General features: G+C 40.5%; 57 protein-coding genes, 1 tRNA gene and 1 pseudogene (1 of these 59 running past the window's edge). 35 read left to right on the forward strand and 24 right to left on the reverse strand.

The window, feature by feature from the left end:
* The 4 genes from B4G94_RS17565 to B4G94_RS17580 all read right to left on the reverse strand — a co-directional run.
* Window positions 1-821 (reverse strand): LysM peptidoglycan-binding domain-containing protein (locus B4G94_RS17565; RefSeq protein WP_286860511.1); only part of this gene is annotated, 821 nt, incomplete at its 3' end.
* Between the two features lie 11 nt (window positions 822-832).
* A complete protein-coding gene (locus B4G94_RS17570) occupies window positions 833-1,588 on the reverse strand; it encodes a hypothetical protein (protein WP_286860514.1) in 756 nt (251 codons plus the stop codon).
* Between the two features lie 115 nt (window positions 1,589-1,703).
* On the reverse strand, window positions 1,704-3,305 hold the full coding sequence (locus B4G94_RS17575; protein WP_286860516.1) for an OmpP1/FadL family transporter: 1,602 nt from the start codon (window positions 3,303-3,305) through the stop codon (window positions 1,704-1,706).
* A gap of 73 nt (window positions 3,306-3,378) precedes the next feature.
* Complete coding sequence (locus tag B4G94_RS17580) at window positions 3,379-4,533, reverse strand: hypothetical protein (RefSeq protein ID WP_286860519.1); 1,155 nt, start codon at window positions 4,531-4,533, stop codon at window positions 3,379-3,381.
* Window positions 4,534-4,711: 178 nt separating this feature from the next.
* Between B4G94_RS17580 and proS the strand changes: the two genes are divergently transcribed.
* The 3 genes from proS to agaR all read left to right on the forward strand — a co-directional run bounded on the left by proS (window position 4,712) and on the right by agaR (window position 7,979).
* Window positions 4,712-6,184: a proline--tRNA ligase gene (gene proS / locus B4G94_RS17585; RefSeq protein WP_108632320.1), complete on the forward strand. Its 1,473-nt coding sequence runs from the start codon at window positions 4,712-4,714 to the stop codon at window positions 6,182-6,184.
* 12 nt (window positions 6,185-6,196) lie between these two features.
* Window positions 6,197-6,985 carry a GDP-L-fucose synthase gene (locus B4G94_RS17590; protein WP_286860522.1) on the forward strand — a complete coding sequence of 263 codons (789 nt, stop codon included), beginning with the start codon at window positions 6,197-6,199 and terminating at the stop codon, window positions 6,983-6,985.
* A 232-nt stretch (window positions 6,986-7,217) separates the two neighbouring features.
* The gene (gene agaR, locus B4G94_RS17595) at window positions 7,218-7,979 is read left to right on the forward strand and encodes a transcriptional repressor AgaR (protein WP_108632318.1); all 762 of its coding nucleotides are present in this window, start codon (window positions 7,218-7,220) and stop codon (window positions 7,977-7,979) included.
* Between the two features lie 99 nt (window positions 7,980-8,078).
* On the opposite strand, the gene B4G94_RS17600 is transcribed toward agaR, so the two are convergent.
* From B4G94_RS17600 to rpoN, 3 genes are all read right to left on the reverse strand, one after another.
* Entirely contained in the window at window positions 8,079-9,155 is a 1,077-nt protein-coding gene (locus tag B4G94_RS17600; RefSeq protein WP_286860523.1) for an agmatine deiminase family protein, read from the reverse strand.
* A 78-nt stretch (window positions 9,156-9,233) separates the two neighbouring features.
* Window positions 9,234-10,109, reverse strand: a complete 876-nt coding sequence (locus B4G94_RS17605) for a carbon-nitrogen hydrolase (protein WP_165306298.1) — start codon at window positions 10,107-10,109, stop codon at window positions 9,234-9,236.
* An 81-nt stretch (window positions 10,110-10,190) separates the two neighbouring features.
* The gene (gene rpoN, locus B4G94_RS17610) at window positions 10,191-11,657 is read right to left on the reverse strand and encodes an RNA polymerase factor sigma-54 (RefSeq protein WP_108632315.1); all 1,467 of its coding nucleotides are present in this window, start codon (window positions 11,655-11,657) and stop codon (window positions 10,191-10,193) included.
* Between the two features lie 378 nt (window positions 11,658-12,035).
* Here rpoN and B4G94_RS17615 point away from each other — a divergent pair, with 378 nt between their 5' ends.
* Window positions 12,036-14,408, forward strand: coding sequence for a penicillin-binding protein 1A (locus B4G94_RS17615; RefSeq protein WP_286860527.1), 2,373 nt, complete (start codon window positions 12,036-12,038; stop codon window positions 14,406-14,408).
* A 91-nt stretch (window positions 14,409-14,499) separates the two neighbouring features.
* On the opposite strand, the gene B4G94_RS17620 is transcribed toward B4G94_RS17615, so the two are convergent.
* Window positions 14,500-14,823: a hypothetical protein gene (locus B4G94_RS17620; protein WP_286860529.1), complete on the reverse strand. Its 324-nt coding sequence runs from the start codon at window positions 14,821-14,823 to the stop codon at window positions 14,500-14,502.
* Window positions 14,824-14,924: 101 nt separating this feature from the next.
* Between B4G94_RS17620 and B4G94_RS17625 the strand changes: the two genes are divergently transcribed.
* From B4G94_RS17625 to infB, 4 genes are all read left to right on the forward strand, one after another.
* The gene (locus tag B4G94_RS17625) at window positions 14,925-15,701 is read left to right on the forward strand and encodes an XRE family transcriptional regulator (RefSeq protein WP_108632312.1); all 777 of its coding nucleotides are present in this window, start codon (window positions 14,925-14,927) and stop codon (window positions 15,699-15,701) included.
* Between the two features lie 139 nt (window positions 15,702-15,840).
* Window positions 15,841-16,305 carry a ribosome assembly cofactor RimP gene (rimP, locus tag B4G94_RS17630; protein ID WP_108632311.1) on the forward strand — a complete coding sequence of 155 codons (465 nt, stop codon included), beginning with the start codon at window positions 15,841-15,843 and terminating at the stop codon, window positions 16,303-16,305.
* A 5-nt stretch (window positions 16,306-16,310) separates the two neighbouring features.
* A complete protein-coding gene (nusA, locus tag B4G94_RS17635) occupies window positions 16,311-17,552 on the forward strand; it encodes a transcription termination factor NusA (RefSeq protein WP_104382659.1) in 1,242 nt (413 codons plus the stop codon).
* 103 nt (window positions 17,553-17,655) lie between these two features.
* Entirely contained in the window at window positions 17,656-20,802 is a 3,147-nt protein-coding gene (gene infB, locus B4G94_RS17640) for a translation initiation factor IF-2 (protein WP_108632310.1), read from the forward strand.
* 59 nt (window positions 20,803-20,861) lie between these two features.
* Here the strand turns inward: infB and B4G94_RS17645 are convergent, their stop codons facing one another.
* From B4G94_RS17645 to B4G94_RS17660, 4 genes are read right to left on the reverse strand one after another with little or no spacing between them, the layout of a single operon-like run.
* Window positions 20,862-21,254 (reverse strand): VOC family protein, encoded by a 393-nt coding sequence (locus tag B4G94_RS17645; RefSeq protein WP_286860534.1) that lies wholly within the window; start codon window positions 21,252-21,254, stop codon window positions 20,862-20,864.
* Window position 21,255: 1 nt separating this feature from the next.
* Entirely contained in the window at window positions 21,256-22,320 is a 1,065-nt protein-coding gene (locus B4G94_RS17650; RefSeq protein ID WP_286860536.1) for an NADH:flavin oxidoreductase/NADH oxidase, read from the reverse strand.
* 26 nt (window positions 22,321-22,346) lie between these two features.
* Entirely contained in the window at window positions 22,347-23,063 is a 717-nt protein-coding gene (locus B4G94_RS17655; RefSeq protein ID WP_108632308.1) for a 3-ketoacyl-ACP reductase, read from the reverse strand.
* A 57-nt stretch (window positions 23,064-23,120) separates the two neighbouring features.
* A complete protein-coding gene (locus B4G94_RS17660; RefSeq protein WP_241254968.1) occupies window positions 23,121-23,708 on the reverse strand; it encodes an NUDIX domain-containing protein in 588 nt (195 codons plus the stop codon).
* A gap of 22 nt (window positions 23,709-23,730) precedes the next feature.
* Here B4G94_RS17660 and pyrE point away from each other — a divergent pair, with 22 nt between their 5' ends.
* Both pyrE and B4G94_RS17670 read left to right on the forward strand, forming a co-directional pair.
* Window positions 23,731-24,381: an orotate phosphoribosyltransferase gene (gene pyrE, locus B4G94_RS17665; RefSeq protein ID WP_286860539.1), complete on the forward strand. Its 651-nt coding sequence runs from the start codon at window positions 23,731-23,733 to the stop codon at window positions 24,379-24,381.
* A gap of 19 nt (window positions 24,382-24,400) precedes the next feature.
* Window positions 24,401-24,799 (forward strand): SRPBCC family protein, encoded by a 399-nt coding sequence (locus B4G94_RS17670; RefSeq protein WP_108632306.1) that lies wholly within the window; start codon window positions 24,401-24,403, stop codon window positions 24,797-24,799.
* 62 nt (window positions 24,800-24,861) lie between these two features.
* Here the strand turns inward: B4G94_RS17670 and B4G94_RS17675 are convergent, their stop codons facing one another.
* Entirely contained in the window at window positions 24,862-25,578 is a 717-nt protein-coding gene (locus B4G94_RS17675; RefSeq protein ID WP_165306299.1) for a superoxide dismutase, read from the reverse strand.
* Window positions 25,579-25,755: 177 nt separating this feature from the next.
* On the opposite strand from B4G94_RS17675, the gene B4G94_RS17680 reads away from it, so the two are divergent.
* The 4 genes and pseudogenes from B4G94_RS17680 (at window position 25,756) to B4G94_RS17695 (ending at window position 28,768) form a co-directional block, all read left to right on the forward strand.
* Window positions 25,756-26,802 carry a ferredoxin--NADP reductase gene (locus B4G94_RS17680; protein ID WP_286860544.1) on the forward strand — a complete coding sequence of 349 codons (1,047 nt, stop codon included), beginning with the start codon at window positions 25,756-25,758 and terminating at the stop codon, window positions 26,800-26,802.
* Between the two features lie 394 nt (window positions 26,803-27,196).
* Window positions 27,197-27,339: pseudogene (locus tag B4G94_RS17685) on the forward strand (M42 family peptidase); the annotation flags it as partial.
* A 64-nt stretch (window positions 27,340-27,403) separates the two neighbouring features.
* On the forward strand, window positions 27,404-28,105 hold the full coding sequence (locus B4G94_RS17690; RefSeq protein ID WP_108632303.1) for a CoA transferase subunit A: 702 nt from the start codon (window positions 27,404-27,406) through the stop codon (window positions 28,103-28,105).
* Window positions 28,106-28,108: 3 nt separating this feature from the next.
* Window positions 28,109-28,768 carry a 3-oxoacid CoA-transferase subunit B gene (locus B4G94_RS17695; RefSeq protein ID WP_108632302.1) on the forward strand — a complete coding sequence of 220 codons (660 nt, stop codon included), beginning with the start codon at window positions 28,109-28,111 and terminating at the stop codon, window positions 28,766-28,768.
* Window positions 28,769-28,977: 209 nt separating this feature from the next.
* On the opposite strand, the gene B4G94_RS17700 is transcribed toward B4G94_RS17695, so the two are convergent.
* A complete protein-coding gene (locus B4G94_RS17700) occupies window positions 28,978-30,585 on the reverse strand; it encodes an acyl-CoA carboxylase subunit beta (RefSeq protein WP_286860547.1) in 1,608 nt (535 codons plus the stop codon).
* A 153-nt stretch (window positions 30,586-30,738) separates the two neighbouring features.
* Between B4G94_RS17700 and B4G94_RS17705 the strand changes: the two genes are divergently transcribed.
* Genes B4G94_RS17705 through B4G94_RS17715 form a run of 3 tightly spaced genes read left to right on the forward strand, consistent with a single transcriptional unit; the run spans window position 30,739 to window position 33,517 of the window.
* Entirely contained in the window at window positions 30,739-31,884 is a 1,146-nt protein-coding gene (locus B4G94_RS17705; protein ID WP_108632300.1) for an acyl-CoA dehydrogenase family protein, read from the forward strand.
* Between the two features lie 9 nt (window positions 31,885-31,893).
* The gene (locus B4G94_RS17710; RefSeq protein ID WP_286860549.1) at window positions 31,894-32,733 is read left to right on the forward strand and encodes a hydroxymethylglutaryl-CoA lyase; all 840 of its coding nucleotides are present in this window, start codon (window positions 31,894-31,896) and stop codon (window positions 32,731-32,733) included.
* A 7-nt stretch (window positions 32,734-32,740) separates the two neighbouring features.
* A complete protein-coding gene (locus tag B4G94_RS17715; protein WP_286860551.1) occupies window positions 32,741-33,517 on the forward strand; it encodes an enoyl-CoA hydratase/isomerase family protein in 777 nt (258 codons plus the stop codon).
* On the opposite strand, the gene B4G94_RS17720 is transcribed toward B4G94_RS17715, so the two are convergent.
* Window positions 33,518-33,994 (reverse strand): hypothetical protein, encoded by a 477-nt coding sequence (locus tag B4G94_RS17720; RefSeq protein WP_219929295.1) that lies wholly within the window; start codon window positions 33,992-33,994, stop codon window positions 33,518-33,520. It lies immediately after the preceding gene.
* A gap of 731 nt (window positions 33,995-34,725) precedes the next feature.
* Here B4G94_RS17720 and B4G94_RS17725 point away from each other — a divergent pair.
* From B4G94_RS17725 to B4G94_RS17740, 4 genes are read left to right on the forward strand one after another with little or no spacing between them, the layout of a single operon-like run.
* The gene (locus B4G94_RS17725) at window positions 34,726-35,577 is read left to right on the forward strand and encodes an ATP-binding cassette domain-containing protein (protein WP_286860554.1); all 852 of its coding nucleotides are present in this window, start codon (window positions 34,726-34,728) and stop codon (window positions 35,575-35,577) included.
* Window positions 35,561-36,376 (forward strand): hypothetical protein, encoded by an 816-nt coding sequence (locus B4G94_RS17730; protein WP_286860557.1) that lies wholly within the window; start codon window positions 35,561-35,563, stop codon window positions 36,374-36,376. Before B4G94_RS17725 ends, B4G94_RS17730 begins: the two co-directional genes overlap by 17 nt.
* Before the next feature lies 1 nt (window position 36,377).
* Window positions 36,378-36,761, forward strand: a complete 384-nt coding sequence (locus B4G94_RS17735; protein WP_286860560.1) for a GntR family transcriptional regulator — start codon at window positions 36,378-36,380, stop codon at window positions 36,759-36,761.
* Window positions 36,758-37,603 carry a hypothetical protein gene (locus B4G94_RS17740; RefSeq protein ID WP_286860562.1) on the forward strand — a complete coding sequence of 282 codons (846 nt, stop codon included), beginning with the start codon at window positions 36,758-36,760 and terminating at the stop codon, window positions 37,601-37,603. Before B4G94_RS17735 ends, B4G94_RS17740 begins: the two co-directional genes overlap by 4 nt.
* An 86-nt stretch (window positions 37,604-37,689) precedes the next feature.
* Here B4G94_RS17740 and B4G94_RS17745 read toward each other — a convergent pair whose 3' ends face one another.
* The 6 genes from B4G94_RS17745 to prmC form a co-directional block, all read right to left on the reverse strand.
* Window positions 37,690-38,442, reverse strand: coding sequence for a 3-keto-disaccharide hydrolase (locus tag B4G94_RS17745; protein WP_286860565.1), 753 nt, complete (start codon window positions 38,440-38,442; stop codon window positions 37,690-37,692).
* A 13-nt stretch (window positions 38,443-38,455) separates the two neighbouring features.
* Complete coding sequence (locus tag B4G94_RS17750) at window positions 38,456-39,766, reverse strand: Gfo/Idh/MocA family protein (RefSeq protein WP_286860568.1); 1,311 nt, start codon at window positions 39,764-39,766, stop codon at window positions 38,456-38,458.
* Window positions 39,767-39,857: 91 nt separating this feature from the next.
* The gene (locus B4G94_RS17755) at window positions 39,858-40,901 is read right to left on the reverse strand and encodes a LacI family DNA-binding transcriptional regulator (protein ID WP_165306307.1); all 1,044 of its coding nucleotides are present in this window, start codon (window positions 40,899-40,901) and stop codon (window positions 39,858-39,860) included.
* A gap of 531 nt (window positions 40,902-41,432) precedes the next feature.
* Window positions 41,433-41,582, reverse strand: coding sequence for a hypothetical protein (locus tag B4G94_RS17760; RefSeq protein WP_286860572.1), 150 nt, complete (start codon window positions 41,580-41,582; stop codon window positions 41,433-41,435).
* A gap of 490 nt (window positions 41,583-42,072) precedes the next feature.
* Window positions 42,073-42,145, reverse strand: a tRNA-Lys gene (locus B4G94_RS17765).
* Between the two features lie 117 nt (window positions 42,146-42,262).
* Complete coding sequence (prmC, locus tag B4G94_RS17770; protein ID WP_286860574.1) at window positions 42,263-43,123, reverse strand: peptide chain release factor N(5)-glutamine methyltransferase; 861 nt, start codon at window positions 43,121-43,123, stop codon at window positions 42,263-42,265.
* A gap of 33 nt (window positions 43,124-43,156) precedes the next feature.
* On the opposite strand from prmC, the gene ribD reads away from it, so the two are divergent.
* Window positions 43,157-44,200 carry a bifunctional diaminohydroxyphosphoribosylaminopyrimidine deaminase/5-amino-6-(5-phosphoribosylamino)uracil reductase RibD gene (ribD, locus tag B4G94_RS17775; protein WP_286860577.1) on the forward strand — a complete coding sequence of 348 codons (1,044 nt, stop codon included), beginning with the start codon at window positions 43,157-43,159 and terminating at the stop codon, window positions 44,198-44,200.
* A gap of 76 nt (window positions 44,201-44,276) precedes the next feature.
* Entirely contained in the window at window positions 44,277-45,554 is a 1,278-nt protein-coding gene (locus tag B4G94_RS17780) for a DUF2851 family protein (protein ID WP_286860580.1), read from the forward strand.
* On the opposite strand, the gene B4G94_RS17785 is transcribed toward B4G94_RS17780, so the two are convergent.
* On the reverse strand, window positions 45,551-46,219 hold the full coding sequence (locus B4G94_RS17785; RefSeq protein ID WP_241254970.1) for an ankyrin repeat domain-containing protein: 669 nt from the start codon (window positions 46,217-46,219) through the stop codon (window positions 45,551-45,553). The two genes, B4G94_RS17780 and B4G94_RS17785, sit on opposite strands and share 4 nt — an antisense overlap.
* 329 nt (window positions 46,220-46,548) lie before the next feature.
* Here B4G94_RS17785 and B4G94_RS17790 point away from each other — a divergent pair, with 329 nt between their 5' ends.
* The 9 genes from B4G94_RS17790 (at window position 46,549) to B4G94_RS17830 (ending at window position 53,496) form a co-directional block, all read left to right on the forward strand.
* Window positions 46,549-47,118: a UbiX family flavin prenyltransferase gene (locus tag B4G94_RS17790; RefSeq protein ID WP_108632281.1), complete on the forward strand. Its 570-nt coding sequence runs from the start codon at window positions 46,549-46,551 to the stop codon at window positions 47,116-47,118.
* A gap of 215 nt (window positions 47,119-47,333) precedes the next feature.
* Window positions 47,334-48,602 carry a dihydroorotase gene (locus tag B4G94_RS17795; protein WP_286860585.1) on the forward strand — a complete coding sequence of 423 codons (1,269 nt, stop codon included), beginning with the start codon at window positions 47,334-47,336 and terminating at the stop codon, window positions 48,600-48,602.
* A 3-nt stretch (window positions 48,603-48,605) separates the two neighbouring features.
* Complete coding sequence (locus tag B4G94_RS17800) at window positions 48,606-49,280, forward strand: hypothetical protein (RefSeq protein ID WP_108632279.1); 675 nt, start codon at window positions 48,606-48,608, stop codon at window positions 49,278-49,280.
* Between the two features lie 2 nt (window positions 49,281-49,282).
* A complete protein-coding gene (locus tag B4G94_RS17805; RefSeq protein WP_108632278.1) occupies window positions 49,283-49,885 on the forward strand; it encodes a DUF4199 domain-containing protein in 603 nt (200 codons plus the stop codon).
* Between the two features lie 99 nt (window positions 49,886-49,984).
* A complete protein-coding gene (locus B4G94_RS17810; RefSeq protein ID WP_108632277.1) occupies window positions 49,985-50,935 on the forward strand; it encodes a glycosyltransferase family 2 protein in 951 nt (316 codons plus the stop codon).
* A gap of 5 nt (window positions 50,936-50,940) precedes the next feature.
* A complete protein-coding gene (locus tag B4G94_RS17815) occupies window positions 50,941-52,068 on the forward strand; it encodes a glycosyltransferase (protein WP_286860590.1) in 1,128 nt (375 codons plus the stop codon).
* A 155-nt stretch (window positions 52,069-52,223) separates the two neighbouring features.
* The gene (locus B4G94_RS17820) at window positions 52,224-52,496 is read left to right on the forward strand and encodes a hypothetical protein (RefSeq protein ID WP_104382585.1); all 273 of its coding nucleotides are present in this window, start codon (window positions 52,224-52,226) and stop codon (window positions 52,494-52,496) included.
* On the forward strand, window positions 52,493-53,269 hold the full coding sequence (locus B4G94_RS17825) for an MBL fold metallo-hydrolase (protein ID WP_108632275.1): 777 nt from the start codon (window positions 52,493-52,495) through the stop codon (window positions 53,267-53,269). The genes B4G94_RS17820 and B4G94_RS17825 overlap by 4 nt, the downstream gene beginning before the upstream one ends.
* A gap of 71 nt (window positions 53,270-53,340) precedes the next feature.
* Window positions 53,341-53,496, forward strand: a complete 156-nt coding sequence (locus B4G94_RS17830; RefSeq protein WP_104382583.1) for a lmo0937 family membrane protein — start codon at window positions 53,341-53,343, stop codon at window positions 53,494-53,496.
* An 8-nt stretch (window positions 53,497-53,504) separates the two neighbouring features.
* Here the strand turns inward: B4G94_RS17830 and B4G94_RS17835 are convergent, their stop codons facing one another.
* Both B4G94_RS17835 and queA read right to left on the reverse strand, forming a co-directional pair.
* On the reverse strand, window positions 53,505-54,191 hold the full coding sequence (locus B4G94_RS17835) for a 2-C-methyl-D-erythritol 4-phosphate cytidylyltransferase (RefSeq protein ID WP_286860594.1): 687 nt from the start codon (window positions 54,189-54,191) through the stop codon (window positions 53,505-53,507).
* 86 nt (window positions 54,192-54,277) lie between these two features.
* A complete protein-coding gene (gene queA / locus B4G94_RS17840; RefSeq protein ID WP_108632273.1) occupies window positions 54,278-55,327 on the reverse strand; it encodes a tRNA preQ1(34) S-adenosylmethionine ribosyltransferase-isomerase QueA in 1,050 nt (349 codons plus the stop codon).
* Window positions 55,328-55,511: 184 nt separating this feature from the next.
* Here queA and B4G94_RS17845 point away from each other — a divergent pair, with 184 nt between their 5' ends.
* The 3 genes in view from B4G94_RS17845 to B4G94_RS17855 are tightly spaced (at most 42 nt apart) and all read left to right on the forward strand, a layout consistent with a single transcriptional unit that may run on beyond the window.
* Window positions 55,512-56,756, forward strand: coding sequence for an ABC transporter permease (locus tag B4G94_RS17845; RefSeq protein ID WP_172394580.1), 1,245 nt, complete (start codon window positions 55,512-55,514; stop codon window positions 56,754-56,756).
* 7 nt (window positions 56,757-56,763) lie between these two features.
* Complete coding sequence (locus tag B4G94_RS17850) at window positions 56,764-57,432, forward strand: DUF2306 domain-containing protein (RefSeq protein ID WP_286860597.1); 669 nt, start codon at window positions 56,764-56,766, stop codon at window positions 57,430-57,432.
* A gap of 42 nt (window positions 57,433-57,474) precedes the next feature.
* Window positions 57,475-57,671: the start of a YARHG domain-containing protein gene (locus B4G94_RS17855; protein ID WP_108632271.1), read on the forward strand. It continues 718 nt past the right edge of the window; only the first 197 of its 915 coding nucleotides appear in the window; the start codon lies at window positions 57,475-57,477; its stop codon lies beyond the right edge, outside the window.

A 57,671-nucleotide genomic window follows, 5' to 3' on the forward strand; every position in this document is an offset into this window, starting at 1 on the left:
GCATTTTGGTTTTCGGCATTATCATTAAATTTTCCAACGACTTTCGCATAGGTTACGCTTTTTGTCATCGGGTTGGTGATTTTTAAGATCGTTCCGACGGGTGCACTTTTGTGAAGTGCGAGGTTGCTTGTGCCTTGAGTAGACAAACCATCAATCCATACGCCAATCCCCCGCTCGGATTTTTCGCGTATCCCGTAACGGTTTGTTGAAATTTGATTTTCTTCTTTATCGTCATCGTTTGTGGAATCGGGCGCAATAATTTCGATTCCTTTAGGTTCAACCAATTTTGGTCTTTCCGGTGGCAGTGGCTGATTCGGAATCATTAATTTCATTCCACCGCTTATGATGTTGTTTTTGAGGTTATTGGCTTTTTTGATGTCCTCAACAGTAATACTAAACCTCTTGGATATGGCATATAACGTTTCTTTTTCACCAACAATATATTCTGTGAACCCCTGTTGTGGGTTACGCGGATTCTGCTGTGCAGTGTTACCTGTGTTTTTATTTACCGGAGGAGCAGGTTTTCGTCCAGTGGGGACTTTAACAATCTGTCCGAGGCTTAATGTGCCATTACCATTTATCTGAGTGAGCTGACCTACCGTTGTTTTGTACTTCTTGCTGAGCTGATAATAATTATCGCCTTTTTCGATCTTGAAAAGGACAAATTCTTCGCCGTTGATTACCTCAGTACCGACGGAGTCGGGAACAGCATTTACACGTAATGAAGTGCGATTTTTCGCTTCGACTTGTTGAATTGATAGCATTGAAATCGATAAAATGACTACCTTTTTATATGTATTTAATTCGAATAATAGTTTCATATATTTTGCAATTATACTAAATACGAAACAAACTCCCGTTTATTGTCTGTCAAAAGGAATATTTGTTTGTTAACAAGAAAATAGATGTTGAAAAATTTTAATGGTAACTGATCGACTGCAATTACAGCGTCAATTAACCGCTCTTTTGTTGATTGCACTATCCGGATTTGATAGTGATTAGCTGTGTTTTTTTCATAGAAAGCCCAAATAAAATAGTCATCCAATGCACTTATCCAAATTTCGCCATCGGCGGTGAAATCTGTCAAAAATTGGGGAATTTGACCATTGTAAATTACAGGGTAGACTATTTGGCTGTCAAAAGGTTTAAATGATTCCTCTTTTTTGTTTTCAATGGACATTGTTTTTAAATCTAAAAACAACTGCATTCCTTGCGCGATCATTTTGGGACGAAGCAGTATTCCTCCATTGACCATTTCAACAAAAAGATAATTAAACCAGGTTTCTTGCTGATTTGGCTGATAACAGTCAATGATCTGTACACCTGCATCAATGGGTGAATTACTGGAGATCTTTTTTAAAATAAGCTTCTGACATTGAATTCCTGCAAGCACCCACTCTTTGCTTATTGCCTGGAAGTCTTGAAGTACATCGTTTCCTTCGAAAGTAATGACATTGAAATAGGGGCGTGTGTCTGCTGGATTCCTGGTCTCCACAGCAATCAACCTACTTTCAGCATCGATTTCGATCCGCCAGATGGGATAGGTAAATACGGCATTGAATGCTTTTGAGATTGTCTGATTCGTCATGTGATTTTCAACCAAGAGGACAAATTTACTAAAAGCTTTTAAATTATGGTTGTCGGGATTGTAATAAATAAAAAACGTCCAGGTTAGCTGGACGTTTTTTTCTGAGATGAATCTCTTAAAATTTAGAACCGATTGTCAACACGACATTCGTCCGTTGATTTTTTATATTGGCTACTGGACTCGTGTTGTTCCAGTACTGTTCCTCTATAAGATAAGGTCTTTCTTCATACTTGATGGAATTGTAGGCTCCGGTCAGATCAATATACATACCGCGGCCAAGTTTTGCGCCAATACCCAAAGATGCCGTATAGTTGGTGTACTCCACATCTTTATAAGGATTGCCACTGTAATTAAAACCAGCTCTGCCACTAAACACGTTATCAAATAAAACTTCACCACCAATGCGCGCATTGAACGCACCTTGATAAGAGTCTTTTATCTTTTGGTTCATTTCCTGTTCCAAAGCTTTATTATATGCGCCGGGATCTTTAAATCGCATCGCCGCATAATCTACCCATTCTACATCTGCGGTAATTAATCCTCTGGAGAATACCTGACTGGCACCTAAGGAGAGCTTGTATGGGGTATTCATATTGTACTCGAGGTAGCTATGCCCTGCATCATCGCTGGTACGGTATTCTTTAAAGGACTTATCTTCATTCGGTTTAAAATAACGGAATTCGGAATTGCTATAAGATTCGTCTCGGATGCTCATGAATGTCGGAGACTTCGCTGTAAAGCCCATACTAAAGGTCGGTGTAAATTTATAGATTACACCTAACTTGAAATCCACCCCTGTACCATCCGTCACTTGTGCATAGTCATCATATAGCTCATAATCCTTGTCCAGCATCTCGCGTTTTTTAGCATATGCTGCCTCCGGTTTTAAATATTCAGAGTCTTTATTGATTTTTGTCAGTTGGTCAGCGGTCATCGTTTGACCGTATTCCGTAAACCAACTTGAGTTGTCGTAACTAAAAGCAGTAAAACCTAATGCAGCTCCCAAGTATAATTTGTTGCTATAGTTGGCACCAAAAGATAATACAGATTCTGATTTACTTCCCTTTTCTAAGATGGAATTGACTTGATTAAAACCATCTTTTCCATCATAATTACCGAAGCTCGTAATAGGGAAATAGTTTCCTTTGTTGTCGGGATCCAAATCATCAAACAGCAGCGAATTATTATAAACTTCCTGTCCCCAGCCTTTCATCCCGCCGGGTGAAGATAGGCGGTCAGAATAGGCATCAGTAATTGAACTCGTATTATTGACACCTCTATACTCTAAGAGGTTGTTATAGACATAATTTCGGTTGTAGGCTATACCAACATTGAAATTCAGCCAGCCTCGCTCCAGGTTTCCGCCATTTCGGTAAGTAGGTAAATGAAAGACGATGCCGGCATTATCCAGGTTGAAATTATTTTTGCTGCTATTCGAATTTTGGCCGAAATAATCTGTTTTATTTTTATTGTTAAGGTATCTGCCTGTTACGGAGACATCGGATTGATTGAAGTAACCTAAGCCCGCCGGGTTTCCGGTAATTGAGCTAATATCACCACCTAATGCGGTAGATGCGTTTCCCATTGCTTTGAAGCGAGCAGTACCGCCATTGTCCCCTTGGGAAAACAAAAGTACATCTTTCGTATATTGTGCTTGGGCAGTTCCCGCTGCACCTAGTAAAAATGCAGTTCCAAAAAGTATTTTTTTGATCGTCATAAGCTAAAATATCGTCTGTAATGAGCAGTAGCACACAGGATTATGTATGCTACTGTAATTTGTTTTTTTATCACTAGCGTGTACGTCCACCGCTAGATCTTGAGCTTCCGCCGCCACCGGAGAAGCCGCCGCTGGATCTTGAACTTCCACCTCCGGAGAAGCCACCACTTGAGCGTGATGAACCGCTATCATAACTTCTTGTTGGCGGAGTATAGGATGGTCTAGAAGTTGATCCCGGATTGCTTGAGCGCGTTTCCATCGAACGGCTCATTGGACGGGAAACTTCACCTGAGTTAGTCCGTGTTCTGGAAGTACCACTGGAACTCCGCATGCTTGGGTATGTTCCATTTGTTCTGTCTGAGCTCCGTGTTCTGCCACCATCGGGATATCCGCTTCTTGTAGAGATACCATTTGAAGTTCTCGTTCTGCCGCCTGTTCTATCATAAGAGGAACCACGTGAGATAGAACCGTCAGAATTCCTTGTCCTACCGCCGCTAGTCCGGCCATTGGAAACGGCCGTAATACGTCCCCTGGAATCCCGGGCAACACCGGTACGATCATAAGTTCCTGAAGTTCTGGTACGGGAAGATGAAGTACGGACATTGTAATTGTCTCTATAGGATGATCGCGAAGAAGCATAACGTGGTCTTGAGTTACCCCAATAGCCACCGCCCCAATAACCATTGCCATACCAGCCAGAACCCCAGTATCCGCCGCCATACCAGCCACCCCAAGGGTAATAACCACCATACCAAGGAGATCCCCAGCCCCAGCCAGAACCCCAGCCCCAGCCTAAACCGATAGACCATGAAGAACCCCAGCCGGATCCCCAGCCCCAACCTAAACCGAAGGAAGGGCCATATCCATACATCCCACCGAATCCATAACCATACCATGGATCGAAGAATGGATCAAAGTAGGTCATTCCCGGAGAGGCATAATAGAATCTGTTTATCCGATTTGCATATTCAAGATCTTCATAAGAATCGTTGTTGTAATCCTGATCTGAATATTCGTCGTCGTAGTAACCGTCTTGAGTCTGTCCTCCTTGTTGAACCTGATCCGCATCTGTGTAATAGTAATCTGGACTTTGATAGACTTTTTGTCTAGCCTGTCCATTATTGCCATAGACATCGTCGCCATAGATTTGCCTACTTGTACCGCAGGAACCTAACATAAATGCTCCTGTCATGGCAAGTGCTCCGATAAATAATCTATTTTTTTTCATAATATCCTAAATCGTTATTTTCGATTATACAGCCTTATTTACTATCTTAGACGCAAATTTCTCGACGGGGTTTAATCGAAGTAATCAAAAATACAAATATTTTTTATTGAACGCTTTTTGTATTGGAAATACAGACGAGATTTAACGTAATAATGTTACAATAATTTATCAATTTCATATGAGTAAAGGAATAACAAGTCGTGCAGAAGATTATTCGCAATGGTACAATGAACTTGTGATCAAAGCTGATCTGGCTGAAAATTCAGCTGTACGAGGCTGTATGGTGATCAAACCATACGGATATGCTATCTGGGAAAGAATGCAAGCAATCTTAGACAAAAGATTTAAAGAAACAGGCCATAGCAACGCTTACTTCCCTTTATTCATTCCCAAGTCTTTTTTTTCTAAAGAAGCTGCCCATGTGGAAGGTTTTGCCACTGAATGTGCGGTGGTCACTCACTATAGATTAAAAAACGATGGTACAGGTAAGATTGTGGTCGATGAGGATGCAAAGCTGGAAGAAGAGCTGATTGTACGCCCGACCTCTGAAACGATTATATGGAATACCTACCGCGGCTGGATCGAATCGTATCGGGATCTGCCAATTTTGGTTAACCAATGGGCAAACGTGGTTCGTTGGGAAATGCGTACGCGTCTTTTCTTGCGTACAGCTGAGTTTTTATGGCAAGAAGGGCATACTGCACACGCAACCAGCGAAGAGGCTATTGCCGAAACAGAACGTATGCTCGATGTCTATGCAGAATTTGCGGAAAATATTCTGGCTGTACCTGTTGTACGTGGCCGCAAAACCGAAAACGAACGTTTTGCCGGTGCCTTGGATACCTATTGTATCGAAGCGCTTATGCAAGATGGCAAGGCGTTGCAAGCCGGTACATCACATTTTCTTGGACAAAACTTTGCGAAAGCTTTTGACGTGAAGTTTACGTCTAAAGAAGGAAAACTGGAGCATGTATGGGCGACCTCTTGGGGGGTTTCTACCCGTTTGATGGGCGCTTTGATTATGGCGCACTCGGATGACCAAGGATTGGTATTGCCTCCAAAATTAGCACCAATTCAGGTTGTTATTGTTCCGATTTTTAAAACTGATGAAGAAAAGGCACAGATTGACGCATTCGTGAACCGGTTAACAGATGAGTTGAAGGTAAAAGATATCTCGGTGAAATACGATGATCGCGATACGCAGCGTCCGGGCTTTAAATTTGCGGAATGGGAATTGAAAGGTGTGCCTGTGCGTGTTGCTGTTGGTGCAAGAGATATGCAAAATGGAACCGTGGAACTGGCACGTCGTGATACCCAAACAAAAGAAACGGTGGCGCAGGAAGGATTGGCTGGAAATATTGAACAGCTCTTGCATGCAATACAGGAAAATATTTACCAAAAAGCGTTGGATTTTAGAACTTCCCATTTTACTGAAGTAAATTCTTACGATGAGTTTAAAGAAGTGCTGGAAGGTAAAGGTGGATTTATTTCTTGTCATTGGGATGGAACCACAGAAACAGAAAAACGTGTGAAAGAGGAAACAAAGGCAACAATCCGTTGTATTCCTTTGGACGCCAAAGAGGAGGAAGGTGTTTGTATCTTTACGGGCAAACCTTCCAGCAGACGCGTTTTATTTGCAAAAGCTTATTAATCTTTTGATCTTATGCGGATACTCATTTTAGGATGCGGATGGCTGGCAGAATCGTTTGCCATGGATATGAAACATCAGGGACATGAGGTCTGGGCAAGTACCACACAATATGAAAAATACCATCGGCTTAAAACTGATGGTATTTTTTCGTTTATTGCTGACTTTGACAACGTTAGTACATTGCCCGACACGCTTTTTCCGAACAAATTCGACTTTGTATTAAATAGTATTCCTGCTAGCCAAAAAAATAGTCTTTCTGGTCTAGAAAAGCGTTTTTCGAATGTTTCAAGATTTCTTGAAAATATTCAATGGACCAAACAGCTGTTTCTGAGTTCTATCGGAATTTATCCGGATAAAGATGCAGTTTACCATGAATTGAATGCTGATGGAATCGAGTTTTCCGAAAAACTCCTTTTAGCGGAGCAATTGATGTTGCAGCTACCGCAGACCTATATATATCGCCTTGGTGGGTTATTTGGTAAAAATCGCATTTTCGCCAAGTATTTTGCGAATCGTGTCTGTACCACAGGCGAACAGTTTGCGAATTTTGTTCATAGCGATGATGCCGTGCGTTTAATTACTTTAGCTACCGTAAAAGATTTCAGTCACCGCATTTACAATGTAGTTGCACCAATACACCCTAAAAAAAAGGAGGTTATATTGGCTTCTGCACAAAAATATGGCTTCGATTTGCCCATAAAATTTGAAAAAGGGGATTCTTTTCAGAAAGTAGTCAGTGGAAGCCTGCTGCAAAAGGAATTGGATTATCATTACATCCGGCCCGATCCGCTAGATTTTTAAGTGTATAGAAAACGGCAAACACTTATCTTTTTCGAATAAACTTAAATTTGCACAATGGGTGTAAATAATTAAATAATTTCATTATTTTAACGTCAGTTCTGCTAGAGAAATTCGTATAGAATAGTTGTCCATTAAAATTTGGATAGTGATGTGGAGTATATTTTAGGTATACAGCACTATTCGTATGAGTAAATCACTAGTGAATTTAATATTTTAGCGCATATAAAGAGCCATGACAAACGTAGAACGACATCAATATATTTTAAAGCAATTAAAAGAAGTGGGTATAGTCCAGGTAATTGATCTCTGTGAGGAACTGGGGGTATCTTCTGTTACCATACGAAAGGATCTGACACTATTGGAGGAGAGCGGTCTACTTTTTCGCACCCATGGTGGAGCGACACAATATAATCCGTATACAACGGACCGAACGGTATTTGAAAAAGAGAAACTTCGCTCCGATGATAAAAGCAGAATAGGGAAGAAGGCTGCTGAGATGATCGAAGAGAATGATTCGATTATTATTGCCTCCGGTACAACCATGCAATCGTTGGCCAGACAGATTGTACCTAAGGGGAATATCACCGTGGTAACTTCAGCGTTGAATGTAGCCATGGAATTGATTAAATACCCGTCGGTTGAAATTATGCAGATGGGGGGGACTTTGCGAAAAACGTCTACTTCCGTCACTGGAAAATATGCTGAGAATCTATTGCATGATTTTTACTGTAGTAAATTGTTTTTAGGGGTGGATGGGATAGATCTGGAATATGGTGTGTCGACTTCCAGCGCACAGGAAGCCCAATTGAATCGTATCATGATAGATACTGCCCAGAAGGTTGTTGTCCTTGCTGATTCCTCTAAATTTGGAAGACGTAGTTTTGGGCGGATCTGTGGATTTGATAAAATTGATGTATTGATTACGGATGATAAAGTGAGCGCCGGATTTGTTGAGTCGCTGGAAAAATCTGGTGTTCACGTTGTTGTTGTATAGCTTGCTTTCCGGTGGCGGTGGATTGGAGCAATAGAGCCCATAAACAGAAAGGCTCACTGATATTGTCAGTAAGCCTTTCTGTTTATACGTAATTTATCGTTAACCGAGTGCGGGTTCTTGCTGACTCAGGCAGTGAAAACTTCCCAGTCCCCAGATAATGTCCACTGAATTGATCCCAATAACTTTTCGTGATGGAAAACAACCCTGGATGATATCCAATGCTTTCTGATCATTAGCATCATCAAAAATAGGCACGATGACGACATCATTTGCGATATAGAAATTAGCGTATGATGCCGGGAGCCTGGTGTCCTCATAGATTACCGGTGCAGGCATTGGAAGTTCGACAATATGAAGTGACTCTCCATTTAATAATTTGAAAGAACGGAGCGTTTCCAGATTCTCCTGTAGGATCGCATAGTTTTCATCTTCGGGATTTTCTTCGACAACGGTTAAAACTGTATTTTCATTTACAAAACGGGTAATGTCGTCAATATGGCCATCTGTGTCGTCACCAATGATTCCGTCACCCAACCATAGCACCTGCTCTTGCCCATAGAATTCTTTGAGATATGTCTCAATTTGCTCTTTTGTAAAATTAGGGTTTCGGTTTTCATTGAGTAAACATGCTGTTGTTGTCATAATAGTTCCGGCGCCATTGAATTCGACAGAACCACCCTCCATGACGATATTAGGTGTAAATAGAGGAAGGTCAAACTCTTTGGCTATACGCGTAGGGACAACATCATCGAGATCGAAGGGCGGATATTTGCCTCCCCAGGCATTGTATCCCCAGTCAACAACCGCTTTTGCGCCCGAATTTTGATTGATAAGGAAAGCAGGACCATGATCTCTACACCAAGCGTCGTTGGTTGGATTGAAATAGAATTCAATATTGCTAAAATCTGCTGTTATTTTTTTTAGTTCTGCGATCGCAAAAGCCTTCATTTCTTCGTTCGCGACATTGATTCTGACTTTCTGTCCAGACGCAACAGCTTTAATGAATTCGCAATAAGGTTTGTATATGGTTTCAATTTTCCCGGGCCAAGATTCCTCTTTATGCGGCCAGCTCAACCACAACGCTTCTTGTTTTGCCCATTCCGGGGGAAATGAAAAACCTTGTTTTTTTGGAGAATTATTAAAATACGCCCGTGTGAAAGTGCTTTCTTGTTCCATGCTTTAAAATGTAAAAAGCCATTTTAATTCGTTCTTCCGTATGAATCACAAAATTAAAATGGCCAATATGATTTGCTATTAGTCTTCGTCAATAAAACGTTTGGTGATCGGAGAATAGGTTTCTATTCTGCGGTCACGTAGAAAAGGCCAATGTTTTCTAAAATAATCAGATTCACTTAGATCCAGTTCGACGACTTCAATTTCTTCTTTGTCATGGGAGGCGAGGTATAATATCTTACCCTGTCCATTTGTCACAAAGCTACCGCCCCAGAATTTCATGGCGCCATCCTGTTCAAATCCAACCCTGTTGACGGATACCACAGGTACGCCATTTGCTACAGCATGGGAACGTTGGATGGTTTGCCATGCGTTGTATTGATCCTTGTTGGTTTCTTCATCCTGATCTGTCGCCCAGCCGATTGCCGTTGGGTAGAAAAGAATTTCTGCACCCATTAATGCGGTGATCCTGGATGCTTCGGGATACCATTGGTCCCAACAGATCAATATGCCGATTTTGCCAAATCTTGTTTTGAAAACTTTATAACCCAGGTCGCCCGGCGTAAAATAGAATTTCTCGTAAAATGCCGGATCATCAGGGATATGCATTTTACGGTATTTGCCTAAATAGGATCCGTCAGCGTCCAACACGGCCGTCGTATTATGATAAAGGCCTTCAGCTCTTTTTTCAAATAATGAGGCGATAATAACGACTCCTGCTTCTTTCGCAACAGCGGATAGGGCGTCTGTAGACGGGCCCGGGATAGATTCAGCTAGGGCGAAATTGTCATAATCTTCGACATCGCAGAAATATAAAGAAGTAAAGAGTTCTTGCAGACACACAATTTGCGCACCTTTTGCAGCGGCTTCTTTTACTTTAGCGATTGCTTTTTCGAGATTCTCTTGTTTGTTTGCGGTACAGCTCATCTGTACAACTCCAACTTTTACTTTGCTCATTCCTTAATGCTTATTTAATTCAGGCACAAAGATACTATTCTTAATTTAGATTTGATTGTTGGGAAAAACAAAAAAGAGCTCTTAAAGCTCTTTTCGTAATCTTGCGACGGGTATGTTTAATGCTTCCCGATATTTTGCCACGGTCCGGCGTGCGATATTGTAACCTTTCTCTTTAAGAATTTCGGTTAATTTCTCATCGGCCAATGGTTTGCGCTTGTTCTCTTTAGCAATGCACTCCTCCAGTATTTTTTTGACCTCTTTATTCGAAACTTCCTCACCGGAATCAGTTTGGATTGCCTCGGAGAAAAATGATTTTAACAGGAATGTCCCAAATTCAGTTTGTACATATTTTGAATTTGCTACACGGGAAACGGTCGAGATATCCATGTCGATTTTATCGGCGATATCCTTTAATATCATCGGTTTCAATTTGCGGTCATCACCGCTAAGAAAATAATCGTATTGATATTCCATGATGGCATTCATGGTTTTGAGCAAGGTTTGTTGACGCTGTTTGATTGCATCAATGAACCATTTAGCCGAATCAAGTTTTTGTTTGACAAACTGTACCGCTTCCTTCATTTTTTTGTCCTTTTGATCGGATTTTTCATAATGCTCAAACATGTGCTGATAGTCACGGCTTATGCGGAGTTCGGGCGCATTACGTCCATTCAGGGTCAGATGAAGGATGCCATCGTTGTTGCTGATATGAAAATCGGGAATGATATGAAGCTGTTTGCCTGCGACTGCTCCTGAGTCACCCGGTTTTGGGTTAAGCTTTAGGATTTCATTCACCACATTTTTCAAGTCTTCAGACGAAACTCCCAGAGATTTTTCGAGCTTATCATAATGTTTTTTTGTGAATTCATCCAAATAATTGGCAACGACTTTAATTGCCAGTTTTATTGTAGGGTTGTTAATGTCTTTTTTTTGCAGTTGAATCAAAAGACATTCCTGGAGATCTCTGGCACCAATCCCTGCAGGTTCAAAATCCTGGATTACTTTTAGCATATCCAATACCTCATGCTCTTCGGTCATGACATTTTGACCAAAAGCCAGGTCATCTACTAAATTTATGATCGGACGTCGCAGGTAACCATCGTCGTCCAGACTTCCGATAATTTGTTGGCCGATTAAAAAATGCTTATCGTCCAAAGCCAGAAGGTCTAGCTGTTGTTGCAGTTGTTCGTAGAAAGAGTGCTGGATGGCAACTGGCATTTCTTTTCTGTCTTCGTCATCATCACCGTAATCATACCCATTTCCATAATCTTTGTAATCGTCCTCTTGTATATAGTCCTCCAAACTGAAATCATCTGAATCGAAACCTTCTTCGTTATCAAAATTGTCATCCGGATCTTTATCCGGATATTCTTCGATTGGATCGGTCATATTAGTCAAGCTACCATCTTCTAATGCAGGATTTTCTTCTAATTCTTCTTTTATTCTGGCATCTAATGAAACTGTTGGTACCTGCAACAATTTAATAAATTGAATTTGTTGTGGCGACAGTTTTTGTAATAGCTTTTGTTGTAATGTCTGTTTTAACATGCTAATAGTTGACTAGTTTACATCTAAATTTAAGCAAATATCATTATTATTTTAAAATAAAATAGATAATATATTAAAAGTAGGTATAATATTTGCGGAACGCGTTAGCTAACTTATTGATCTCAACAAAGTCCTTCTTCAATTTTTTTTACATTTTAATTCGCGATAGTGAGCAAAACAAGGTCAGGGAAATGTGTTTTTACCCATTGACCGTGTTCGAATAAATGCTTATTTTTTATTGTTAAAAAATGTAAATAGTTAATTAGGGAGATGTATTTAGTTGTATATTTAGCCCCTGAAACACGTATAGGCGCATATTGAGCAGGGGTAAAACCTTTTGCTGATTCAATATGTTGAATATAAGATAAATTTCCATTTATGTTTAGACGTATAAAGAATCGGATTCTTCGTTATCTCGTTATTGCAATATATTTCGTTATTGTGTTGGTTTGTGCCATACAACTTAATTTTTTGTGGCTGTTTGGCTATTCCCCCACAAAAAAAGATATCATTATGCCCAGCCTAAATATTTCGACTGAATTGTATACCGCTGATAGCGTATTGATCGGTCGGTATTTTGATGAAGATAGGAACCCGGTTCCTTTTGATAGCATTCCTAAAACGGTGATTAATGCGCTTATCGCGACTGAGGATGTGCGTTTTTATCAGCATAATGGCGTTGATTTTTTAGGTTTGGGGTCGGGTATTATCTCTACGTTAAAAGGAGATAAGCGCGGTGCAAGTACGATTACACAGCAGTTAGCCAAGAATCTTTACCGTACACGTTACAACAAAGCCGGAGGGCTGTTGACCCGTTTGCCTGTTGCCGGACTGGTCATTACCAAATTTAAGGAGTGGATGACGGCTTATAAGTTAGAGCAACGGTATAGTAAAAACCAGATATTGGAAATGTATCTGAATACTGTTTCTTTTAGTAATAATGCCTATGGTATAGAAACCGCTGCAAAACGTTATTTTTCAAAAGGAGCCAATCAGCTGAATCAAAATGAAGCAGCGGTGTTGATCGGTATGCTGAAGGGAACAACTTTGTATAATCCGATCAGAAATCCTGAGAAGGCATTTGATCGAAAAAATACCGTGTTGAGTCAAATGCATAAGAGTGGCTTTCTGACGAAAGCAGCTTATGATGCTTTAGTTAAAGAGAAGATTGTCTTGAATGCCAATAATAAGGATGTGAATGCTGGTGGGGATTCTTATCTGCGTACCGCTGTGGCTAAATGGTTGGAAAAATGGTCAGAGGAAAATAATTACGATATCTATACGGATGGTTTAAAAATATATACAACGATCAATTCAAAACTTCAGAAACATGCTGAGGAAGCTGTGGCGAAACAGATGGCTGAGTTGCAGCAGCGCTTAAATAATACCTGGGATGGTCAGGAGCCTTGGCGTGATCTTTCCGGAAAAGTAATTCCGAACTTTTTGGAGAATTTGGCAAAGAAGACCCCTTATTATGCATTCCTCAGTAAGAAATATGCAAATAGTCCGGACAGTATTAATTACTTTCTGAATAAAAAGAAAAAAATGGAAGTCTATAACTGGAAGGATAATGGTAAGATTGAAAAAGAGATGTCCACGATGGATTCCTTAAAATATTATGCCATGATGTTGAATGCCGGGATGATGTCAATGGATCCATATTCGGGTGAAATTAAGGCCTGGGTAGGCGGTATAGATCATCAATATTTTAAATATGATCACGTGATGCAGGCGAAACGACAAGCCGGTTCGACGTTTAAACCTTTTGTTTATCTGGCTGCCCTGGAGTCCGGGATGTCACCTTGTGACAAGATTACCGATAAGCCTGTTACCATAAAGATTGACAAGGGGGATTCTATAGAAGTGTGGGAGCCGAAAAATGCAGATTGGAATTTTTCATATCGTGAAATGTCGTTGCGTCATGCGATGGCCCGATCTATTAACTCGGTTACTGTTCAGCTGACCGATATGGTTACTCCGGCGAAAGTTGTTGATGCGGCGCAGCGTTGCGGCATTACGAGTAGGCTCAATCCGGTAGCATCTGTTGGGTTAGGGCCGAATGATGTGTCGGTCTTTGAAATGGTTAACGGTTACTCGACGATGATGAATCATGGGGAGCGTGTCACACCAGTACTGGTTTCTAAAATTGAAGACCATGACGGAAATGTTATCGCTACCTTTCAGGCAGAACGTAAACAAGTTGTCGATAAGCAAGATGCCTGGTTGATGACTTACATGTTGCGTGGCGGGATGGAAGAGCCCAGAGGTACATCACAGGGATTGTGGGAGTGGGACCTTTTTGATAAAGAGAATCAAATTGGCGGTAAGACCGGGACATCTTCCGAATATGTTGACGGCTGGTATATGGGCGTGACGAAGGATCTGGTTACCGGAATCTGGGTTGGATGTGATGAAAGAAGCATACACTTCAAGAATTCGCATACCGGAGAAGGTTCCCGAACAGCTTTACCTATATTTGGTGTATTTTTGGAATCCGTCTATAAAGATAAGCGATTGGGGTATACACAGGGGAAATTCCCTGAACCTACAGTCGAAATCACAAAGCCATATAAATGTGAGACTCCGCGTTATAGTGATCCGGAGCCTGAACAAAGTGATTCAACAAGTGTTGATGAGCAGACGGATGAAGGGTTTATTGGGCCGGAAGAGGAGTCGACAGAAGGATCCGCTGAGCGCAATCACAACGAAGAGGGTGTTAGCGAAAATACGGGTACATCGGAGAATCCGTAATTCATGTAAAATTAGTTAATGGTTATCCTGTTGGATCTATGATAAATAGCTACCTACTAAAAAATTAGGTGGCTTTTTTTATTGTATTTTATCAGGCGGCGTAATTACTGTTTCTCTTGGCGTAAGACTGCTGTTGCTGTGGGAAGAGGTTGTTCCAGTTCGGGTTATTCTTGCGAATAATTCGTTCGATTTGTAGGTGTGTGAAATTTTGCAACTCGTTCATTCTCTTTTTAGCGCATGCCAGTTTTGAAAAAGCTTCGGAATAGATGATTCTGTTTAAATTGGCCCCCTGCTGAAAGGTGAAACTATTCGCTTGCTGAAGCTCTATTACAGTGCTGAGTATATTGGAAGTAAAGTCGATTTCAAAGTATCTTCTGTTGTTGTCAGTTAATATATATACAATAAAATTGCTCATAATGCTAAATTATTTGGATGTTTAAATTTTATTTACTAATTTTATTGGCACAATATTACTAATAAATTTAGTTTTTGCAAAATATTTTTTGAAAAAATAATATGTCAAATATTTCATCCAACTTGAAATTCCTTCGAAAAGGAAAGAAAATTACGCAGCAGCAATTTGCTGATATCATGGAGATTAAAAGAGCTTCTGTCGGCGCTTATGAAGAAGATAGGGCAGAGCCTAAATATGAATTGCTAAAAAAAATTGCCGAGTTTTATGGGCTAACCATGGATGAATTGGCAAATGATGTGATTGATGATAAATGGAAGCCGGTGCCTAAAAGCAATGCTTCTAATCTCAGGGTATTGAGTGTAACTGTTGATGGCAGTGATCGTGAAAACATTGAGCTTGTGCCGGTTAAGGCGAGCGCGGGCTATTTAAATGGCTATGGCGATCCTGAGTATGTGGCTGAGCTTCCGAAGTTTTCGCTTCCGATGTTCGGGCAGGGGACTTTTCGGGCATTTGAGATTAAAGGAGATTCGATGTTGCCTTTGCCATCGGGATCCATTATTGTCGCTGAATATGTCGAAAATTGGCATGATATAAAGCCCGGTCATACCTATGTGGTCGTATCGCGCGAGGAGGGGGTAGTTTACAAGCGTATCGCTTTTAAATTTAAGGAGGACAAAGGTTTAAAGCTTGTTTCTGATAATAAAACATATGAACCGTACTGGGTGGAAACTTCTGATATTCTTGAAGTTTGGAAAGCGAAGGCTTTTATTAGCACACAACTGCCGGAGCCAACACCTGAACCGACGATGGAAACATTGACCAGTATGATGGCGCAGATGCAAAAAACAATTAATGCAGTTGTTGACAATTCGAAATAATAGAAAAAATAATTTCGCAGTTGTTTGGGGATTTGTTTTTTATTTTATAAAATACTATATTTGCATATCTGAAAGGAAGGGGGCTCGTATTGCCCCCTTTTTTTAATACAATTAATTTAGCATTCTAGGCAGTAGAACAATGCAAGATGTAGAAAAAAGAGTCATTGAACTCATAGAAGAAAAAATAGCAGATCGCGAGGATTTGTTTATTGTTAGTGTAAAGATGCGCCCAAATAAGATTTTGGAAATTCTCCTGGATGGGGACAACGGGGTTAATATTGATGACTGTGCACAGGTGAGCCGTCATGTTGGTTTTCATTTAGAGGAAGAAAATGTCATCGATAATGCTTATCGTCTGGAGGTTTCGTCTCCGGGCATAGATTCTAATTTTGTCAATAACCGGCAGTACCAAAAAAATATAGGCCGTACCGTGCAGATTAAACTGGACGATAACACTAAAATTGAAGGAACTTTATTGGCTGTTGACGAGACAAAGGTCAGCATTCTTCAAAAAGTAAAAGAAAAAGGTAAAAAAGCGCAAGAGGTGGAAAAAGAACTTCCTTTTGATCAAATAAAAGCAACAAAAGTGGTAATTTCATTTTAAAAATAATGAGTAACAGCAACATCAATCTGATAGACTCTTTTCAGGAGTTTAAAGAGTTTAAGAATATCGACAGACCTACGGTCATTACAGTATTGGAAGAGGTTTTTCGTAGTATGATCCGTCGTCGTTTCGGTACGGATGAAAATGTGGATGTTATCGTAAATCCAGATAACGGAGATTTGGAGATTTGGAGAACGCGTGTCGTTGTTGAAGATGAATTTTCTGAGGATGATGATCTTGAAATCGAGTTGGCAGAAGCGAGAAAACACGATGAGGATCTGGAAGTAGGCGATGATTTTATCGAGCAGATCACTTTGGAAAGCTTTGGACGCCGTGCTATTTTGGCGGCCCGTCAAACGCTTGTTTCTAAAGTATTGGAACTTGAGAAAGATGAAGTCTTCAAGAAATATAAAGATAGAGAAGGGGAGTTGGTTATTGGTGAGGTTTATCAGATCTGGAAAAAAGAGATCCTGGTATTGGATGAGGATGGTAATGAATTGATCTTACCTAAGTCGGAACAGATCCCTGCTGATTATTTCAAAAAAGGGGATGGTATCCGTGCAGTAGTCCATAAAGTGGATATGATGAACAACAATCCGAAAATCATTATTTCCCGTACGGCACCTGCGTTTCTACAACGTTTATTTGAACTTGAGGTTCCTGAGATCTTTGATGGTCTGATTACCATCAAGAAAATTGTCCGTGAACCAGGGGAACGTGCTAAAGTGGCTGTAGAGTCTTACGACGATCGTATTGATCCAGTTGGAGCATGTGTGGGTATGAAAGGATCACGTATTCATGGTATCGTTCGCGAATTGCGTAATGAGAACATTGATGTGATTAATTTCACGACAAACCATTCCTTATACATTGCCCGTGCACTGAGCCCTGCCCGGATCAGCTCAATTAAGATCGATGAAGAAAATAAAACTGCTGCTGTATACTTAAAATCGGATCAGGTATCCCTGGCAATCGGACGTGGTGGACACAACATTAAACTGGCTGGTAAGCTGACCGGTTACGAGATCGATGTTTACCGTGAGAATGATGAATTTGATGAGGATGTGGATATCGAGGAATTCAGCGACGAAATTGAGAGCTGGGTTATCGACGAGTTGAAACGCGTTGGTTTAGACTCTGCAAAATCTGTTTTATCACTCAGTGAGGAAGAGCTCGTTAGACGTACCGATTTGGAAGAAGATACCATTCGTGATATCGTACGTATATTGCAGGCTGAATTTGAATAAAATTCAGCTTGTTAATTTTTTTCCATCTAACATTCGGAATAAATTGTTTATGGATGGAAAAAAACATATTTTTGTAATTATATTAAAATAGTTTATATTATAGATGACTGAAGGAAAAGGAACAAACTTGCTTAAAGCAGCAAAGGAACTCAACATCGGGATACATACCGCCGTGGAATGTTTAGTGAAAAAAGGATATGATGTAGAAGCAAAGCCTAACACTAAATTGAGCGGAGAGATGTATGGTGTGCTGTTAAAAGAGTTTCAGGGAGACAAATCACTGAAAGATGAAGCTAAACAAATTGTTATTGGCAAAATTCGTCGTGAGGAGTCGCCGTCCACTTCTCCTAAAGAATCGTCTAGAAATGAGGATTTTGAAGAACATGAGGAACCAAAAGAAATCTTGGTTAAGAATACCGTAGAAATCCCATCTGTCAAAGAAGTCACTCCTGCCAAGCCTGAGGAACCTGTTCATCAAGGTGGTATGAAAGTGGTTGGCAAAATTGATCTTGATGCCCTGAATAGAGGTGGTAACAAGCCTAAAAAAGAGGAGCCTTCAAAGGAGGAACCTAAAGTTACGCATGACACACCTGTAGAGACTAAGGTCGTAGAGAAAGTAGTAGAGCAGAAAGAAGCTGAAGTCAAAGAGCCTGTTATCGAAGCAAAAAAAGAAGAACCAAAGGTTGTTGAGCAAAAAACCGAAGTCGTTGCACCTAAGGTAGAAGCTCCCAAACCTGAAGTAGATAAAACTGAAGTAAAAGCAACTCCGGTTGTAGAGACAAAAACCGAACCTGTGAAGGTAGAAGAAAAGAAAAAAGACGAAACAGCACCTAAAGCTGCTGTACCAGTAACTCCAAAAGTGGAGCCTGTGAAAAAAGAAGGCGATGATATTATTTCTGCACGTGCAGAAAGATTGACTGGTCCAAAAGTAATTGGTAAGATTGAATTACCATCTGCTAGACCTTCCCACAAACCTGTGGCATCCTCTTCAAATGCTGGAAACAACAATGAGAAACGTAAGCGTAAGCGCACGAATCCAAATGGTCCAGTAAATCCGAATGCGGGACAAGGTCAGGGGCACAACAATCAGAACCGTGGTCCTCGTGATGGAAATAACAACCACAATCGTGACCAACAAGGTAACCGAGCTGGTAATCCAGGGAACAACAATAATCCGAACAATCGTCCGGGACAAAACAATCAGCATCCAGGTAGACCAGGGCAGGGTGGGAACAACCAGCACCAAGGTAGACCGGGACAAGGTGGTGCAAGACCACAACATGGTCGTTTTGACAATAGAGGAAAAGGAAGACCTGTTGAAAATAAGGAGGAACCTTCCGAAAAGGAAATCCAAGATCAAATCAAAGCGACACTTGCCCGTTTAAGCGGTGCGGGTAAATCTGGTAAATTTGCTCAACGTGCGAAATTAAGACGCCAGAAACGTGATGATGTTGCACAACATGCAGAAGAAGCTGCAATGGAGCAAGAATTGATGGCGAAGGTATTGCGCGTCACTGAATTTGTTACGGCGAATGAGCTGGCAAATTTGATGGACGTTCAGGTCACGCAGATCATTGCTACTTGTATGAGTTTAGGAATGTTTGTGTCAATCAACCAACGTCTGGATGCAGAGACTTTGACTATTGTGGCAGACGAATTTGGCTATCAGGTTGAATTTATTAAACCTGAAGATGAGGAAACTGCGGAACTGGAAGAACCGGATACTGAGGCGAATCTAGTGCCTAGAGCTCCGATCGTAACGGTAATGGGACACGTTGACCACGGTAAGACATCTTTGTTGGATTATATCCGTAAAGCAAATGTGACTTCAGGTGAGGCTGGTGGTATCACACAACATATCGGTGCTTATGCGGTGAAGTTAGATGACAATCGTAAGATCACATTTTTAGATACACCGGGTCACGAAGCCTTTACGGCAATGCGTGCACGTGGTGCAAAAGTAACAGATATCGTTATTATCGTTATTGCGGCGGACGACGCAGTCATGCCACAAACGAAAGAAGCAATCAATCACGCTCAAGCCGCAGGTGTACCGATTGTTTTTGCCTTTACGAAGGTGGACAAACCGGGAGCGAATCCGGACCGTATCCGTGAGCAGCTTTCTGCAATGAATATCCTGGTTGAAGATTGGGGTGGTAAATTCCAAGCGCAAGAGATCTCCGCAAAAACCGGAGAAAATGTTGATCTTCTTTTAGAAAAAGTTCTTTTGGAAGCTGAAATGTTGGATTTGAAAGCTGATCCGAAAAAACGTGCAGTCGGTTCGGTGATCGAAGCAGCCTTGGACAAAGGCCGTGGTATCGTGACTACAGTATTGATCCAAGGTGGTACACTTCGTGTCGGAGATCCGATTTTGGCGGGCTCACACTCTGGTAAGGTAAAAGCCTTAACCAATGAAAGAGGTGAACGTGTTAAAGAAGCAGGCCCTTCAGTGCCGGTACAGATATTAGGTATGGCCGGAGCGCCTACAGCAGGGGATAAGCTTTATGTTCTTGAAAGTGAATCTGAGGCTAGAACGGTAGCAAACAAACGTCTTCAGTTACAACGTGAACAAGGCATGCGTGCAACGAAACATATTACTTTGGATGAGATCGGTCGTCGTTTGGCTATCGGTAACTTTAAGGAACTTAATATTATCGTAAAAGGTGACGTGGACGGTTCGATTGAGGCATTATCGGATTCATTATTGAAATTGTCAACGGATGAGATCCAGGTAAATATTATCCATAAATCGGTGGGTGCGATCTCCGAATCAGATGTATTATTGGCATCTGCTTCTGATGCGATCATTATCGGTTTCCAAGTACGTCCAACACAAAATGCACGTAAATTGGCGGAGAATGAGCAAATCGACGTTCGTTTATATTCTATCATCTATGATGCAATCGAAGAGATCAAATCTGCGATGGAAGGTATGTTGGCTCCGAAATTTGAAGAGAAAATTGTTGCTGAGGTTGAAATCAGAGAAACATTTAAAATCTCTAAAGTGGGTACCATTGCCGGATGTATGGTTAGAGAAGGTAAAATCAATAGAAATAATGATATCCGCATAATCAGAGACGGTGTCGTTATCCATACAGGTCGATTGGCATCTCTGAAACGTTTTAAAGACGACGTGAAAGAGGTTGCACAAGGTTATGAGTGCGGTTTGAATATTGACCGTTTCAACGACATTCAGGTCGGGGATATTGTGGAAGCCTACGAACAAGTAGAAGTAAAACGTAAATTGTAATACTCCGATTTACGACAGCATAAAAAAAGCGTTGATTTTTGTCAACGCTTTTTTTGTTTCTAACGCTCGTACAGTTCTATCGGAAGCTGATCGGGATCGGTAAAGAAAGTGAACCTTTTTTGTGTTAGTTCGTCAATTCTTATTCCTTCATGCGTAATGCCTGCCTGCTCTAATTTAAGTATTTCTGCGTTCAGGTTATCGACCTCAAAAGCGAGATGCCTTAAACCAGCCGCTTCGGGAAAACTAGGCCTGGCCGGAGGATTGGGGAAGGAAAAGAGTTCGATGATGTAGGTATCGTTAAGTTTTAAATCCAGTTTATAGGAATCGCGTTCTACCCGATAATGCTCCTGCCAAATTTCCAGTCCCAGGACTTCGGTATAAAATTTTTTTGACCGCTGATAATCCCTGCATATAATGGCAATATGGTGTATTTTGTTTAAGCTTAATTTCATCTTATTTTGCTCTTTCGTACTGTTTTGGCCAAGGGATATCTACGGATAATTCTTTGGCAAAGTGCAATGGAAGATGCGGGTCATCCAAAAAGCCCCTTGCGATCATAATGAGATCGGCTTGGCCATGAGCGACAATATCGGCGGCTTGAGCCGCTGTTTTAATGAGTCCAACAGTAGCAGTTTTACTTCCGGTTTTTTCTTTGATCGCCTGTGCAAATGGAAGCTGATAGGCAGGGCCAAGATCAATTTTTTGATGGGAAACCGCTCCGCCACTCGATACATCGATGATATCGACTCCTTGCTCGGTCAGAACCTGAGACAAGGCTATGGATTGATCCAGATCCCAGCCATCCGGCGCCCAATCTGTGGCAGAAATACGTACCCATAAGCTTTGCGTCGATATTTCCTGTTTTACCCGTTTGATGATTTCCAGCAGGAAGCGTATTCTATTTTCAAAAGTACCACCAAATCTGTCGGTTCGTATATTGCTCAGGGGGGAGAGAAACTGGTGAATAAGATAGCCATGGGCAGCGTGAAGCTCGATGATTTCGTAACCAGCTTGAATGGCTCTTTTGGTTGCCTGACCAAACTGTTCGATCAGCTGCTCGATTTCAGTTGTTTTAAGCTCCTGAGGGACGTAATCTCCAGAATGGAAAGTCAGTGCAGACGGAGCGACTGTTTGCCATCCTAGCGGATCTGATGGGGCAAATTGACCACGGCCAAGCCAGGGCTTGTTGCTGCTGGCTTTACGGCCTGCATGCGCGATTTGAATACCGGGTACAGCGCCATTTGCTTTGATAAAAGCTGTTATCTCTTTTAATTTGTCAATATGCCTGTCATCCCATATCCCGAGGTCTCCGTAACTGATTCGACCTTCGGGTGTCACGGCGGTTGCTTCCTGGATGACTGCCGCAGCACCGCCGATTGCAAATTGGCCAAGATGAACAAGATGCCAGTTGTTTGCAAAGCCTTCTTCAGCTGAATATTGGCACATCGGGGAAACGACTAAACGATTTTTCAGGTTTAAAGAACCGATGTCTATGGCAGAGAATAGTTGACTCATCATGTTTTGTTTATTCGTCTTTTTGTTTCTTATGGATTTGTGGACCATAAAGAGGCTGATTTTAACATTGCTCTTCGTGGTAATTTTAAATTTGCGATAATTAACTCCGCAAAATCTTCCGGTTGCAATACCTTTTCAGGGTCTCCATCCGTGAGGCCAAGATCCTTCGACATATCTGAAGCGATGGTACTCGGCATCAGGGTGCATACCCGGATGTTGTTTTTACGTACTTCACGCATCAAGGAATCAGCAAATCCAATAACGCCAAATTTTGAAGCGCTATAGGCCGATGTGGTAGCCGCGCCATTCAGTCCAGCGGTAGAAGACACCATCACTATGTCGCCTTGATTTTTTTCAATAAGTTGTGGCAGGATAGCTTTTGTAACAAAATAGGTCCCCAGCAGATTAACATTGATAATTGCCGTCCAGTCATTAACGTCCATATCCATCACCGAAGAAAAGGAAGATATACCCGCATTGTTGATTAAAATATCAAAATAGCCAAAGGTATCATTGAGATTTTTAACTTCCTGTTGCACGGCAGTGTTGTCAGCCACGTCAAATACTGCGTAGGTAACCTCGGTCCCTAATTCCGCCAGTTCGGCAACGGTCTGTTTCAATGCAGTTTCGTTTCTGCCTGTAATCGCTACGTGGACCCCTTCCTTAGCCAATGCTATGGCAATGGCCTTGCCCAATCCTTTGGCCCCACCTGTAACTAAAGCCCTTTTTCCTGTTATATTTTCCATACGATAAAAATAAGAATGATCTGCCGGATTACTGTCAGATGAACCTCAAAAGACAGCCTATTTAAGCTTTTTGATGAGGTTTTCGATAATGGGGTAGGTATTGGCCCGCACTTCATCAAATTGGTCCACGTGACGCCATTCTGCTTTTGTAATATCTTCGGCTGTTTGAGGGATCAATTTCGGAACTTTATTAACGCCCATTTCATACCAGTTTGTTGCCTTTAATACAAACTCGCCATTGCGTAAATAGTAGGTATGGTATGATGTGGTAATCTTCTTGCCTAAATAATTTATTTTAATACCACATTCTTCTTCTACTTCACGTACGGCGGCTTCTTTCATCTTTTCATTATCTTCAACCTTGCCTTTGGGGAGATCCCATTTGCCCAAGCGGTAAATAAAAAGATAATCTCCATCACCATTTTTGACCAGTCCGCCAGCTGCTTTGATGATTTTAAGCTTGCTTTTTAAATTTTGAAATACGGTCTCGAAATCCTTGTTGACGTAGAGATAGGTCTTTGGAGCTTTATCAATTTCAGATTGTTTGAAAAGTTTTTGAAGTTCAATGTCTTGAATACTAATTGTTTGCGTGTTTTCGGTTTTCGAAGGAACAAAATCTGCTAAAATTAGCACGGTTTCGTTCATATAAATTTTATAAATTTGCGCCATGAATAATTTAAATGAGGTTGAACAAAAAGTTGCTGAATCCTTATTGCAAATTAAAGCAATAAAATTGCAACCTAAAAGTCCTTTTACTTGGGCGTCGGGTTGGAAGTCTCCAATTTACTGTGATAACCGTATCACTTTATCTCATCCAGCAATACGTACGTATATTCGTCAGAAGCTTTCTAAGCTTATTCAAGAAGAGTTTGGATCAGTAGATATGATTTCTGGAGTTGCTACGGCAGGTATTTCACAGGGAGTGCTGGTAGCGCAGGATTTAGGCCTACCGTTTTCTTATGTTAGAAGCTCAGCGAAAGATCATGGCCGTCAAAATATGATTGAAGGCGAAGTTGTTAGTGGTCAACGCGTCGTTGTGGTTGAAGATTTAATTTCAACAGGTAAAAGTAGCCTGATCGCTGTTAAAGCATTGCGCGAAGCAGGTTGCAATGTTGTTGGATTGGTTTCCATATTTACGTATGGGTTGCAACAGGCGACAGATAATTTTGCAGATGCAAAATGTCCTTATTTCAGTCTATGTAACTACGACGCACTAATTCAGGTCGCAGCCGAAAATAGCTACGTATTGGAAGAGGATGTTGAAATTTTGAAAAAGTGGCGATTGAACCCTGCGGGATGGGGTGAAAACTTTCAATAAAGATCAATAATTTACCGTTATGACTACCATTCAGAATACCACAGAAATCAACAGGAATGTAGGCGAAGTATTTGCTTTTTTGACTGATCTCAATAATCACGAACAGTTAATGCCTGAAAATATTTATAATTGGTCTTCAACAGCAGACGAAGCCCGATTTACCATTCAAAATATGGCGAAATTGGCATTAAAAGTTGAAGAACGGGTAGTCAATCAATTGATTAAGCTCATCCCTTCCGAAAAGGCACCATTTGAGGTTACCTTACGCTGGGAACTGCAGGCCATATCAGATACGGTGACCAAAGCGACTTTTGTGATTGATGCCGATTTAAATATGATGATGAAAATGATCGCTACAGGTCCGCTTCAAAAGCTGATCGATTTTCAGGTAAACAAACTGAAAGCAGTGCTGGGATAGTAAGTCTTGTGACGGATTATAACATAAAAAAAGCTCGATCGTTAGATCGAGCTTTTTTTATGTTATGCTATTCGCTCATTTACTTTTTTCCAGTTGACGACGTTCCACCAATTTTTGATATAGTCGGCTCTTTTGTTTTGATAATGCAGGTAATAAGCATGCTCCCAAACGTCGAGACCCAACACTGGGATACCTTTTACTTCCGCAACATCCATTAATGGATTGTCCTGATTTGGCGTAGACGTTATTTTCAAGTTTCCTGAATCGTCGAGGATCAACCATGCCCATCCCGAACCAAAACGCGTGGTTGCTGCTGCGGCAAATTGCTCTTTGAATTTGTCGATTGAACCGAAGGTCTTGTTGATCATGGTCAACAGTTTTTCCGAAGGCTGGCTTGCTTTGTCGGAGAGGCTTTCCCAAAAGAAATTGTGATTCCAGGCACCACCTGCATTATTTCTGGCTTTCGCGGAATATTTGGATATATTAGCTAAAAGCTGCTCTTCTGAAGTTTCTTTGATGGATTCGGCAACAATGGCCTCGTTGACGGCATTAATATAGGCCATATGGTGCTTTGTATAATGGATTTCCATCGTCAGGGCATCAATATTGGGCTCCAATGCGGCATAACTGAAAGGTAACTTGATTTGGGAAAACTTTAAAGTAGCGGCATTTAATTCAGTTTCTTTCGCGGAAGCAATATCTTGTAATATTGATCCAGATACAGCAATACCCAATGTGGCTTTTGCTGCATTTTGAAGGAAGTTTCTGCGTGTTTGCATATAATCTTATTATGATTAGTTTTGATATAAATATAACGTGAAATTCTACAATTATTGTACGAGAATTGTCTGTCAATTGTAATACAACAAAATTGTTATATAGTGCATCTTAAAAAGCCACTTTCGAATCCGGTTTTTTCATTTGTGTAAGCCAAAATTCGACAGTATATTTGGCCTATGTACGCATTACGAATAGCAAAGATAATTCCTCAGCCCAATAATAATATTACTTTTCAGCTGGAATCTCCTGATGGCGACTATCCTCCTTATAAAGCTGGTCAATTTATTACGCTTTCCTTTTTATTTGGTGATCGGGAGGTGCGTCGTTCTTATTCTTTTAATAGTTCCCCGGATTATAAAGAGCCGTTAAGCATCACGGTAAAACGTGTGGAAAATGGCGAAATTTCGAGGTTGCTTCATCACACTGTTGCCGAAGGGGATATCGTTCAGGCCATGGAGCCGCAGGGGTTATTTACCTATGAGCCCGAACAATATAAAATAAGGACTTTATTTCTTTTTGCTGCCGGTATTGGTATAACACCTTTGTATTCGATTCTTAAAACGGCACTCCTTGTTGAAGAGAAGTCTAAGGTCGTGTTGGTGTACAGTAATCGATCTGCTGATCAGACACCCTTTCGGGAGGAATTGGAGGAATGGGCCAAGCGGTTCCCGGATCGTCTAACGATTGTCTGGATTTATTCCAACAGTAAATATCTGATGAAAGCACGGCTGAACAGAGATTATATTCTTTCCATTGTCAGGGATCATCTCATGGGTCCAAAAGAGGATGCACTATGCTATACCTGTGGGCCGGTGATTTATATGGATTTATGTCGTTTCACACTTTTGGGAATGGGCTTTGATGCTAATCAGATCAAAAGAGAAACGTTCCTATTGCCCGAAAATGAGGAAGATGATGATGACGAATCTGAAAGGGTTGTCGATATGACCTCCTATCGGATCAAATTACGTTTTCAAGGTGAAACCTACGATCTGGAGATTCCCTTCAATAAATCTATTTTGGATGTAGGACTTGAACATAAAATAAAACTGCCTTATTCCTGTAAGTCTGGTATGTGCAGTACCTGTATTGCACAATGTTCCAAAGGAAAAGTGAGAATGGATTACAACGAAGTGCTAACAGACCGTGAAATGGAGAATGGACGAATCTTGCTGTGTACCGGTCACCCGCTTGTGGACGGAACCGAGATCGAGGTGCTTTAAAGGGGGATCTTTACCTCGTTTATTTGATGAACTGCGGGTATTTCAGAATAATATTTCAATAAAGTAATTGATGTTGTCTATTTGTTCTGTTTGAGTCCAAATAAAATTGCATTTCAAAGCAAATTTAGCTAAGTTTGGATATAACCGTTTTTTATATCCAACTATTATGGGAAAATTACTCTGGAGCCCGACAGAAGAGCAGCAATCTCAATCGGAGATCAATAGATTCAAACAGTATGTCGAACAGCGATATCAATTATCCTTTGCGTCTTATCACGAGCTCTGGGGATGGTCAACAGCACATATATTAACCCGCCCCGCGGGCAGCGCTAGTTTTATCGGAACGAAATGGTTCAGTGGAGCGACGTTAAACTACGCAGAGCATGTGTTTCGCCGTGAAACGGGTACAGATACCAACACATTTGCCCATTCCTATGGGTTCCTTCATCGTTAATTTTACCACCATTACGCTACATGCATACGACGGTGGAGATGGTGAGCAAAGGGGATGTGGCTAATGTTATTCAGTTGATTTAGGAAATCCTATTAATGATAAAACCAAACATCAGTTTGAGATACTTTTAACCAAATAACGCTAATAATGATAGATAAAACAGTAAAAAATGTACAAGAAGCCTGCGATGGCATCGAAGACGGAATGACCATAATGTTAGGTGGCTTCGGGCTTTGTGGCATTCCCGAAAATTCTATTGCCGAGCTGGTAAAAAAAGAAGTGAAAGATTTAACCTGTATTTCTAATAATGCGGGTGTGGATAATTTTGGTTTAGGCTTACTTTTACAAAAAAAGCAAATCAAAAAAATGATTTCATCTTACGTTGGCGAAAACGCCGAATTCGAAAGGCAGCTTCTAAGCGGAGAATTGGAAGTAGAACTAATCCCGCAAGGGACTTTGGCGACACGTTGTATGGCTGCGGGGTACGGGATGCCTGCCATTTATACGCCAGCAGGCGTTGGGACCGAAATAGGTGAGGGCAAGGAAGTGAGAAACTTTAAAGGCAAAGATTATCTTTTGGAATATGCTTTCGATGCCGATTTTGCTATTGTTAAAGCGTGGAAAGGCGACAAAGCAGGCAATCTTATCTTTCGTTCTACAGCTAGAAACTTTAATCCTGTAATGGCTATGGCTGGTAAAATAACCATTGCCGAAGTTGAAGAATTGGTAGAGATTGGCGAACTAAATCCAGACGAAATTCATACTCCAGGAATTTATGTTCACAGAATTTTTCAGGGAGAACATTACGAAAAGAGAATCGAGCAAAGAACCGTAAGACCTAAAAACTAAATTATGGCACTATCTAAAGAACAAATTGCACAACGTATTGCAAAAGAAATTAAAAATAATAGTTACGTTAACCTAGGTATAGGAATTCCAACTTTGGTAGCTAATTACATTCCAGAAGGCGTTAATGTGGTTTTGCAATCCGAGAATGGACTTCTGGGGATGGGGCCTTTTCCTTTTGAAGGCAGTGAAGATCCAGATTTGATTAATGCGGGCAAGCAAACCATTACCACATTGCCAGGTTCGGCAGTTTTCGATTCAGCGCTAAGTTTTGGGATGATTAGAGCCCAAAAAGTAGATTTAACCATTTTAGGTGCTATGGAAGTTTCCGAAAACGGTGATATCGCTAATTGGAAGATCCCGGGAAAAATGGTAAAAGGAATGGGTGGTGCGATGGATCTTGTCGCCTCTGCCAAAAATATTATCGTTGCCATGCAACAAGTTAATAAAAGTGGTGAAAGCAAACTTCTCCCCGAATGTACACTTCCATTAACAGGCGTAAAGTGCATAAAAAAAATTGTCACTGAATTAGGCGTTTACGAAATTCTACCAGAGGGAGGTTTCCAGCTTTTAGAAAGAGCTCCAGGTGTCAGTGTTGATGAAATAAGAACTGCAACCGCTGGAAAATTAATTGCCGATGAAAATATACCCGAAATGGTTTTTTAAGTAAAAAAATGCTACAATTAAATGGATTTGGAGCACAGTAAAACAAAGTGGGGGCGCTGATTTTGAAATCATCAGTAAAATATGGCGAAGATATAAACAATAAAAGGTTTGTGAAACCCTTTAAATAAAGCCCCCCTGTATCGAATGATATAGGAGGGCTATTAATTACTAGGGCAGCTATTATCTTCTGCACGTTTTTTGTATTATAGTTATACCTGAATTACACCGACGTTATACCGCTCGACTATAGGTTTTTCATTAGCGGCTTCTATGCCCATGCTGATTACCTTTCGGGTTTCCTGCGGTGCGATAATGCCGTCCACCCAGAGCCTGGCAGCAGCATAATAGGGACTTAATTGTTCATTATATCGGTCTTCGATAGACTTGAGAAGGCTGTTTTTTTCTTCTTCATTGATTTCTTTCCCTTTGGCTTTTAATGCTGATTCCTGAATTTGAAATAACGTTTTACCAGCTGCAGCACCGCTCATGACGGCCATTTGGGCCGTTGGCCAGGCGTAGATCAAGCGTGGATCATAGGCCTTCCCGCACATGGCATAATTTCCTGCGCCATAGCTATTGCCTACGATGAAAGTAAATTTAGGGACAACGGAATTTGCCATCGCGTTGACCATTTTAGCACCATCTTTAATGATTCCGCCTTGCTCGGACCGACTGCCGACCATAAATCCAGTGACATCCTGAAAGAAGACAAGGGGTATATTTTGCTGGTTGCAGTTCATAATAAAGCGTGCAGCTTTGTCTGCTGAGTCACTATAAATAACACCACCCATTTGCATTTCTATTGCATTACCGGGTTTCTTAGCTTTGGTAATCTCCCGTTGGTTGGCGACAATACCTACTGCCCAGCCATCTACACGTGCAAGCGCACAGACAATTGTTTTACCATAATCGGGTTTATACTCCTCCAGTGTGTCCGCATCAACAATTGCCTCGAGAATATCTTGCATCCGATAGGGTTTGGTGCGGTCCTCCGGAAGAATTTCTATTATTTTTTCGGGATCTGTTTTTGGCGGAAGGCTTTCCTTTCGGTTGAAGTTCGCTTTTGCATGACCACCGATTTTATCAATAACATTTTTAATGGCTGTAAGACAACTCTGGTCGTCGGGGAACTTATTATCTGTAACACCCGATATTTCAGAATGTGTGGAAGCTCCACCCAGCGTTTCTGCATCTACGGTTTCACCGATAGCCGATTTAACCAGATAAGGGCCGGCTAAGAAGACCGATCCAGTACCTTCGACGATGAAAGCGTAGTCCGACATGATGGGTAAATAGGCTCCTCCAGCGACGCAGCTACCCATAATCGCGGCAATCTGCGGAATGCCCATCGAGGACATACGCGCATTATTGCGAAATATCCGCCCAAAGTGTTCTTTGTCAGGGAAAATTTCATCTTGCATCGGAAGGAAGACACCTGCGGAATCCACGAGATAGATAATCGGAAGATTATTTTCCATGGCGATTTCCTGTGCGCGCAGATTTTTCTTGGCTGAAATGGGAAACCAAGCTCCGGCTTTGACGGTCGCATCGTTTGAGACGATAACACAAAGTTTGGATTTAACGTAGCCTATCACGGCGGCACAGCCTGCATTGGTACATCCGCCATGCTCAACATACATACCTTCTCCTGCAAACATGCCAATCTCAAGATACTCGCGGTCAGCATCCAGTAAGTACGTTATTCTTTCCCAAGCCGACAGTTTACCTTTTTCTTTTAGTTTTTTGATTTTATCGATGCCACCACCGAGCTTTAGATTTTCTCTTTTTTGGTGAAGTAATGCGAGCAGCTCCTTCATAGTTTATAATTCTGGTTTAAAAAGCGATATAATTAAGAATTTCTTATTTTTAGATAAATTTAAAATAAAATTTTAGAATATTTGCAATTTTATTCCTAAATATTTTGATATATTTGAATTGTATTACCGATTGTAAATTTAATATTCATGCTTATGTTTATTGAAAATAAACAACAAATGGATATGATCAGACAAAGTGCACGTGATTTTGCACAGCATCATATCAAACCTTATGTGATGGAATGGGACGAAGCCCAGATATTTCCAATAGAAGTTTTTAAAAAATTAGGTGAACATGGTTTCATGGGCGTTATCGTTCCCGAGGAATACGGAGGTTCGGGCCTGGGGTATCAGGAGTATATCACCGTGTTGGATGAAATCTCCAAAGTTTGTGGATCGATCGGACTTTCGGTTGCGGCACATAACTCCTTATGTACCAATCATATTTTGAGTTTTGCCAATGAAGACCAGAAGCGACGTTATCTTCCAAAGCTGGCTACAGCAGAATGGATCGGTGCCTGGGGACTTACGGAAACGGGGTCCGGTTCGGATGCCGGTGGGATGACCACCTTTGCTGAGCGGGATGGGGATTATTATGTGTTGAATGGTTCCAAGAATTTTATTACGCACGCCATTAGCTCGAGTGTTGCCGTTGTGATTGCACGTACGGGGGAAAAGGGCGATAAAAAGGGGATGTCTGCATTTATCGTTGAAAAAGACACTCCTGGCTTTACGGCAGGGAAAAAAGAGAATAAATTAGGCATGCGTGCTTCAGAAACGGCATGTCTGTTTTTTGACAACTGTAGAATACACCGCGATCAGCTGATTGGTGAGGAGGGGCAAGGATTTGTGCAGGCATTGAAACTTTTAGACGGTGGTAGGATCTCTATTGCGGCGCTTTCGCTGGGTATTGCCCGGGGAGCCTATGAATGTGCGCTAAAATATGCACATGAAAGAGAGCAATTTGGAAAGAAGATTTACGACTTTCAGGCCGTTTCATTTGCCTTGGCAGATATGGCTACTCAAGTGGAGGCCAGTGAACTACTGACCCGTCAGGCTGGTTATCTCAAAGATCATGGCGAACGTGTGTCTAAAATTGGTGCAATGGCCAAATTATATGCTTCGGAGGCAGCAGTAAGCGTTTCCAATGAAGCTGTGCAGATTTTTGGAGGGTATGGGTTTACGAAAGATTATCCCGCAGAGAAGTTCTTTCGCGATGCCAAACTCTGTACAATAGGAGAGGGGACTTCCAGCATTCAAAAGATGGTGATTGCCCGGGAAATTGAAAAAGATATTTAATTATACCGTATGAAAGATCAGGTTGTATTGGTCGATTGTCCGCGGGATGCTATACAGGGACTGCATAATTTTATTGCAACGGATAAGAAAATTAAACATATCAATAAGTTGATTGAGAGTGGTCTGTTTGATGTGATAGATTTTGGCTCCTTTGTTTCTCCGAAGGCAGTACCCCAGTTGGCTGACACCAAAGAAGTGCTGGCCGGAGTTAAAAAAGATGATCGCGTAAAGTTATTGGCAATAGTCGCCAACCTGAGGGGAGTTCAGGATGCCGTTCAGGAGGAAAAAATAGATTTGATAGGTTACCCATTTTCGATATCAGAAACCTTTCAGTTGCGGAATACGAATAAAGGACTGGAAGAATCTTATCAGCAATTGAAGGAAATGAAGGCATTGGCTGATGCCCATGGCAAGGTACTGGTCGTCTACATCAGTATGGCGTTTGGCAATCCATATAACGATCCTTGGTCTGCGGTACTGGTTGAGGAATGGATTGATAAGCTCTTGCAGTTTGGTATTACGGAATTCTCCTTGGCGGATACAACTTCTGAGGCGAATGCGGCACAGATTACCGATCTCTATGGTCTTGTTCGGACGCGATATCCGCAGTTAGCCATTGGCGCACATTTTCACGCAAAACGGGAAGATAGTCTTGCGAAGGTTCGTGCGGCCTATGATGCCGGTTGCCGTAAGTTTGAAGGTGCCCTATTAGGATATGGTGGATGCCCTTTTGCCAAAGATGACCTGGTTGGAAATATCCCTTCTGAAATTTTACTGGATCTTTTCGGTCGAGGTAGCCTGACCGAAAGAGCACGCTTGGAAGACAGTTTCAGACAAATGATCTTGTAGATAAATCATGGAAAAATTAAACTTCATAAAGGTACGTCGCGAACAGCATGTATTTATATTGATCCTTGCCCGACCAGAGAAAAGGAATGCCTTTAGTCCAACAATGGTCAGTGAGATTGCTTACGCCCTGGAAGTCGCTAACAGTGATCCAGAGGTTCGTTTGATACAGGTCGAAGCTGAGGGACCGGTATTTTGCGCAGGGATGGATTTAAAGGCATTCGAAGATCCTACGGTAGATATCGGAAATCCCGGTATTCCAAAAGTAGGGAAGTCGCTGGCCGAATTGTTTGCGCAGCTAAATAAGCCATCCATTTGTGTGGTTCGGGGTGACGTTATTGCGGGCGGATTTTTGATAGCACTGTCCTGTACGTATTTGTTTGCTACGCCAGATGTACGGTTTACACTGCCTGAAGTGAAGATTGGGCTTTTTCCATTTCAGGTGCTGGCTTTGCTGCTGGAATATATGCCCGAAAGGAGAGCAATGGACCTTTGTATCCGTGGGGGATCTTTCTCTGCCGCGGAAGCCTTGGAAAAGCAGTTGCTGTATGCAGTTTTGGAACCTGGGGAAGCTGAATTGGAAGCATTGAAAGACGCTATTGTAGCGAATGCACCCTTGGCTATTTCAAGGGGTTTTGAGGCACTTCGTCACTTGAAAAAAAATCCGCAGGCGGATAACTATGCCTTTCTGCTGGATGAGCTCGCCAAGCTTCGCGAGACAGCCGATTTCCAGGAAGGAATGGCAGCAATGCGCGATAAACGAAAAGGGCATTGGAAGAATAGCTAATCAAAACGAACGGAAGCTTGGTCTGCTGGTCAACGGGGAAAATTCCCAGGGGATAGAACTCAGGGCAATCAGTAAAGCAAGGCCAAACCAGATTAATAGTATTTTAAAACGTCGATCATCCGTATCGGCGTTTTTGCTTTTTAGACTACCGATGAGTAGAAATATGCCAGCGAGAAGCATCATACTGCTATGCTCCATTCCAAAAAAACGAATCTGTCTCAAGTGTACGGCTGTGTTAAAATGAGTCAGAAAATACTGTGTGATCGGACTTAATATGTAGAGTATGATACCCAATAATGCTTGTGTATAAAACGTGAAAATAACCGAATTTTTTAGGAGATTATCGGTAGGAGTGAAGCTACGCTTGTTCTTTTTTTGATAAGTAAAACGTAGTAAACTGCTTATAAAAATAATCAAAACAATCCATCGCCAGGTGGAATGCAGTGCCAAAATGAAAGGGTAAATCGAAGTCATCACATGGCAAAGATGCGTATAAAATGAAAAAAATCACATCAGTAGTCCGAATTTAACCGCGGCAAATAGATCGGTCTGAGAAATAAAGCGTGTGTCCGGTGTTAACATTGGTCGAAGAAATAGGAAGTAAATAAGATAGATGTATGGTGATTTTTATGTTTATATAATCTTTTTATTTGTTTGATTTTTAATTTGTTAAATTTTAATGGTATCTCCTATTAACTTAAGGTTAATGTTGTTTTTTGGCTTACAAATGTATTTTTTGTATTTGAAAATTGAACTGTTCGACTCAAAATTCCTATTGAATATCTCAAATTGGAATTAAGGAGACAAGGTTGAGGTGTTTGCGGCTGTTTTACGTGCTTTTTAAGCGTTTTAAGCTGTTTTTAGTACGCATGTGGGTGTTTTGCTGAAAAAAATACGAACGCTTTCTACGGGGTTTATATGAGTTTTTTTCGATGAATGCACTTTAGCTCGTAAGCCAAATCAAGTGTGATTATTCTATTTTTTTCATTATGAATTTCGCAATGTTAATATTTAATACATTATTATTCATTGTTTTAAATTGTTTTATATAAAGTGTTTGTTTTGTTTTTTCTTCGTGAGTTTGGGTTTTATAGGAAGTACGCCATCGATCCCCTTAAACTTTGAAAGCGTTATTTTTTTTAAAATAATTTTTGGAAACTTGGGAAATTAGTATCTATATTAGTGTATTAATTAAATAATACAGTGGTATGATTACTATCCAAAATCTAAATTTCAGTTATAGTAAATCCAGACCGCTCTTTCTCCATATGGATCTCACATTGGAGCAGGGGCATATTTACGGATTACTTGGAAAGAATGGGGCGGGCAAGTCTACTTTGCTTAAGAACATGGCCGGTCTGGTGTTTCCTGTTTCGGGGCATGTCGAGGTCTTGGGGCATAACCCAAATCGACGGGAACCTTCGCTGTTGCGGGAGATCAGTTTTATTCCCGAGGAGTTTTATTTGCCCGCAGTAAAGTCAGAACAATTTTTAAAAGCCAATGCTGGTTTTTATCCAAATTTTGACCGAGAATATTTTTATCGCCTGATCAATGAGTTTGAAATTCCGGTGGAACAAAAATTGGCGGAGATGAGCTATGGCCAAAAGAAAAAATACATTATTTCCTTTGGTTTGGCTTCCAATACGAAAATCATTATCATGGATGAGCCCACAAATGGTCTGGATATTCCCTCTAAAGCACAATTTCGTAAAATTATGGCTTCGGCTATCACGGACGACCGTTGTGTAATTATCTCGACCCATCAGGTGCGTGATCTGGATAACTTGATTGATGCGGTCATTTTGCTTGATGAGCATAAGGTTGCGTTGAATGCACCCATTAACCTGATTACTGATAAACTCTGTTTCAAAAAGATGAAAGAGCTGTCTTTTGATGTGCTCCATGCGGAAGAAGCGCTTGGAGGTTTCAATGCGATTCTTCCAAATACACTGGGGGAGGATTCCAAACTGGATCTGGAGTTGCTGTTCAATGCCGTTTTGGTGCAGAAGGAAAAAATTACAAAACTTATTAAAGTCGATGAATATGTCAAACCTATTTAATACAGCCCGTTTTTTTGCACTGATCCGCAGGCAATGGATCGGTTTTGGACGAATTTATCTGATGGCAATAGGGGTGATAGCAGGCATTATATTTTGTTTTTATGCGTTCAATATCGGTGCAAATTATAATGACATAAAAAATGAATCTGTCCAAGTTTATTCGGTGTTGAACTTTAGATCACCGTTGTTTTGTGTTTTAGGGACGTTTTTTGTGACCGTAATCTCGAGTAGCTATTTTGCGGATCTCGGAAGCAAGACAAAAGCAATTTTTGAATTGATGATACCGGCCTCCCGACTGGAAAAATTTCTGGTGGGGATTTTCTATACGGTGGTCGTTAGCATCAGTTCTTACTTATTGATCTATTACCTGATCGATTTGGCCTTTGTCTCTTATTTACGTGGCTTTGGCCCAGCTATAAGAACCGAGGTAAATTCGCTTGGTGAGCAGGTTACCGTGGAATTTTGGTCATATTTTTTTAGTATGGATTACCCAAGAGGAGTTTTTTATTTATGTTTTTTACCATTCTTGTTGAATGGGGTATTTTTACTGGGTGGTATTGTCTTTAAGAATTATCAATATATCAAAACAGCCATCTCACTCGTTCTTTACTGCGTGATCTGGATATGCTTTTTTGTGTACCTGATGAAAACGCAAACGGAGAACACCGTGCAGCGTATGGATGATAATTATTGGTCAGATGTCTATCACATTTTTGGTTTAATCACCGCTGCAGGAATAGTGCTCACAGTGATATTCTGGGGGCTTGCCTTTTTAAGGCTAAAAGAGAAGGAGATTTAATATGGAATTTAATGCCAACAAAGCGATTTATCTACAAATTGCGGAATATGTATGTGATCATATTTTAATGGAGACCTGGAAAACGAATGACAAGGTGCCATCCGTACGGGAACTGGCCGTTCAGCTGGAGGTGAACCCAAATACCGTTATGCGGACATACGATCTACTGCAGCAGAAGGAGATTATCGCGAATAAACGCGGGATCGGTTTCTTCCTGACCGAAGATTCTGTCAAGAACGTTAAATCTTACCGGAAGACCATTTTTTTGGAAGAGGATCTTCCACCTTTCTTTCGGAATATCTATTTATTGGAAATTGGTCTAAGTGAATTGGAGCAACGTTACAGACAGTTTGTTGAACAGAATTTTAATCAAAATGAATCATGAAATTAAGTACTAAATTATTGATAGGGCTCGCAATAATCCTTTTTGCCGTTCCAACATTGGTGGCCTCTTATATTGTCAGGACCAATCGGATAGATACAAACGTCTATCATGCGGAGATGGACAAAGAAGTGTCAAGTGCAGATGCAAAGGATGTTTATTTTCGATCCTTCCCAGTCGGGAAATTTGACAAGCTTCAGCTACTCGGTGCGGATGCGAAGGGGATAAATCTGTACCTGGTAAAAAGCGATAAGTTTCTGGTAAAGATCAATAAGAACCAGGCTGATTTTGTAAAGGCAAAGGTGGATGGAGACGGTTTCCTTTCCCTGGATTTTTTGGAGGGCGGTGATCGATATTACAAATCTGTTTATGTTTTTGCGCCGGATCTGAGCCTATTAAAATTGCAAAATACCGGTGTGAATGAATTCTCGGCGAAGCTGGATAAAATTACTATTGTCGGTGATAGTATTGAAAGTCTTTCATTAAGCGGAGAAACTGCGATAAATACGCTTAATTTGATTTTGACAAACTCGCATATCGAAGATTTTGGATACCGCGATGACAAAAATACGGCTCCTGTCAATCATTTATTCGTTGAGGCAACGAATACGATGCTGGGATTGCCACGTGTTGATTACAAGACAGCACATATTTTTGCTAAGAATTCGGAGATCTATTTCAATAGAAAGGGTGATAAATCCAAAGTTGATGTGTTGGATATCAAGACGGAAGGGGTATCTTCTGTTCGGCTGGATAGCTTGCAGTGGAACACATTGCAAGGAAATCTATCAAACGATACGAAAATAGATTTGCCCGTGCATGCGCTACGGGGTCTGATCAAATAGCAAGATTTTCTAATTTTGTTGTAGGTATCTGGTAAAAAAGGTCAACATTCTCACGGAGGGAATGTTGACCTTTTTTGTATTAACGATTATGGGGTGATGCTCGGTACAACTTGTTGGTCACTTGTGACACCGGGGGGCAGTTCGATGAGTTTGAAATTACGAAAGTGAATCTCTGATCCTTCAGATTCGAGACAGAGGTAGCCTTTTTTAATGGTTGAATTACGTAGGCCATTGACAAATTTTCCATTGACCGCTAATTTAATGGTGCCATCAATACATACAATGGTGTATTTGTTCCATTCGCCTTTTCCCTTAGCTCTATTTTCAATGGACTTGCTGCGTGTGCCTCTGGGATTGTCCGGAACTGTTGTGACACCGCCTACGCCAAAAAGCTCGCCATGTACATAGGCGATCGGTGCCTGTTTTCCATCCATAAGGTTTTGATTTACCCAATCTAATTCGAGCATTTGTACTTCGACGCCTCCGGGAAGTCTACCCGACGGGTCGGGTTTTGCGTCTGACCAGACGAAAATTCCTGAATTACCGCCCGCATACTGATGGTTCCATTCAACCTCAATCATAAAGTTTTCATACTGCTTTGTGGAGCGTACAACACCTATTGGTTTTCCTTTGCAGATGAGCAGATCTTTCTTGATAAGCCAAGTGTCCGGATCCGTATTGACATTGATCCAATGTATTGTTTTTGAGTTTTTCTTATTTGATATCCAATCTTCCCATTGGATTTCCTGACCAAAATCGAATAAGGTTTTGGTTTGCGCTATGAGGTTGCTATTGTTAAGCAATAAGATGCTGAAAATAGTATAAATGAGTCTTTTCATCAGGTTTTATTACTTAACTAAATTTCGTCTTCCCCGGAATGGCAATTGGCGGACCATCGACATTGAGTTCCCAATTATAGGAGGCTAATTCAGGACCAAGGTTTTCTTTTGAATTCATTACTTGGTCAAAAGTCAAATTTTGGCCTGTATAGCCGGCCATTCGCGCCCATATCGCCAAGAGGGTGCTGTTGCTCATCCATTCGCCATCGTTGATTGGTTTGTTACTTCGTATTGACGCAAACAACTCATCATGTTGTGTCTGGTACATGTTGTTTTTTGTGCCGGTGTAGTCCCAGCCTACTTTCCCGGATATGGTATGCTTTCCGCCGATCACGACTTCAGCGACACCATCGGTTCCGAGCATACTTACCGAGTTCCTTGGCGTGGTTCCGGCTTGTTGTCGACAGAAGTGCGTTCCGATTGCTCCATTTGCATATTTAAATTCAATGGCAAAATGATCATAGATATTTCCATACTTTGGATCTATGCGGACTTGTCGGCCTCCTGTACCCATTGCGGAGATGGGCATGACATCGCCCATGGCCCAAGACATCATGTCTAGACTATGTACCGCCTGTTCTACAATAAAATCACCCGAAAGCCAGTTGTAATAAAACCAATTTCTCATTTGCTGTGTCATTTTATTCCATTCCGGACGAGGTTCGATATAAGTTGCTTCGCCACCGTACCGAAATGTGCTGACTGATTTTACCTGGCCTATCGCTCCTTCCAGTACCTTGGTAAATGTAGCCCGGTTTGGGAGGTCGTAACGGAAGCAAAAACCAGAGACAAGCGATAAATTTAATTCCTTAGCTTTTTTTACCGACTGTTGGACGCTGTGTAATCCGGGGATATCGACCGCCATCGGTTTTTCACAGAAGATGTGTTTTTTTGCTTGAACGGCAGCTTTTAAATGAAGTGGTCTAAATGCTGGGGGCGAGGTTAGCAAGACGACATCCACATCACTATTGATGACTTTTTCGTATGCGTCGAATCCCAAAAATTTGTTTCCTTTGTCTATTTTTACCTGTTTCGGACGGACTTCCATTAAAGCAGCGTAAGATTCATCCATGCGATCCTGAAAAACATCTGCCATTGCAGTAATCTGGCAGTTCGGGTCAGCCTGTAAAGCTTGTATGGCTGCACCGGTACCCCTGCCGCCACAGCCTATTAATCCTACTTTAATAACCTGATCTTTGGATTGATCCGTAAAAGATAGCAGGGTAGAGGTCGGTAGTGAAGTTCCGAGCGCAATAATACTGGATTTTTTCAGGAAGGACCTTCTTGAATTGTGTTCTGGGTGGTTATCCGAATGAAGTGACATTTTTATATTTTATGGTTATGAATATAATTATAATAAGATAAAGTGTTTGTTACAAGACTGTTTTATGCAATTGATGTAAAAATCTTGTTATTTATTCCCGGGATGCAGAGGTTGATTTTCGGTGTTCTATTTGGCAGTCCAAAAAATAAGTCTCAAACTCAAAATAATTTTTTTTGTTTCTTTTTTTCAGCATTTCCAGTAGCAGTTCCACTGATTTATCAGCCATGAGACGTGTGGGCTGAGTAATCGTTGTCAAAGACGGGTTCAGGCTATTCGCAAAGGGCGTGTTGCTGAATCCGATTAAATTCATGTTTTCAGGAATCTTTACCTTAAGTTTATTTAAAATATGTAAGACCTTTAATGATAGCGTGTCGGTGGTAGATAGAAGTGCGTCTGGAGGGACTGGGCTGCTTAATAAAGCGCTTATTTTTCGTTCGAGTTCCGCATCAATATCATCTTTAGGGCTTGAATAGGATATTTCAACAATATTATCTTCGTTGTAGGGAATAGAGCTGTTAAAAAGGGCATCTTTGTAGCCTTTAATTCTAGTGGCATTTCCTCCGATATCTTTACAGAGTAACAGAATAATGTTTTTGCGACCGTTTTTTATCATTTCCGCCGTGGCCTGATAAATCACTTTGTTATTCTGTATACCGATCTTAAAGGTATCAAGTTGGTGATTTATTCGGTCAAATATAATGATCGGACATATTTGGTCCATGATGTACATTAACAACGATAGGCTGGAATCATTTTTTACAGGAGAAATAATGATACCATCAATATTATTCTGCACACAGAGTTCCAATGCTTCTTTTTCCTTTTTCTCGTCGTTGAAGGTCTGTAATAAAATTAATTGGTAATTTGTTTGTGATAAGATAAGTGAGATTTCTTCATAAAAATCAAAGAAGAATGAGCTGGAAATAAAAGGGACAATAATAGCCAAGGTATTTGAACGTCCTGTTTTCAGGCTTTTGGCAGAAAAGTTTGGTATATAGTTAATCTTTTTGGTGTAAGCTAGAATCATTCTTTTTGTTTCCGCACTGATTTCATGACTATCGTTAAGGGCCTTGGAAATGGTGCCCGGTGAAAGGTTTAATTGCTTTCCAATCTCTTTTAAGGTGACTCTTTTCATGTTCTCTTTCCTCTCCGTTTCTTATAATCGTTCCCGCTCCATTCACTACGGAATAGAGATCGAATTGTTTTTATGCATGCTGCTTAGCAGGTCTAATTGTATTCAGATGATGAATTATTAAATTATAAAGATAAGATAAAAAAAATATTTCTGGGGCAATTCAAACCCGGGGAATAAGAAAATTAGTCACAAATGTGTAGTTCACAATCATTAGGAATCTCAAAGAATTGATAAAAAACTTCCATACCACTGAAATACTGAACGGATACAAACATTCGACATCGAGCGCGAAAAATTAGCTATACAATTCGATCGAGATTTGAACAAAGCACTTGACAAAAAAAATGTAAAGGTAAAATCAGAAAAGATTTTGGTTTGAAATCTCCAAAGGATTTAATTTCATTTGGAGATTTTATTTGTTATAAAGCGTCCGTAGAAGCTATAATTTGGTAAGGGAGATAAGCTTGGAAAACGCCCTATAATCGCCCGATTCTGCTAACTGGCTTAGAGAAATAATAAGCTATTTTTCAATTAGGCCATTATTGTAAAAGTATATTGTGAAAGATCTATTCCAGATACACGAATAACAGCCTGCCTGATATTTTGTCTGGTTGTCAGCAAAGAAGCAGTATCACCATTTTTAGATTGTTCCTTAGCGGCGTATGTAAAAAATATGGCCATATAGGACAGTATTTCTCTTACTGCTGTTAATAAAGCAAGGGAAAGCGGTATCCTACCGAAGTAATTCTCCTGGAATGATATTATCGCTAAGCATATTTCGTTTATCGGTTACGTATTCGAATTCTCCATTCATTCTTTTGAGATCAAAAGCAACGGATATACGCTAATCATTTGTATAAATGATATCAACGATGGTGTTTCCTTGAAGATATTTGGTCAAATGCTGAGAACGATTGATCAAATGTTGAGAACGTTTTGTTCATCTCTCCTCAGCAACGGTAAGTGTTTGCTTACCATTAAAATAGCGCTTTAATTGGGTTTAGGTCCATATTTTCTTCTGATTTTGGCTGTTGGGTGTCAAAATTGGCAACAAAAAGTTCTGTTCTGCCGAAAAGTTGGCCGATTATCCCCCCGTGTTTATAACTCTCATTTTGTAGATTTGAGCCCGTTTAAACAAGAAAAGCCAATCTTGCGATTAGCTTTTCCTCTGTGATCCCGCTGGGATTCGAACCCAGGACCCATACATTAAAAGTGTATTGCTCTACCAGCTGAGCTACGGAATCCTTTCTGTTTTTGAAAGTGATGCAAAGGTAGAATTTCTTTCGATATGCTCCAAATAATTGGGTCTAAAATTTGGTTAACCGACGTTAACTGTCTAGTAAATAAAAAGATTATTTTTTCTAGATGCTTTTCTTTGCATGGATTATCCGGTTGGCACCGTTGATGTCTTTGATGAGCTGGACTTGCCGGAAGCCCTTTTTCTCGATGAGATCCTTGGTTTCAGGTCCCAAATATTGATTAATTTCAAAATAAAGGTCTCCGTTTGGTGCCAAATGTTTTAAGGCAAAGGATGAAATGACATCATAAAAGATCAGTGGTGCACTCTCCTCAATAAATAAAGCGAGTTCTGGTTCATAGGCCAATACATTTTGCTGCATTTGCTGTTTTTCATTTGGTGTGATATAAGGCGGGTTCGAAACGATAATATCGTATTGCTGATCTGAAAAGACGAAATCCCATTCTAAAATATCAGCATTGATGAAATGAACGGGTTCTCCCAAGCTTTGCGCATTTTTTTTGGCGGTATGGATCGCTTCTTTAGAGATATCTACCGTAGTTACCTGTGCCTGATTTAAGTATTTTGATAATATAATTGGGATGCAACCTGAGCCAGTGCCGATATCAATCACCTTTAGATGCGATGAAGCCGCATGTGTTTTTATTATCAGATCAACGAGTTCCTCCGTCTCCTGTCTCGGGATCAGAACCGATTCATTCACCTCGAAAAACTCACCGTAAAAATCTGCTTTATTTAAAATATATTGGATCGGTCTGCTTTTTTTGAGATCATGAAGAATCCTCTGGAAATGAGCAGCCTCGTTTTCAGAAACAATAATATCCTTTTTAAAAGGATATGCTATTCTTTTTATACCCAATAATTCTTCGATCACAAGTAGAAATATGGATTTTATTTCGTCACTGTCATATATGGACTTTAATTCATGCTGAAACGATAATTCGAAATCTTGAAGTATTCTCATGTTTCAAAGGTACGATTTTCATAGATTTGCATTATGAATATGCACAGGCAATATATGCAACGCTGTTTGGATCTTGCTCAGCTAGGAGCAGGGTCTGTAAGTCCAAACCCCATGGTGGGTGCAGTTATCGTTCATGATGACAAAATTATAGGAGAGGGGTACACTTCTCCTTACGGAGGTCCTCATGCTGAAGTTAATGCTGTAAGCCAGGTGCTGGAGCGGTATGGTGATACAGCAAAGAAATTACTGGCTGAAAGTACATTTTATGTCAGTCTTGAGCCTTGTGCACACTATGGTAAAACACCTCCGTGCGCCAATATGATCGCCAATTTAAAACCATCGAAGGTTTTTGTAGCTTGTCTGGATCCCTATGCAAAGGTCAATGGTAAAGGTGTTGAAATACTGAGAGCGGCAGGTATTGAGGTTGAAATTGGGCTTTTGGAGAAGGAAGCAATCTGGCTCAACCGCCGTTTTTTTACACGAATCGGCCAGCACCGACCGTATGTTATTTTAAAATGGGCACAATCTAAGGATGGATTGATAGGTCAGCAGGATAAGCAGGTGTGGATCAGTAACGCCGCTAGCCAGCAACTGACTCATCGTTGGCGCGCAGAAGAGGATGCAATTTTAGTCGGAACCCATACTGCTCAACTGGATAATCCTAGTTTGACTGTTCGGCATTGGAAAGGTAAAAATCCAATCCGTGTGTTGATAGATCGGGATCTGGTCATTTCTCCTGAAGCTAAGATTTTTGATGAAAAAGCCGATACCATTGTGTTTAATGCAAAAAAAACAGATTGGCAAGGACATATTAAACATATTGAACTTGAAAATTATGGCCTGTATTTACCACAAAGTATCCTTTATCAATTGTACCTGATGGATGTACAGTCCATTATCATTGAAGGGGGAGCGAAGACTTTACAAACATTTATTGACGCTGGTCTTTGGGATGAAGCGCGTGTGTTTCAATCGGAGAAGGAATTGCATCGTGGTATTTCCGCCCCAAAGTTGAATGGACGGATTTTGGAAAAACGGATGATTTCCAGTGATTTGCTGATGGTTTATGTGAAATAGTGCAGATAAAATTGTATATTTAAGAAATTATAAATCATAGCCGGTTAGCTTAATTTCTTAGTATACAATTATGGTGATGACAGAAAACTTAATGCAGTTTATCTGGAAACTACGGCTATTCAATACAATAGGATTGCGGTCCACGGACGGAGAGCCGTTGATTTTGATGAACTTTGGTCAGCATAACCTGAATGCAGGACCTGATTTTTTAATGTCTCATATCTTACTCGGAGACAAAGAATGGTATGGAAATATTGAGCTCCATATTCGTTCATCAGATTGGGATCGGCACCATCATCGGGATGATGCAGCTTATAATAATGTTATACTTCATGTTGTCTGGGTAAATGATAAAGTCATATACCGGAGTGATGGGACTGTTATCCCAACGATGTTGCTTTCGGCGTACGTAAATCAGCATTTGCTCGATCAGTATTCGACAATGATGAATACGACAAACTGGATTCCTTGTCAGTCGCAGCTCAGTTCAGTTGATGTACTAAAGAAGACAATGTGGTTGGGTGCATTATCTTATGAGCGCCTGGAGATGAAAGTTCAGACGATCTTTAGTCTATTGGCTGATAATGACAATGATTGGGAAAAGGTATTTTGGATCTGGATGTGTAGGTGTATGGGACTGAAAGTGAATGCAGAGGCATTTCATGAACTCGGAGAAAAACTTCCTATATCGTTATTGAAAAAATATCGTTCGGATACCTTGAAAATCGAAGCAATTTTTTTTGGAGCAGCTGGTTTCTTGTCCGGTAAAGAGGAGGATGAACATGTTAAGTTGCTCTATCATGAGTTTGTCTATCAACAGCTTGCTCATGGCATTGAGGTCATGAGCGGTGTGTGGAAAAAGCTGCGAATGCGACCTTATAATTTTCCTGAACTTCGGATAGCGCAGTTGGTAGCCTTATTTACAGATAAGTCATTAAGTTTTTCAATGATTTTGGATCTGGAAAATTTAGAGGATGCACGTTCTTTGTTTCGTATTGAACAGTTAAGCGAGTACTGGAAATCTCGTGTTTTGCCTAGAGGTAAGGGGCGTATGGCGCATGCTGGAAGAATAGGGAAAGATACCATTGATATTCTCATTGTTAATGTTGTGGTGCTATTTCTTTTTGCTTATGGCAAATATTATGGGATAGAGCGGTATATTGACAAAGCCATTGATTTTTTGGAAATGCTTCCTGTTGAGAAAAATGCGATCATAAAACGGTTTGGAGAATTTGACTGGCATGCCGAAAACGCGGCCCAAAGTCAGGCGATATTGCAATTGAAGAACATGTACTGCGATAAGAGACAGTGCCTTCTTTGTCGGATTGGTGCCGAAATTTTGCGAAGTGGTTAATTCGCGAGTATTTCGGCGATTTCCTTATATCCTTTTTCCAAAGCGAAGTCCGCTGGACTGAATCCTGCGAGGTTGAAGATTTTTGTATCGGCACCAAATTCGAGCAAGACAACAATGAAGTCAATATTCCCGTGTTGCGCCGCAAAATGTAATGCAGTCTCACCTGTAGCCTGAATCGCATTGACATCGGCATCGGCTTCAATGAGCATTTTACCGATTTCCTCATTATTATTTGAAGCTGCAATATGTAGGGGGGAGCAGAGTTGTTCGTTTCTGCTGGCTATATTAGGATTTACCTTTTTGGACAACAATAGACGGACAATGTCAACTCTGTTGAAATAGGTTGCCAGTAACAAAGGTGTAAAACCATGGGAAGACCACTCATTGACAACCGATGGAGCCTGTTGGATAATCGCCTCCACGTATGCTGTTAATCCCGCTGCACAGGCCTCGTGGATGGTCATTGTTTTGGTATGTTGAAGAAGTATCCGGATAATTTGCGGTTTATTGTAGTAACATGCCAATAACAACGGTGAAATTCCATGACTGGTCGTCTCTTGTAATAATTCAGGGTTTCCAATCAATAGCAGGTCGATGTCGTGACTTTTGCCTTCTTCAATATATTGTTCTAAAACAGAAAGGTTCATTTTCAAATCTAATTGCATAACTCTCCTACTAAAATAGGTTTTATTAATGAAAATAACTGTTTGAGTAGCGAATTTATTTGCGAAATCAGGCTGTCATAAAATCCTGAAAAATTGCAAGGGATATAAATCGGGACAATAATTTGGATGAGATCAGGGCTAAAAAAGGTATTTTGTTAAAATTTATATACACAAATGTGTAGTAATTCATATAATATTTTTGAAAATTAAAAAGTAGATGTACTTTTGTTAAGCCCCTCCCAAGGGCATGTTTTTCATAGGTAGATGTAGGGTCGGGTGTTTCTCACTTCGACCCTTTTTTTATAGCTTTGTTTTTATATTTAAAAGAAATGTCCAAAAGAAAGATTGTTGTTGCTATTACGGGAGCAAGTGGCTCTATATATGCGAAGTTACTGCTGGAAAAATTGAATTCGCTAAAATCTCAGTTAACTGAGGTGGGTATTGTGATGTCAAATAATGCGAAGGATGTATGGCGGGCTGAATTGGGGGATGAGAGTTACCAGGACGTACCTTTCAAATTCTACGATAAAAATGACTTTTTTGCCCCTTTTGCATCGGGTTCGGCGCGTTTTGATACCATGATTGTCTGCCCCTGTTCTATGGGGACCTTGTCCAGGATAGCCTATGGGATTTCTTCAGATCTTACTACCCGTGCGGCGGACGTTATGTTAAAGGAACGAAGGAAGCTTATTTTAGTTACACGTGAGACACCATTAAGTATTATTCATATTCAGAACATGAAACTGGTTACGGAAGCAGGCGGAATCATTTGTCCGGCTTCTCCGTCTTTCTATAGCTTACCAAAAACTTTGGAGGAGTTGGCTGAGACTGTGGTCGATCGGATTTTGAGTTTAGCCGGATTTGATTTTAAGCATTATCAATGGGGAGAAAATTCCTAATGAATGTTCACTGAAATCTATTTTTAGTGTTCTATAATAAAATTGTATTTTGTAACTTTGTTTCTCGAAATGAAGCAATCAAAAGCATCACGCGAAAAATCTGTTTATGGCTATACAATTTATAGTGATAAATTCGTTTTTTGTTTGTTGCTAGAGAACACGCTACATGCTTCAACAGACAATTTGTATCCTATTAATTTCAATCACATTCATATATGAAAAGCTTATTGATTACTTCTGTTAAAGTAATTTTACCGGGTAACGAATACCATCAGCAGACTGTTGATGTACTTATCGAAAAGGGGAAGATTGCACAGATTGGAAATATCATCAAAGTAGCTGATAAAAACGTAGAGACCATCGATGGAACAGGTAAGATTTTATCGCCTGGATTTTTCGATTTACATGCCAATTTTGGGGAACCGGGTTTAGAGACCAAAGAAGATATCCGGACGGGAACGGCTGCTGCCGCTGCCGGCGGTTTCACTGCCGTGGCCGTAATGCCCAATACTGAGCCTGCTATCCAAAGCCGGTCCGAAGTGGCACTCGTGGTCAATGCCGCAAAGGGAAATATTGTCGATATACATCCCATTGGCGCAATTAGTAAGAAGCGTGAAGGTAAGGAAATGGCCGAACTCTATGATATGAAACAGAATGGTGCTGTTGCTTTCAGTGATGGAAATAGGGGCGTGCAACAAGCTGGACTGATGAGTAGAGCTTTGTTGTATGCAAAAGGATTTGAAGGACTGATTTTTTCGCATGCCGAAGATGAGTCCATGGCGGGTGGCAATAAAATGAATGAGGGTGCAATGAGCACTTATTTGGGAATGAAAGGAATTCCTAATCTTGCAGAATCCTTGATGGTCTCCCGTGATCTATATCTCGCGGAATATACGGAAGCCCCGATCCACTTTGCGTCGATCAGTACGCCCGAAGCCGTAGATCTAATTAAAAAAGCGAAAGCTAAAGGCCTTCGGGTTACTTGTGACGTGGCAGCACATCAATTGGTATTTACAGATGAGGATATCATTGGTTTTGACAGTAACTATAAAGTGAGCCCGCCATTGCGAACCAAAGCTGATGCGAAAGCGCTGATAAAAGGTTTAAAGGATGGTGTCATAGACGCAGTGGTTTCACAGCATACTCCACAGGAAATAGAATTTAAAAATGTGGAATTTCATATTGCAAAAAATGGTATTATAGGATTGCAAACTGTATTACCTTTGTTAATTCGTGCCGGATTAAACGAGGAGCAAATTGTACACAGCCTAGCTGTTAGACCAAGACAAATTCTTGGCCTAGCAGTCCCGCAAATTAAAGCAGGCGCTATGGCGAACCTTGTGTTGTTTGCCCCTGCGAAATCCTGGAATTTCGATGAAAAGACAAATAAATCCAAATCAAAAAATTCCCCATTATTCGGACAGACATTAAAAGGGGCTGTCGAATTGGTCATCAATAATAATCAAATCATTAAAAACGATTAAACCATGGAAGCAAACATAAAAGCTGCTGTTGAAGCAGGTATTTTAAATTATGGAAAAGTTGACGGGATTGAAACGGCCCCAGAATTTCTGACGAAAATCATTCAAGTATTCAATACTGAAGCTACCTATCTGGAGAAATTGGAACTTCTGGATCAGTCTTTTGACGATTATCCTTTGTTTGATGAACTTCGTGAAGTCTATGTTGACTTACTATTGATGAATTTCTTTTCTAATGATGTGCTCAAGCTGGAAGATGACTACCTGGATTCTGAAGAATGGGAAGCTATTGAAGACGAGACCATAGATCGTGGAACTGAATTATTGAATATTTTTCTATATTTAGGTGAATGTAAAGATGACGAGATTGAACCCGAATTGGATGATTTCTTAAAAGAGTTTTTATTGGTTGATGAAGATGAGTTTCAGGATGAACATGAAATCTATGAAGATATCATTGCAAATCAGATTCTAGTGGATAGCCCGTATGCCGAAATAGCCAAAGTCGCCAAGGGAGTTAATCCTCGAAGTGAGGTATATGAACTGTTCTATCCCATAATGAGTTTCTTTAGTGAGTTAAAACCAAATGATCAACAATTTGAAGAATACGCTGCGGTATCGAACAATAAAGCATTTGATTTGGCTCTTTATAAGGTTCTTAGCACTTATTATAATAAATAATTATGACAGATTCAATTAACCCCAGCAATGCCGGATTTGATGCGGTAATTGACAAGAAAAAGAGTATTATCTACGGCGTCGTTCTGGGCGTGATTTCTTTTGTTTTAGGCTTGGGCATTATGAATATTGTGCCGAGGCTAGATTCCTTTTGGTCAGTTATGGCTCTGGAGTTTGTTGTCAATACAGGTGTCTTTGCGATTATCTCTGCGGTGTTTGCTTTCGCTTTAAGAAAAGCAAACGGCGGTTACTGGAGCTTTTCAATAGCATTGAAAACGATATTTTTGATGCTGGCTATTTCGACTATTATTTCAACCATTGGAACACAGATATATGTTAATTTTGTTAATACAGAATTGCAGGAAAAAGTGTTAACGCATACCATTAATCTGACCATTGAGTATATGGAAAAGAATAATATTCCAGATAACGTGATTGATTCAAGGGTAGCCGAGCTGGAAAAACAAGTCGAAGCCATTGGAAAGATAACCTTGGGTCAGATCTTTAAAGGCTTGGCCATTACATTGTTGTTTCAATTTGTATTTGCATTGCTATTGTCTGCGCTTTCAAAAAAAGAAAAACCAGTATTCGCTCAGCCTGTCAAGTAGATTTTTATAAAATAAAATATAGTGCATAAGGTATTGCTGAGAAAAGTAATACCTTTGTTTGTATTAAAATAGTACATTTTTAGCATGATTAACATTCACATGGATATTTCTGTTGTTGTTCCATTATTTAATGAAGAAGAATCTTTGCCCGAATTGACGGCCTGGATTGACCGGGTTATGACGGCTAATCACTTCTCTTACGAAATTATTTTGGTCGATGATGGGAGCAAGGATAATTCCTGGAAGATCATTGAAGAATTGAAAGTACAAAATGGCAATATTTCAGCCATTAAATTCAGACGTAACTATGGTAAATCCGCTGCTTTAAATGTTGGATTTGCAGCAGCCCAGGGCGATGTGGTCATCACCATGGATGCGGACTTGCAGGATAGCCCCGATGAAATTCCGGAGTTATACGACCGAATTATGAATAAGGGAGCCGATCTGGTCTCGGGTTGGAAACAAAAGCGGTATGATCCATTGACAAAGACAATTCCGACCAAACTATTCAATGGGGTGACCAGATCAATGTCAGGTATTCATAATCTACATGATTTCAACTGCGGTCTCAAAGCTTATAAGAAAGAAGTAGTTAAGAATATCGAAGTTTACGGCGAAATGCACCGCTATATTCCCGTTATTGCAAAATGGGCAGGATTTACGAATATTCAGGAACAAATTGTTCAACATTATCCACGTAAATACGGTACAACAAAATTTGGACCGGGACGCTTTGTTAAAGGTTTTTTAGACTTGCTGTCGATATTCTTTGTCGGAAAATTTGCCAAACGGCCGATGCATTTTTTTGGCGTTATGGGGGTTATAAGTTTCCTCGCAGGTTTATTTATTTCAATCTATTTGATCTGCCACAAATTGATGAGTATAGCTAGTGGTACACCCTTTAGGGATATAACCGATCAGCCATTATTTTTCTTTGCGCTGACGGCGATCATTTTAGGTACCCAATTGTTTTTGACAGGATTTTTGGCCGAGCTGGTTTCGAGAAGTAGTTCGGACCGGAATGAGTATCAAATCGAAAAAGTCATTTAATTCCTATGCGCATTGTGATTCTGGGGTCCGCATACCCTTTAAGGGGAGGAGGGATCGCTTCTTTTAACGAACGACTGGCATCCCACTTTCAAGAATTGGGGCATGAGGTGGATATTTACTCATTCACTTTACAATATCCCAACTTTCTGTTTCCGGGCAAATCCCAATTCTCCGATGAACCGGCGCCACCCGATCTGAATATTAAAACGAAAGTTAATTCGATCAACCCTTTGAACTGGTTTAGGATAGGAAGGGAACTCCGGCAGGCTCGATATGATCTACTTATCGTCCGTTTTTGGATGCCGTTTTTTGGTCCCTGCTTAGGTACAATTCAACGACAGGTGCGAAAAAATAAATACACCAAGATCGTCTGTATTGCGGATAACATTATTCCGCATGAACAGCGTTTTGGAGATAAATTTCTGATCTGCTATTTTTTGAAATCTGTGGATGCCTGTGTCACCATGAGCAAAAGTGTACTCGCTGACTTAAAGATGTTTAGTCCACAGATGCCAGCTGTTTATACACCTCATCCTTTATATGATAATTATGGTCTTCACATGAGTAAAGCTGAGTCCCGCAAGTTGCTCAATATTCAACAGGAGGATCGTGTTATTCTATTTTTTGGGTTTATTCGACAATATAAGGGCCTGGATCTATTACTGGAAGCCTTAGCGGACGCCCGGGTTCGGGAACTAAATATCAAATTACTATTGGCCGGGGAGTTTTACGGAGACCCAACACCTTATATGGCACTTATCCAAAAATATAATTTGGAGGATGTGATTTACATGCATACTGATTTTATTCCCAATCAGGAGGTTGGCCGGTATTTCTCGGCTGCTGATTGTGTTGTGTTGCCTTATCGAACTGCAACACAAAGTGGAATTACGCAGGTTGCTTATCACTTTGATTTACCCATGATCGTGAGCAATGTAGGCGGTTTGCCCGAACTGGTACAAGACGGCAGCGTAGGTTATGTCGTTGAACCCAATGTGGGCAGTATCGTTAATGGAATCGTATCTTTCTATCGTCACGATAAGGAAGCTCAATTCCGCACAAACATTCTAGACGAAAAGAAAAAATATAGCTGGGACACCTTTGGAAATGAGCTTCTTAAACTAGTCGATTGATACCCGGAAATAACGAAAATATCCCGTGCTATTGCTGTTTTTGAAATCGCATTTTAAACACCTGAAAAATGTGTGTAAGTGAATTTATTTGTATATAAAGGCAAATTTATCTAAGTTTGGAATACTGAGAAAAAAACTAAAAAGAAGGAGAGATTTTGTTGCCGTTTACACAGAGTAGTTTAACAAAGATAGAGGAGTTTTTTAAAGAACAGGGCTTTAAAGTAAGGTATGAAAAAGGTTCATTCCGCACCGGGGCCTGCATGTTGCAGGCAACAAAGGTTGTAGTCGTGAATAAGTTTTCCAATCTGGAGATAAAAATCCAGTCCTTATGGAATATTTTATTGGAAGTGGAAATTGATTCAGAGGTTATTTCTGAAAAACTTTTCCCGATTTATGAAGAGGTATTGAAATCAAAGACAATAGTTTGAGAATAACATTTTTAGGAACCGGAACATCACAAGGGGTACCCGTTATTGCGTGCCAATGTCAGGTCTGTCAATCTCAGGACAAACATGATAAGCGATTACGTTCTTCTATACTTATTGAATATAATGATCATACGCTTGTGGTCGATACCGGTCCTGATTTTCGCTATCAGATGTTGCGTGAAAAAGTACTGCATCTGGATGCCGTATTGATGACACATCCGCACAAAGATCATATAGCCGGGCTGGATGATGTACGGGCGTTTAATTATCAGCAGCATTCTTCCATTGCTATTTATGGGACAGCAGCACTTCATGAAGCCCTAAAACGTGAATTTTACTACGCCTTTACTGAAATTAAATATCCCGGAGCTCCGCGATTGGATTTAGAAGAAATAAAAGCAGGGGAACCATTATTTCTATTTGGAAAAGAGATTATGCCGCTCGAGGTATTGCATTATAAAATGCCTGTGCTTGGATTTAGGATAGATGATTTTGCCTACATTACCGATGCGAAATTTATCTCCGAAGAATCCAGGAAGTTACTGAAAGGTGTAAAAATTTTGGTCGTCAATGCACTGCAAAAAGAATCCCATATTTCCCATCTAACCCTGCAGGAGGCAATAACATTTGCAGAGGATATTAATGCTGATAAGACCTATTTTACACATATTGGGCATCGAATGGGTTTACATGCGGAGGTGTCGGAAGAACTACCGCCCAATATTTACCTCGCTTACGATCGATTGCAGATCAATCTTGACGAATCCATTTAATATAAAACTTTAGTGCATTTCTTGTTGTTATACCTATATAAAACAGAATAAGGTATTAAATTATAAAAGAAATGGGAAACTTATTGTACATCATCGCCGTTATTTTAGTGATCATCTGGGCGATCAGTTTTTTTGGAGGTTATGCAGCCGGAAACAACATTATCCACATCCTTTTGGTCATTGCAATTATTGTCGTGCTGTTGCGCGTCATTCGGGGTAACGCATAATCAATTCACTATTTAATCAGGTTCAAATAAAACTGGGCAATTTGTAGATCTTGTGGATAGGTGATTTTAATATTTTTAGCATCGCCTTCAACAATAGCAATGCGATTGCCCAGTTTTTCGACCACTGAGGCATCATCTGTAAACAGAGGATCCTCTTTTTGGCAGTAGGCTCGTGTTAGCAAGTCAGCATGGAATACCTGAGGAGTCTGTACCAACCAAACCTGATTTCGATCGACGGCATTATTTGATGTACTGTTGCCGGTCCGGACCGATTCAATACTCTTTTGCGCTAGGACAATGGCTTGATGTTCGTATGCCCCCTGGAATGCCTGAGCAATTAAAGAACTAGAGACAATGGGACGGGCACCGTCATGGACGGCAATATAATCATTTGTTCCTAATTCAAAATTTTTCTGGATATACTCAAGGCCATTTTTTACACTTGCGAAACGAGTATCACCGCCAAAAGCCAAATGAACTGGCGTGCGATAATGCTGTTTTAGACATAAATCTGTCCAGAATTGCTCCATTTCTTTGCTGATGACCAAGATAATCTCCGAAATCGCTGATGACTGATGAAAATGATCGATGGTATGCATAATCACCGGTACACCGTTTAAATCAAGAAACTGTTTCGGTAAGTCGCTGTTCATACGACTCCCGGTTCCGGCGGCAACGATAATGACAAAGTTCATAGACAGATATGGCGTGTTTTTATTTAAAAAAACGTGGATAGTTTACAAGCTACCCACGTTTCAAGCTATTTTTTAATCTATTCTGTTTAGATGATCAACATCGCATCCCCGTAGCTGTAGAATCTGTATTTTTCTTTTACAGCAACCTCATAGGCATTCATTACATTCTCATATCCCGCGAATGCTGCGATCATTACCAATAACGTAGATTCCGGTGTATGGAAATTGGTAATCATTGAATTTGCAATGCTGAAATCATAAGGAGGGTAGATGAACTTACTTGTCCAATCTGAAGCAGCCTTTAAGTGATGATCTGCGGACACAGAGGATTCAATCGCACGCATGGATGTGGTTCCAACAGCACATACGCGACGTTTATTGTCAATTGCCTTGTTCACTACTTTTGCAGCTTCATCTGTAATAATGAATTGCTCCGAATCCATTTTATGTTTAGTCAAATCTTCCACTTCGACAGTACGGAAGGTGCCAAGACCCACATGTAATGTAACTTCGGCAAAATCCACACCTTTAAGTTCCAAACGCTTCATTAATTCACGGGAGAAGTGAAGGCCGGCTGTAGGTGCTGCAACAGCGCCTTCATTTTTGGCATAAATAGTTTGGTAACGGAATTTGTCCTCTGGAGTTGCTTTACGTTTGATATATTTAGGAAGTGGCGTTTCACCCAAAATCTCAATGTTGCGACGGAATTCTTCGTCGGTACCCTCGAATAGGAATCTGATTGTACGTCCACGTGAAGTCGTATTGTCAACAACCTCGGCGACCAATAGGTCATCATCACCAAAATACAATTTGTTGCCAACACGGATTTTACGTGCGGGATCAACCAATACATCCCAAAGACGAAGCTCGTTGTTCAATTCGCGTAACAAGAAAACTTCAATCGTAGCTCCAGTTTTTTCTTTATTACCATATAAGCGCGCTGGAAAAACTTTTGTATTGTTTAATATCATGACGTCTTTATCGTCAAAATAGTCCAATACATCTTTGAAAATTTTGTGTTCAATTTTACCAGTATCCCGATGTAAGACCATCAAACGCGATTCGTCACGATTTTCAGAAGGTTCAGAAGCAAGTAGTGATTCTGGTAAGTTGAATTTAAATTGAGATAACTTCATCTTTAATGATATATATATTAATGTCTGCCTTTCAGTGCATTACAGTGCACTAAATACTAGGTTGCAAAAAGCATACAAAGTTATAACTTTTTTGGGTATCAAAAGGCCTTATTTCTAATTTATACATATATTTTTATTGATTTTGACATTAAATCAAAACTATATTGTATTTTAGAATGCAATTATGTTATTCCTTCGATTAATATTGGAAAGTTGTCAGTTTGCGTTTTCGGCATTAAAGGACAATCGTACACGTACCTTGCTTTCCTTGCTGGGCGTGACCATCGGTATTTTTACCATTATAGGTGTGTTTTCAGCGGTAGATACCCTACGAAATAATATTGAGGAATCTGTCAAGAAGATCGGCAGTAAGACGCTTTATATCGAAAAATGGCCCTGGGATGGCGGCCCCAATTATCCTTGGTGGAAATATTTGAATAGGCCCGAACCTACCTATAATAATTACCAGGATTTAAGAAGTCGTATGACCACGGCCGAGTATATGGCGTATATGATCAATATCGGCAATACGACGATTAAATATAAGAACAATTCGGCCCAAGGCTCTTCCGTAAATGCAGCTACCTATGAAAATCTATATATCCAAAACTTAAATATTGTTGACGGTCGATACTTTGCCGAAAGTGAATCCAGAAGTGGCGCTCTTGTAACAGTATTAGGAGCCAACATCGCAGAGGGTCTTTTTCCAAATGAGGAGCCCGTAGGGAAGTATATCAGTATGTTGGGCAGAAAGATTCAGGTTATCGGCGTGTTAAAAAAAGAAGGTAACGGTGTATTGATCAATACATCGCCTGATGATACGGCTTTTATTCCTTTTGAATTGGCCCGCAATCTCGTCAATTATGATAATTTCTCGCCGAGTATAGCCATGGTGATCAAGTCGAATTATACCTTGGGGGAGGCGGAAAGTGAAGCAAAAACATTGATGCGTTCGATCCGTCGCATTGCCCCGCAACGTGAAGAAAACTTTTCCATTAACCAGACAACGATGATTACGGGCGCTTTGGATCAGCTTTTTGGTATCATCAATCTTGCTGGTTTTTCCATTGGTATTTTTTCTATTTTAGTTGGTGGTTTTGGTATCGCGAATATCATGTTTGTCAGCGTCAAGGAACGAACACATATTATTGGAATCCAAAAAGCATTAGGCGCTAAAAACTTCTTCATCTTATCGCAGTTTCTCATTGAGTCTATCGTGCTTTGTTTACTAGGGGGCGGGATAGGTCTTGTCGTTGTTTATTTTCTGGCTTTTATCGTTCAATTGGCTACTGGCGTGGCCATTGTTGTCAGCTTAAAGATGGTTATTCTTACGGTTTCTCTTTCGACCTTTATTGGCCTAATATCAGGGATAGTTCCGGCTTTAATGGCCTCGCGTTTGGATCCTGTCGAAGCAATTCGTAGTAAATAAACTTGTCATGGAAAAAAAAGTCCAAATTTCGATATTGAATGGATTTTGGCTTTTGATTTTTGCTTACAGCTGTACGCTGATGGCGGAAATTACTTGGCGCTACCACAGTTTTGCATTAGATGCAAATTTTCTCATGATCAAACAAACTGAAATTGAGGAGCTTTGGTGGTATAAGTATGCCTTTTATACCCATGTCTGCACCGCAATCCTTGCTTTGCCCGCTGGTTTTACCCAATTTAATTTAGGTTTACTGAAGAAACGCCCCCGACTACACCGGACGATCGGCTACATGTATGTCGTCAGTATTTTGGCATTTGCAGCACCTTCTGGTGCTTTGATTGGCTCTGTCGCCAACGGCGGGGTATTTGCAATCATTTCATTTGAGCTGCTCGCACTGGGATGGTTCTATTTTACATGGCAGGCAGTGCGTCTGGCAGTTCACAGAAAAATTAATCTTCACCGTGATTTTATGCTGCGGAGCTTTGCCCTGACCTGTTCAGCACTTACATTACGCTTTTGGAAGGTGATTTTGGTCTATCTCTTTCATCCCAATCCGATGGATCTTTATCAGATTATCGCCTGGTTGGGCTGGGTTCCTAATTTATTACTTGTAGAGTTTATTATTTATCGAAAAAATCATAATTTACAAAACCATTATGGTCTGCCCGACTTATAAATGGTATGAACTCATTTATTTAATAAAACAAATTATAATAAAATGAAAAGGAATATTTATTTATTGTTAGCGCTTTCTGCCCTGATCGGTTGTAAGGATAGAACAAATAAAAAGGCCCTTGAGCCTAAAGCAAAAGATTCCGTTGTTCTCGAGCGTGAAGCGCATCAGGAGCTTTATGGCAATTGGGTGGGCGATTTTGTGATCGATGAAAATTTACTTGAAGATGGAGAGGGCCTTCC

Origin of the sequence: Sphingobacterium sp. UBA7625 (assembly GCF_002484085.1) — a bacterium.
In the GTDB taxonomy this organism is placed as follows: Bacteria; Bacteroidota; Bacteroidia; order Sphingobacteriales; family Sphingobacteriaceae; genus Sphingobacterium; species Sphingobacterium athyrii.

Bases quoted from the DNA above. Each gene is read 5' to 3' on its own strand.
- B4G94_RS17570 (WP_286860514.1), bottom strand. From the start codon at position 1,588: ATGACGAATCAGACAATCTCAAAAGCATTCAATGCCGTATTTACCTAT.
- B4G94_RS17575 (WP_286860516.1), bottom strand. From the start codon at position 3,305: ATGACGATCAAAAAAATACTTTTTGGAACTGCATTTTTACTAGGTGCA.
- B4G94_RS17580 (WP_286860519.1), bottom strand. From the start codon at position 4,533: ATGAAAAAAAATAGATTATTTATCGGAGCACTTGCCATGACAGGAGCA.
- proS (WP_108632320.1), top strand. From the start codon at position 4,712: ATGAGTAAAGGAATAACAAGTCGTGCAGAAGATTATTCGCAATGGTAC.
- B4G94_RS17590 (WP_286860522.1), top strand. From the start codon at position 6,197: ATGCGGATACTCATTTTAGGATGCGGATGGCTGGCAGAATCGTTTGCC.
- agaR (WP_108632318.1), top strand. From the start codon at position 7,218: ATGACAAACGTAGAACGACATCAATATATTTTAAAGCAATTAAAAGAA.
- B4G94_RS17600 (WP_286860523.1), bottom strand. From the start codon at position 9,155: ATGGAACAAGAAAGCACTTTCACACGGGCGTATTTTAATAATTCTCCA.
- B4G94_RS17605 (WP_165306298.1), bottom strand. From the start codon at position 10,109: ATGAGCAAAGTAAAAGTTGGAGTTGTACAGATGAGCTGTACCGCAAAC.
- rpoN (WP_108632315.1), bottom strand. From the start codon at position 11,657: ATGTTAAAACAGACATTACAACAAAAGCTATTACAAAAACTGTCGCCA.
- B4G94_RS17615 (WP_286860527.1), top strand. From the start codon at position 12,036: ATGTTTAGACGTATAAAGAATCGGATTCTTCGTTATCTCGTTATTGCA.
- B4G94_RS17620 (WP_286860529.1), bottom strand. From the start codon at position 14,823: ATGAGCAATTTTATTGTATATATATTAACTGACAACAACAGAAGATAC.
- B4G94_RS17625 (WP_108632312.1), top strand. From the start codon at position 14,925: ATGTCAAATATTTCATCCAACTTGAAATTCCTTCGAAAAGGAAAGAAA.
- rimP (WP_108632311.1), top strand. From the start codon at position 15,841: ATGCAAGATGTAGAAAAAAGAGTCATTGAACTCATAGAAGAAAAAATA.
- nusA (WP_104382659.1), top strand. From the start codon at position 16,311: ATGAGTAACAGCAACATCAATCTGATAGACTCTTTTCAGGAGTTTAAA.
- infB (WP_108632310.1), top strand. From the start codon at position 17,656: ATGACTGAAGGAAAAGGAACAAACTTGCTTAAAGCAGCAAAGGAACTC.
- B4G94_RS17645 (WP_286860534.1), bottom strand. From the start codon at position 21,254: ATGAAATTAAGCTTAAACAAAATACACCATATTGCCATTATATGCAGG.
- B4G94_RS17650 (WP_286860536.1), bottom strand. From the start codon at position 22,320: ATGATGAGTCAACTATTCTCTGCCATAGACATCGGTTCTTTAAACCTG.
- B4G94_RS17655 (WP_108632308.1), bottom strand. From the start codon at position 23,063: ATGGAAAATATAACAGGAAAAAGGGCTTTAGTTACAGGTGGGGCCAAA.
- B4G94_RS17660 (WP_241254968.1), bottom strand. From the start codon at position 23,708: ATGAACGAAACCGTGCTAATTTTAGCAGATTTTGTTCCTTCGAAAACC.
- pyrE (WP_286860539.1), top strand. From the start codon at position 23,731: ATGAATAATTTAAATGAGGTTGAACAAAAAGTTGCTGAATCCTTATTG.
- B4G94_RS17670 (WP_108632306.1), top strand. From the start codon at position 24,401: ATGACTACCATTCAGAATACCACAGAAATCAACAGGAATGTAGGCGAA.
- B4G94_RS17675 (WP_165306299.1), bottom strand. From the start codon at position 25,578: ATGCAAACACGCAGAAACTTCCTTCAAAATGCAGCAAAAGCCACATTG.
- B4G94_RS17680 (WP_286860544.1), top strand. From the start codon at position 25,756: ATGTACGCATTACGAATAGCAAAGATAATTCCTCAGCCCAATAATAAT.
- B4G94_RS17690 (WP_108632303.1), top strand. From the start codon at position 27,404: ATGATAGATAAAACAGTAAAAAATGTACAAGAAGCCTGCGATGGCATC.
- B4G94_RS17695 (WP_108632302.1), top strand. From the start codon at position 28,109: ATGGCACTATCTAAAGAACAAATTGCACAACGTATTGCAAAAGAAATT.
- B4G94_RS17700 (WP_286860547.1), bottom strand. From the start codon at position 30,585: ATGAAGGAGCTGCTCGCATTACTTCACCAAAAAAGAGAAAATCTAAAG.
- B4G94_RS17705 (WP_108632300.1), top strand. From the start codon at position 30,739: ATGTTTATTGAAAATAAACAACAAATGGATATGATCAGACAAAGTGCA.
- B4G94_RS17710 (WP_286860549.1), top strand. From the start codon at position 31,894: ATGAAAGATCAGGTTGTATTGGTCGATTGTCCGCGGGATGCTATACAG.
- B4G94_RS17715 (WP_286860551.1), top strand. From the start codon at position 32,741: ATGGAAAAATTAAACTTCATAAAGGTACGTCGCGAACAGCATGTATTT.
- B4G94_RS17725 (WP_286860554.1), top strand. From the start codon at position 34,726: ATGATTACTATCCAAAATCTAAATTTCAGTTATAGTAAATCCAGACCG.
- B4G94_RS17730 (WP_286860557.1), top strand. From the start codon at position 35,561: ATGTCAAACCTATTTAATACAGCCCGTTTTTTTGCACTGATCCGCAGG.
- B4G94_RS17735 (WP_286860560.1), top strand. From the start codon at position 36,378: ATGGAATTTAATGCCAACAAAGCGATTTATCTACAAATTGCGGAATAT.
- B4G94_RS17740 (WP_286860562.1), top strand. From the start codon at position 36,758: ATGAAATTAAGTACTAAATTATTGATAGGGCTCGCAATAATCCTTTTT.
- B4G94_RS17745 (WP_286860565.1), bottom strand. From the start codon at position 38,442: ATGAAAAGACTCATTTATACTATTTTCAGCATCTTATTGCTTAACAAT.
- B4G94_RS17750 (WP_286860568.1), bottom strand. From the start codon at position 39,766: ATGTCACTTCATTCGGATAACCACCCAGAACACAATTCAAGAAGGTCC.
- B4G94_RS17755 (WP_165306307.1), bottom strand. From the start codon at position 40,901: ATGAAAAGAGTCACCTTAAAAGAGATTGGAAAGCAATTAAACCTTTCA.
- B4G94_RS17760 (WP_286860572.1), bottom strand. From the start codon at position 41,582: ATGGCCATATTTTTTACATACGCCGCTAAGGAACAATCTAAAAATGGT.
- prmC (WP_286860574.1), bottom strand. From the start codon at position 43,123: ATGAGAATACTTCAAGATTTCGAATTATCGTTTCAGCATGAATTAAAG.
- ribD (WP_286860577.1), top strand. From the start codon at position 43,157: ATGAATATGCACAGGCAATATATGCAACGCTGTTTGGATCTTGCTCAG.
- B4G94_RS17780 (WP_286860580.1), top strand. From the start codon at position 44,277: ATGACAGAAAACTTAATGCAGTTTATCTGGAAACTACGGCTATTCAAT.
- B4G94_RS17785 (WP_241254970.1), bottom strand. From the start codon at position 46,219: ATGCAATTAGATTTGAAAATGAACCTTTCTGTTTTAGAACAATATATT.
- B4G94_RS17790 (WP_108632281.1), top strand. From the start codon at position 46,549: ATGTCCAAAAGAAAGATTGTTGTTGCTATTACGGGAGCAAGTGGCTCT.
- B4G94_RS17795 (WP_286860585.1), top strand. From the start codon at position 47,334: ATGAAAAGCTTATTGATTACTTCTGTTAAAGTAATTTTACCGGGTAAC.
- B4G94_RS17800 (WP_108632279.1), top strand. From the start codon at position 48,606: ATGGAAGCAAACATAAAAGCTGCTGTTGAAGCAGGTATTTTAAATTAT.
- B4G94_RS17805 (WP_108632278.1), top strand. From the start codon at position 49,283: ATGACAGATTCAATTAACCCCAGCAATGCCGGATTTGATGCGGTAATT.
- B4G94_RS17810 (WP_108632277.1), top strand. From the start codon at position 49,985: ATGGATATTTCTGTTGTTGTTCCATTATTTAATGAAGAAGAATCTTTG.
- B4G94_RS17815 (WP_286860590.1), top strand. From the start codon at position 50,941: ATGCGCATTGTGATTCTGGGGTCCGCATACCCTTTAAGGGGAGGAGGG.
- B4G94_RS17830 (WP_104382583.1), top strand. From the start codon at position 53,341: ATGGGAAACTTATTGTACATCATCGCCGTTATTTTAGTGATCATCTGG.
- B4G94_RS17835 (WP_286860594.1), bottom strand. From the start codon at position 54,191: ATGAACTTTGTCATTATCGTTGCCGCCGGAACCGGGAGTCGTATGAAC.
- queA (WP_108632273.1), bottom strand. From the start codon at position 55,327: ATGAAGTTATCTCAATTTAAATTCAACTTACCAGAATCACTACTTGCT.
- B4G94_RS17845 (WP_172394580.1), top strand. From the start codon at position 55,512: ATGTTATTCCTTCGATTAATATTGGAAAGTTGTCAGTTTGCGTTTTCG.
- B4G94_RS17850 (WP_286860597.1), top strand. From the start codon at position 56,764: ATGGAAAAAAAAGTCCAAATTTCGATATTGAATGGATTTTGGCTTTTG.